The sequence below is a fragment of the Pseudomonas sp. LBUM1678 genome (assembly GCF_059695575.1).
The window spans coordinates 4,407,821-4,465,491 of sequence record NZ_CP166775.1 but is presented as its reverse complement, the minus strand read 5'-3'; the positions used below and the strand labels follow the sequence as shown (position 1 = coordinate 4,465,491).

The window sequence follows — 57,671 nt, the reverse complement described above, 5'->3', positions numbered from 1 at the left end:
GGTTCGATCCCCTTCGTCCACCCCATATTTTGAAAGGCGCCAGATTAACAGTCTGGCGCCTTTGCTTTAACAGCTTCAAACGCGGATGTGGTGGAATTGGTAGACACACTGGATTTAGGTTCCAGCGCCGCAAGGTGTAAGAGTTCGAGTCTCTTCATCCGCACCAAATAAAGCTTCACGCAAGCCGGCTGGCTTGGTTGGGGCGCAGCAAGGGAGTTGTTTGGCTTCTTTGCAAGGCAATATGGTGGGCGTAGCTCAGTTGGTAGAGCACGGGATTGTGACTCCCGTTGTCGAGGGTTCGATCCCCTTCGTCCACCCCATATTTCGAGAGGCGCCAGATTTAACAGTCTGGCGCCTTTTTTGTTTTAGCGGTTCGAGTGTTAAGCGGCTGCATGTCCTGGGTCGCAGGGGCGGGGTGTTTCGTCGTATTTATGTTTCTCGATGATGCCGCGCCACCCGCCGACCTTGCTCGCAAGATCGGCTGTCAGGGAGATGATTGGCAGTTCTTCTATATATAGAAGGATTGGTGCAGAGCCTTGGCATGACTGGCTGTATTTGCTAACAGGGCGAGGCGCAACCGTTTGTCCCTCGCCTATAAATTGCCTGCTGCTTTTTTACCCGTTTTCAGTAGGGTGACTTCTTGAGTTTGACCCACTAGAATGCATGCCCTTGATTCTGGGGTCGGAAACGGCCGGCTAACGTCTGTGCAACGAGGAATATCCATGCAAGTTTCTGTTGAAAATACTTCTGCTCTTGAGCGCCGCATGAGCATCACCGTGCCGGCTGAGCGCATCGAGACTCAGGTCAACAAGCGTCTGCAGCAGACTGCCCAAAAGGCCAAGATTGCTGGCTTCCGTCCAGGCAAAGTGCCAATGAGCGAAATCAAGCGCCGTTTCGGTGCTGATGCGCGTCAGGAAGCCGTAGGCGATGTGATCCAGTCTTCCTTCTACGAAGCTGTTGTCGAGCAGAAGCTGAATCCGGCTGGCGCTCCTTCGATCGAGCCTAAATCGATGGAAGCCGGCAAAGATCTGGAATACGTCGCTATCTTCGAAGTGTTCCCTGAGTTCACCGTTGCTGGCTTCGACGGTATCACCGTAGAGCGCCTGAGCGCTGACGTGGCTGATGCCGATCTGGACAAGATGCTGGACGTCCTGCGCAAGCAGAACACCCGTTTCGAAGTGGCCGATCGCGCTGCTCAGAACGACGACCAACTGAACATCGATTTCGTTGGCAAGGTTGACGGCGAAGTGTTCGCTGGCGGTTCCGCCAAAGGTACTCAGCTGGTTCTGGGTTCCGGTCGTATGATTCCTGGCTTCGAAGACGGTCTGGTTGGCGCTAAAGCTGGCGAAGAGCGTGTTCTGAACCTGACCTTCCCTGAGGACTATCAGAACCTCGACCTGGCCGGCAAAACTGCTGAGTTCACCGTTACCGTGAACACTGTTTCCGAGCCAAAACTGCCAGAGCTGAACGAAGAGTTCTTCGCGCAATTCGGCATCAAGGAAACAGGTCTGGAAGGCTTCCGCACCGAAGTTCGCAAGAACATGGAGCGCGAGCTGCGTCAGGCGATCAAATCCAAGGTCAAGAATCAGGTAATGGACGGTCTGCTGGCCACCAACCCGATCGAAGTGCCTAAGGCTCTGCTGTCCAACGAAGTTGACCGTCTGCGCGTGCAGGCTGTTCAGCAGTTCGGTGGCAACATCAAGCCTGACCAACTGCCGGCCGAGCTGTTCGAAGAACAAGCCAAGCGCCGCGTTGTGCTGGGTCTGATCGTGGCTGAAGTGGTCAAGCAATTCGACCTCAAGCCTGACGAAGCCCGCGTTCGCGAAATGATTCAGGAAATGGCTTCGGCCTACCAAGAGCCTGAGCAGGTTGTGTCCTGGTACTACAAGAACGACCAGCAACTGAACGAAGTCCGTTCGGTTGTGCTGGAAGAACAAGTTGTGGATACTGTTCTGCAGAAGGCTAACGTGACCGACAAATCGGTCTCTTACGAAGAAGCAGTCAAGCCGGTAGAAGCTCCACAAGCCGACTGATAGCTTTTTGCGGTAAGAAGTAATCACCATAAGCCAGCCTTCGTGCTGGCTTATGCGTATTCAAGACATAACTATTTGGGAGTGACTGCAGAGCATGTTCCGTAATTCGTATATTCAGCAGAACTCTGATATCCAGGCCGCAGGCGGCCTGGTCCCGATGGTTGTCGAGCAGTCCGCTCGTGGCGAGCGCGCCTACGACATCTACTCGCGTCTTCTCAAGGAGCGAGTGATCTTTCTGGTTGGCCCGGTAGAGGACTACATGGCTAACCTGATTTGTGCGCAACTGCTGTTCCTTGAAGCGGAAAACCCGGACAAGGACATCCATCTCTATATCAACTCCCCGGGCGGTTCGGTGACAGCGGGCATGTCGATCTACGACACCATGCAGTTCATCAAACCCAACGTATCGACCACCTGTATCGGTCAGGCGTGCAGCATGGGCGCGTTTCTACTGACAGCCGGTGCCCCTGGCAAGCGTTTCTGCCTGCCGAACTCACGCGTGATGATTCACCAGCCACTGGGCGGTTTCCAGGGGCAGGCGTCGGATATCGAAATCCATGCCAAGGAAATCCTCTTCATTCGTGAGCGTCTCAACACGCTGATGGCCAAGCACAGCGGGCACACTCTTGAAGAGATCGAGCGTGATACCAACCGCGATAACTTCATGAGTGCAGAAGCCGCGCGTGAGTACGGGTTGATCGATGAAGTGATCAGCCAGCGCCCCGCTTAAAATAAGCAGCTCAAAATAGGGTTGGTCGGCTGGTCCGATCACCTGCGGGCTTGAAAAAGCCCGCAATAGCCTTCATCTTGTGTTGCAAGCCTATCGGATTTGGATCGAACGAATGACTGACACCCGCAACGGCGAGGACAACGGCAAGCTGCTCTATTGCTCCTTCTGTGGCAAAAGCCAGCATGAAGTGCGCAAATTGATTGCCGGCCCCTCGGTCTTTATCTGCGACGAGTGCGTCGACCTGTGCAATGACATCATCCGTGAGGAGGTGCAGGAAGCCCAGGCCGAAAGCAGCGCGCATAAATTGCCTTCGCCTAAAGAAATCAGCGGCATCCTTGATCAGTACGTAATTGGTCAGGAGCGTGCGAAAAAGGTTCTGGCCGTAGCGGTGTACAACCACTACAAGCGTCTGAACCAGCGCGACAAAAAGAATGACGACGTCGAACTCGGCAAAAGCAACATCTTGCTGATCGGCCCGACAGGCTCGGGTAAAACCCTGCTGGCCGAAACACTGGCCCGCTTGCTGAACGTTCCGTTCACCATCGCCGACGCAACCACCCTCACCGAGGCGGGTTACGTGGGTGAAGATGTCGAGAACATCATTCAGAAGCTGTTGCAGAAGTGCGATTACGATGTGGAAAAAGCCCAGATGGGCATTGTCTACATCGATGAGATCGACAAGATCTCGCGCAAGTCCGACAACCCGTCGATCACCCGGGACGTTTCCGGTGAAGGCGTGCAGCAGGCCCTGCTCAAGTTGATCGAAGGTACGGTCGCTTCCGTTCCGCCTCAAGGTGGTCGCAAGCATCCGCAGCAGGAATTCCTTCAGGTCGACACCCGTAACATCCTGTTCATCTGCGGCGGTGCATTCTCCGGTCTGGAAAAGGTTATTCAAAACCGTTCCACCAAGGGCGGCATTGGTTTCAACGCGGAAGTACGCAGCAAGGAAGAAGGCAAGAAAGTCGGTGAATCCCTGCGTGAAGTCGAGCCTGACGATCTGGTCAAGTTCGGTCTGATCCCGGAATTCGTCGGTCGTCTGCCGGTCCTTGCTACGCTGGACGAGCTTGATGAAGCTGCGTTGATGCAGATTCTCACCGAGCCGAAAAATGCTCTGACCAAGCAGTATGCCAAGCTGTTCGAGATGGAAGGCGTGGACCTGGAATTCCGGGCCGACGCACTGAAATCGGTCGCCAAACGTGCCCTGGAACGCAAGACCGGTGCCCGTGGACTGCGTTCGATTCTCGAAGGTGTATTGCTCGACACTATGTATGAAATCCCCTCGCAGTCCGAGGTGAGTAAAGTAGTGATCGATGAAAGCGTTATAGAAGGCAAGTCCAAGCCACTGTATATCTACGAAAACAGTGAGCCTGCTGCCAAGGCTGCGCCAGACGCTTAAGCGTCAGGCAGCTGGAACAAAGAAGGGGCCTTCGGGCCCCTTTGCTTTTGTGGGAGCTGGCCTGCCAGCGATGGCGGCCTGACAGCTGACCATTTTCTCAAGCTTCTTCAGGCTGCGATCTTTTACTTGCCCTTATCTGCTTGTTTTTTTCTAAACAAGCCCCCATCTTGGTTTCAAGCTTACTTCCATCTGTTTACGGCCTTATGGCCGCCGTAGAGGCGAAATCATGAAGACAACCATCGAATTGCCTCTCCTGCCATTGCGTGATGTTGTGGTTTATCCGCACATGGTTATCCCGCTGTTCGTGGGGCGCGAGAAATCCATCGAAGCCCTCGAGGCCGCGATGACGGGCGACAAGCAGATCCTTCTGCTGGCTCAGAGAAACCCTGCTGACGACGATCCCGGTGAAGATGCACTTTATCGCGTAGGTACAATTGCGACCGTTCTGCAGCTGCTCAAGCTGCCTGACGGCACCGTCAAGGTTCTGGTCGAAGGCGAGCAGCGGGGCGCCGTGGAGCGCTTCAGCGAAGTGGACGGCCACTGCCGTGCCGAAGTCTCGTTGATCGACGAAGTCGACGCGCCTGAGCGTGAGTCGGAAGTGTTTGTTCGCAGCCTGTTGGCTCAGTTCGAACAATATGTGCAGCTGGGCAAGAAAGTCCCGGCTGAAGTCCTGTCGTCGCTCAACAGCATCGACGAGCCAGGTCGCCTGGTCGACACCATGGCCGCCCACATGGCCCTGAAGATCGAGCAGAAGCAGGAAATCCTCGAAATCATCGATTTGTCGGCCCGGGTCGAGCACGTCCTGGCGTTGCTGGATGCCGAGATCGATCTGCTGCAAGTCGAAAAACGCATTCGCGGTCGTGTCAAAAAACAAATGGAGCGCAGCCAGCGCGAGTACTACCTGAATGAGCAGATGAAGGCCATTCAGAAAGAGCTCGGCGACAGCGACGAAGGCCACAACGAAATTGAAGAGCTGAAAAAGCGCATCGATGCCGCGGGCCTGCCGAAAGATGCCTTGGCCAAAGCTCAGGGTGAACTGAACAAGCTGAAACAAATGTCGCCAATGTCCGCGGAAGCGACGGTGGTGCGTTCGTACATCGACTGGCTGGTTCAAGTGCCGTGGAAGGCTCAGAGCAAAGTGCGTCTGGACCTTGCGCGCGCAGAAGACATCCTCGATGCAGACCACTACGGTCTGGAAGAAGTCAAAGAGCGGATCCTCGAATACCTCGCCGTGCAAAAGCGCGTGAAGAAAATTCGCGGGCCGGTGTTGTGCCTGGTCGGTCCTCCGGGGGTGGGTAAAACCTCTCTGGCGGAGTCGATCGCTCACGCCACCAACCGCAAATTCGTCCGTATGGCCCTTGGTGGCGTGCGTGATGAAGCGGAGATCCGCGGTCATCGCCGGACTTACATCGGTTCGATGCCGGGAAGATTGATTCAAAAGATGACAAAGGTGGGCGTCCGCAACCCGCTGTTCCTGCTCGATGAAATCGACAAAATGGGCAGCGACATGCGTGGCGATCCGGCGTCGGCGTTGCTGGAAGTGCTCGATCCTGAGCAGAACCACAACTTCAACGATCACTATCTGGAAGTCGACTACGACCTGTCCGATGTGATGTTCCTTTGCACCTCGAACTCCATGAATATTCCGCCGGCGCTGCTCGACCGGATGGAAGTGATTCGTCTGCCGGGTTACACCGAAGACGAGAAGATCAACATCGCCGTCAAATACCTTTCGCCAAAGCAGATTACGGCCAACGGTTTGAAGAAAGGCGAGCTGGAATTTGACGCCGAAGCGATCCGCGACATCATCCGCTACTACACCCGCGAAGCCGGTGTACGTGGGCTGGAGCGCCAGATTGCCAAGGTTTGCCGCAAGGCGGTCAAAGAGCATGCACTGGAAAAACGCTTCTCGGTGAAGGTCACTGCCGAGATGCTGGAACACTTCCTGGGTGTGCGCAAATTCCGCTACGGCCTGGCCGAATCGCAGGATCAGATCGGTCAGGTGACCGGGCTGGCCTGGACTCAGGTGGGTGGCGAATTGCTGACCATCGAAGCCGCTGTCGTGCCGGGTAAAGGCCAGTTGATCAAGACCGGTTCGTTGGGCGATGTGATGGTCGAATCGATCACCGCTGCGTTGACCGTTGTCCGCAGCCGCGCGAAGAGCCTGGGGATTCCCCTGGACTTCCACGAGAAGCGCGACACGCACATCCACATGCCGGAAGGGGCGACCCCGAAAGACGGCCCTAGCGCCGGCGTAGGCATGTGCACGGCCCTGGTGTCGGCATTGACCGGGATCCCGGTGCGTGCAGACGTCGCGATGACAGGCGAAATCACCTTGCGTGGTCAGGTGCTGGCGATCGGCGGTTTGAAGGAAAAACTGCTGGCTGCTCACCGCGGCGGGATCAAGACAGTGATCATTCCTGAAGAGAACGTACGCGATCTGAAGGAAATTCCTGACAATATCAAGCAAGATCTGCAGATTAAACCCGTTAAATGGATTGACGAGGTCCTGCAAATTGCGCTGCAATACGCGCCGGAGCCGCTGCCTGATGTGGTTCCAGAGATAGTTGCAAAGGATGAAAAACGCGAGTCTGACTCTAAGGAAAGAATTAGCACGCATTAGTACGCATTTGCCTGGGTGGCTTGTTGACAGCTTTTTAGAGCCCTTGTTATAAAGCGGCTCTTAAGTGTCTGTAGGCCATTCAGCACTCGTTTTTGCTTTCACCAAAAAACTTAGAATCATACTCAAATAGATATAAGGGGACTTAGAGTGAACAAGTCGGAACTGATTGATGCTATCGCTGCATCCGCTGATATCCCGAAAGCTGCTGCTGGCCGTGCGCTGGACGCTGTAATCGAATCCGTCACTGGCGCTCTCAAGGCTGGCGACTCTGTTGTTCTGGTTGGTTTCGGTACGTTCTCCGTCACCGATCGTCCAGCTCGCATTGGTCGTAACCCACAGACCGGTAAAACGCTGGAAATCGCTGCAGCCAAAAAACCAGGTTTCAAAGCCGGTAAAGCCCTGAAAGAAGCTGTCAACTAAGTTCGTTTCAGGTTTTTGCCTATCCGGGTCGGGGTCATGCCTGACCTGGCAGCGGAGCGGTAGTCCAGTCGGCAAGTTGCCGGTCCGAGACACCGAGGGTCGCAAGTTCGAACCCTTGGTCCGCTCCGCCAGTTACGAGAAGGCGCATCCTCGGATGCGCCTTTCTTCTATCCGGATTCTACCCACGCTCCACGGTTGCCTAATTTTGAAGTTCAACCGTTTCTGGGGGACGCATGCTGCAGAATATCAGGGACAATTCACAAGGCTGGATTGCCAAGACCATTATCGGGGTCATCGTTGCACTGATGGCTTTGACCGGTTTCGACGCCATTTTTCAGGCCACGACCAGTCGTAATGACGCGGCCAAGGTCAACGGCGAAGAAATCAGCCAGAACGAGCTGAGCCAGGCGGTTGATATGCAACGCCGTCAGCTTATGCAACAGCTGGGCAAGGATTTCGACGCCTCCTTGCTCGACGAAAAAATGCTGCGCGAATCGGCCCTCAAAGGCTTGATCGACCGCAAACTGCTGCTGCAAGGCGCAGAGGAATCGAAATTCGCTTTCTCCGAAGCGGCTTTGGACCAAGTGATCCTGCAAACGCCTGAATTCCAGGTCGATGGCAAGTTCAGTCCTGAGCGTTTCGACCAAGTGATTCGTCAACTCGGCTACAGCCGCATGCAGTTCCGCCAGATGCTGGCTCAGGAAATGCTGATCGGTCAGCTGCGCGCTGGCCTGGCCGGTAGCGGTTTCGTCACCGACGCACAGGTTCTGGCTTTCGCCCGTCTGGAAAAACAGACCCGCGATTTCGCTTCCCTGAACGTCAAGGTTGACCCGGCAGCGGTGAAGCTGACCGACGATGAGGTCAAGGCCTACTACGACGAGCACGCCAAGGAATTCATGACGCCGGATCAGGTCGTCATCGATTACCTGGAATTGAAGAAGTCTTCCTTCTTTGATCAGGTCGCCGTGAAGGACGAAGACCTGCAAGCGGCGTATCAGAAGGAAATCGCGAACCTGTCCGAACAACGCCGGGCTGCGCACATTCTGATCGAAGTGAACGATAAGATGACCGAGGCGCAAGCCAAGGCCAAGATCGAAGACATCCAGGCACGTCTGGCCAAAGGCGAGAAATTCGAGGCACTGGCCAAGGAATTCTCCCAGGACCCAGGTTCGGCGAACAATGGCGGTGACTTGGGCTACGCAGGCCCTGGTGTCTACGATCCAGCGTTCGAAACAGCGCTGTATGCGTTGGCCAAGGATCAAGTGTCGGCGCCGGTTCGCACCGACTTCGGTTTCCACCTGATCAAACTGTTGGGCGTTGAAGCACCGGAAGTTCCGACGCTTGCCAGCCTGAAAGACAAGCTGACCCGTGAGCTGAAAACTCAGCAGGTCGAGCAGCGTTTCGTCGAGGCAACCAAGCAACTGGAAGACTCCTCGTTCGAATCTTCCGATCTGGCTCAGCCGGCGCAAGACCTGAAGCTGACTGTTCACACCTCCAAGCCGTTTGGCCGTGAGGGTGGCGAGGGTGTTTCGGCTAACCGTGCCGTGATCACTGCTGCGTTCAGTCCTGAAGTGCTGGATGAAGGTGCCAACAGCACCGCCATCGAGCTGGACCCGGAAACCGTGATCGTGCTGCGCGCCAAGGAGCACCTGAAGCCTGCGCAACTGCCGCTTGAAAGCGTGAATGCCAGCATTCGTGCGCAATTGGCCAAGGAGCACGCCAGTGCTGCCGCCAAGACCAAGGCTGATGAGCTGATCGCCAGCCTGCGCGATGGCAAGACTCCGCTGAACAAGGCGATCGACGGTCAAAGCTGGAAAGTGACTGAAGCCGCTACTCGCGCTCAGGAAGGGATTGATCCAACTGTGCTGCAAGCACTGTTCCGTATGCCGAAGCCTGCCGCCAAGGACAAGCCGACCTTCAGCAGCGTGACCCTGGCCGATGGTAGCCTGGTGATCGTGCGTCTGAACGGCGTGAACGAAGCCGCAGCGCCGACCGACGAAGAGAAGGCTCAGTACCGTCGCTTCCTCGCCTCGCGCATCGGCCAGCAGGACTTTGCGGCCTACCGCAAACAGCTGGAAAGCCAGGCCGAGATCAAGCGTTTCTGATACTCGACTGAGTTACCGCTACACAAAGACCCCGGCCGAAACGCCGGGGTTTTTTATGCGTGCGATTCCTGGCGGGATGCGATCAAAGGGATCCTTTGCTGTAGCCCCGAACGGGACTTTTTCCCGTAACTGACAGTCAGTAGACTTGTAAACGTTTTAAGACACTAATCGATGCTCCGCTAAGCATCGATCTGTTGCACAATACGCCCCGGATCGTTTTCCTCAGGATGTTCAATGTTTAAATCAATTCCCATGCGTGTTGCCGGGCTGGCGCTGATGCTGGCCACTGCTGCCGGCTGCTCGTCGAAGAAAGCCCCCATCTATGAGCATGAGAACTTCGATGACTCCGGGACGTTTTCGCGCAATTACCCGGTGACGGATGCGCAGACCTGCGAAGCCGCCCGCCGGGCGTTGCTCAGCCAGGGCTACATCATCACCAGCGCCGACCCGAAACTGGTCAGCGGGCACAAAAGCTTCCAGCAGACCGGCGAGACCCACATGGAGATCAGCTTCAGTGTGGTCTGTGCCGATGATGGCAGTGAAGGGCATCATGCGACCATGTTCGCCAACGCCCTGCAGGATCGCTATGCACTGAAGAAGACCAACAACTCCGCCAGCGTGGGTGTGGGTGTGCTGGGTTCGGTGTCGATGCCAATCGGTTCGTCCGACGATTCGATGGTCAAGGTTGCCAGCGAAACCGTTTCGTCGGCCAAGTTCTATGAGCGTTTCTTTGCGCTGGTGGAGTTGTTCCTGCCGCCGGAAGCGAAGAAGGCTGCGCACATCACCGAAAAACCTAAAACCGACCTGGGCATGCCTGAAGTCAAGGCTGCTCCGGCGCCTTTGGCGCCGACGCCGGCTGTTGAGCCAGCGCCCGCTCCGGCGGCTGAACCTGCACCTGCACCTGCGGCCTCCGAACCTGTCGCACCGCCGCCAGAGACAGCGCCGATTACCCCGACCGAAAACACCGAGCCGGCTCCTGCCGCAGAAACCGTCACGCCACCGGCTCAATCGAATCTGCCGCCACCGACAGAGCCGATTCCGGCGATGCCTGTCTCTAGCCAGTAATTCGCACATGACGTACCGGGATCGGTTCAGACCACACCGATCCCGTCATGGTTTTAAATTGATCCGCGTCAACCCGGGCTGTCTTCCTACAGCCTCTATCGAAAAAATCCTGTGATAAATTCCTGACCGCCTGCTACGTTTTATAAGTAGCCGCTGAACGGCGTGCCTGCGTCATTTTTCTTTCACGCGGGCACTTTATGCTCAGGGCGTTGGTCATTTATTCAGGCATTTTTTAAACGAGCGGTAGGGGGATTTCACGATGGACGATTATCAAGAAGAGCTGCTTGAGTATCAGGCGTTTGAACTGGACCCGTTGGAGCCAGCGGAAGACGCTACTGAGCTGTAGGTATCACGCGGATTGGCGATGACTGCGGCGAAACTCGCCGGGCGTCTGGCCATTCCAGCGTTTGAACGCTCGCTGGAAGGCTTCGGCTGAGGCAAAACCCAGCAAGTAGGCGATTTCACCGAACGCCAGTTCAGTGTCGCGAATGTAGGTCATGGCCAGGTCGCGGCGAGTGTCGTTGAGAATGGCGCGAAATTGCGTGCCTTCCTCGGCGAGTTTGCGACGCAAGGTCCAGGTCGGCAGTTTCAGGCGTGCCGCCACTTCTTCCAGGTCGGGTTCCCGGCCACCATTGAGTAATGGCCCCAGCAGCTGAGTGATGCGTTCACGCAGGCTGCGGGTGCGTGTCAGTTGCTCCAGTTCCCGTTCACAAAGTTGCAGCAAGTGTCGCCAGGTACTCGGGCAGTGCTCCGGGTTGCGCTGGGCGAGGCTGGCCAGACTCAGGCGCAGTTGATTGTGTTCGGCGCCGAACTGAATCGGACAATCGCCCAGTACCGCATACGCCTCACGGTAATCCGGCTCGCAGAACTCGATCTCGATCCGCTCGGCGCGAAGCGGGTCAGGGCTCATGCTGGACAATTGGTGCAGCCACCCGGCGATGATCGAGTCCACCACGAAACGGTTGTAGGCGTTGTAAGGGCTGATGGAGTAAAACCGCAGCCATGCGCCCTGAGCATCTTCGTGGAAACTCGACTGGCCACGGTAGTTGGAGCCATACAAGGCTTCAAACCGGATCAGGCAGCGCGCCGCTTCTCGAACCGTCGGCGCCTGAGCGGCGGTGACCCCCGCCAGGCCGGCCTGACTCAGGCGACTGAGCTGGCCCATGCGCAAACCCAGTGCCGGGTCGTCGGTGAGTTGAATGGCACCGTGGCCCAGGCGCATGTAACGCGGGATCGACAACCGAGCTCCCGCTTCGGCCAGGCGCGCTGCATCGAGGCCGTATTGCTCAAGCAACGGTTGCGGATCCACGCCATGGCTGCGCACGGCGTCGGCCAGGCTATGAACAAAGCCCACCGACAGATCCCCTAGGCGCATCGGCAGCGGTTTCATGGCTTACAACCAGAGGTTCAGCAACCGCGCGCCACGGGCATTGCCGTCGGCGAACTGTTGCCCGTTGTTGCTGAGAAAACTTTGACCCGCGCTGCCCTTGTCCCAGAACTGACCGCGCAGGAACACGCTCATACCGGCAATCGCCTGACTGCTGGGCGGTTGGCCGGTCAGTGTCAGACGATGCCAGGCCTGGCCTTCACTGAGCTCACCGGCCTTGAGACTGACCGAGCCAGGCGTCGACAAACCCTTGTAACCGCGCCACGGCTTTTCCCAGGTGTCGCGGCCGACGACATACGCGGGAACCGCCACCAGATGGGCGCCTTGGGCATCGAGTTTGCGATAGTTGTCCGGGTACCAGCTGTCGCTGCCGATCAGTATGCCCAGGCGTCCGGCCGGCGTGTCGACGACGTTGAGCGTGTGCTCGCCGTTGGCTTGGATAACGTCTTGTTCAGCAAACACCGGATGCATCTGGCGTTGCGGCTGGCCGACCGGCAGCCCGTCGCGACCGAACACCACGCTGCTGTTGTACAACGCGCCGTGACCGACTTTCAGCGTACCGTCGATGATGCTCGGCTCGGGCAACACAATAGTGCCGGCGACCAGGGTCACGTGGAACTCCTTCGCCAGCCCCCCGAACAGTGCCTGATAATCCTTGGCCATGCCTTTGGCCTTCATCCGCAAGTGGGCGTCGTCGAGACGACTGTCGCCCTTGGCGCTGATCAGCGCGCGGACGAACTGCAGAGGATTGCTCACCGCCAGCCAATTCATCGCTTCCTTCAGCGTGGTCGCCTGGTACAGCTCGTCTTTCTCGCCGCTGACCATCAGCCAGGTGCCGATGTGTTCAGGCAGCACGACGATGGTTTTTTCATTCAGCAAGCCCTGGTCCTGGGCCTTCTGCAAATAGGCGGCGAGCTTGCGGTGCAGGCGTTCGGGGCTTTGATAGTCGGTGGGGAACAGCTCGGGCTGGATGCCCAGCAGATTGCCGCGATCAGCGGGTGTGCCTTGATCGACCGCGAGATTGATCCGCAGGTCCGACAGGTAATGACCCACCGGACGGTCCGCGGCCCACATGGCGTAGGTCGTCAGGGCGGCAATCAATGCCATGGAGAAAGTCAGGTACAGAAGTTTGCGCATGGGGAAACAGTCAACAGCCGTGTGCAGGGTTGCGACTAGGGTAGGGCCCATGCCGGCGCTTGCCAAGGGGCGCTGCACATTTGGATCAATAAGTTGTCAGTTTCGGTCATTGAGTGACAGGGGCGCGACTCTTAGTCTGTCCAACATGACTGACGGGAGCCGAAGAGCTCCTGCATTTTTTCCGTGATCGCTCGATGTGGAGTTACAAATGGCCGCCGCTCATTACCCGCACCTGTTGGCCCCGCTGGACCTGGGTTTTACCACGCTGCGCAACCGTACCTTGATGGGGTCGATGCACACCGGTCTTGAGGAGAAACCCGGCGGTTTCGAACGCATGGCGGCATACTTCGCCGAACGTGCTCGCGGCGGTGTTGGCCTTATGGTCACCGGCGGCATTGGCCCGAACGATGAGGGCGGGGTGTATTCCGGCGCAGCCAAACTGACCACCGAGGAAGAAGCGCTCAAGCACCAGATCGTGACCCGCGCGGTGCACGAGGCGGGCGGTAAGATCTGCATGCAGATCCTCCACGCCGGCCGTTATGCCTACAGTCCGAAACAGGTCGCGCCGAGTGCCATTCAGGCGCCGATCAACCCGTTCAAGCCTAAAGAGCTGGACGAGGAAGGCATCGAGAAACAAATCAGCGATTTCGTCACCTGCTCGACCCTGGCGCAAAAAGCCGAGTACGACGGCGTCGAAATCATGGGCTCGGAAGGTTATTTCATTAACCAGTTCCTTGCCGCCCACACCAACCACCGCACCGACCGTTGGGGCGGCAGCTACGAAAACCGTATGCGCCTGCCGGTGGAAATCGTTCGTCGCGTGCGTGAAGCCACAGGCCCGAACTTCATCATCATTTTCCGCCTGTCGATGCTCGACCTGGTGGAAGGCGGCAGCACCTGGGAAGAAATCGTGACCCTGGCCAAAGCCATCGAGCAGGCCGGCGCGACCATCATCAACACCGGCATTGGCTGGCACGAAGCGCGGATTCCGACCATCGCCACCAAAGTGCCGCGTGCGGCGTTCAGCAAAGTCACGGCCAAGCTGCGCGGTTCGGTGAGCATTCCGCTGATCACCACCAACCGCATCAACACCCCGGAAGTGGCCGAGCAGATTCTGGCCGATGGCGATGCCGACATGGTGTCCATGGCGCGGCCGTTCCTCGCCGATCCGGATTTCGTCAACAAGGCGGCCGCTGGCCGTGGCGATGAAATCAACACCTGCATCGGTTGCAACCAGGCGTGCCTGGATCACACCTTCGGCGGCAAGTTGACCAGTTGCCTGGTGAACCCGCGCGCGTGCCATGAAACCGAGCTCAACTACCTGCCGGTCCAGCAGATCAAGAAAATTGCCGTGGTCGGTGCCGGTCCTGCGGGCCTGTCCGCTGCCACTGTGGCGGCCGAGCGGGGTCACGCGGTGACGCTGTTTGATTCGGCCAGCGAAATTGGCGGTCAGTTCAACATTGCCAAGCGTGTACCGGGCAAGGAAGAGTTCTTCGAAACCCTGCGCTATTTCAACCGCAAGTTGCAGACCACCAACGTCGAGGTGTGCCTGAACACCCGTGTCGACGTGGCAAAACTGGTTGAGGGCGGCTACGACGAAATCATCCTGGCCACCGGCATCGCCCCAAGAACCCCGGCGATTCCCGGCGTTGAAAACGCCAAGGTGTTGAGCTACCTGGACGTGATCCTGGAGCGTAAACCGGTGGGCAAGCGTGTGGCGGTGATTGGCGCGGGTGGTATCGGTTTCGACGTGTCGGAATTCCTCGTTCACCAAGGCGTGGCCACCAGTCAGGACCGCGAAGCGTTCTGGAAGGAATGGGGCATTGATACGCATCTGGAAGCGCGTGGCGGTGTTGCCGGCATCAAGGCTGAGCCGCATGCACCGGCTCGCGAAGTGTTCCTGCTGCAACGCAAGAAATCCAAGGTCGGTGACGGCCTGGGCAAGACCACCGGCTGGATTCATCGCACCGGTCTGAAGAACAAGCAGGTGCAGATGCTCAACAGCGTTGAGTACCTGAAGATCGACGACGAAGGCCTGCACATCCGCATCGGCGAAACCGGTGAGCCGCAGGTGCTGCCGGTGGACAACATTGTGATTTGTGCCGGGCAGGATCCGCTGCGTGAGTTGCAGGAGGGTTTGGTGGCAGCGGGGCAGAACGTGCATTTGATCGGCGGCGCGGACGTGGCGGCGGAGCTGGATGCCAAGCGGGCGATCAATCAGGGTTCGCGGCTGGCTGCTGAGTTGTAAATTACACAACCTTGTGGCGAGGGAGCTTGCTCCCGCTGGAGGCCGAAGGACTCCCTCTATCAGTGATCGTGTTGTGTCAGATTAATCACTATCGCCGGTTTTGCGGTTGCTGCGCAACCGAGCGGGAGCAAGCTCCCTCGCCACAAATTGGCTGCTAAGATGCCGGCTCTTTACCTAGAGCCGGCATCGATGCTTCTCCCTCCCAACAACTGGCTCCCCCAAGCCCCACTCGAACCCCTTCACCTCGACTGGCTCACCTCGGCCAGCATCGAAGTCGCCATCCTGCGCCTCGACCAGATCGACCCACTGATCAGCGGCAACAAGTGGTTCAAACTCATCGAACACCTCAAAGCGGCTGACCAAAACGGTGCCCAGGGCATCATCAGCCTTGGCGGTGCGCATTCCAATCACCTGCACGCACTGGCAGCCGCCGGCAAACGCTTCAATTTCAAAACAGTCGGCCTGCTGCGCGGTCATCCGCAGGAAACGCCGACGGTGAAGGACCTGCAAGCGTTCGGCATGCACTTGCACTGGTTGGGTTATGGCGGTTATCGAGCGCGACACGAACCGGGTTTCTGGCAGCCATGGCAGGCGCAATATCCCGACCTGCATCCGGTGCCGGAAGGTGGCGGCGGATTGAGAGGTGCGCGGGGTTGCATGCAGTTGAAGGCCATGGTCCTCGGTCAACTGGGCAACCTCGGTTGGAGCGATCACGACGGTTGGTGGCTGGCCTGCGGAACCGGCACAACCCTGGCAGGGTTGGCGCTGGCCGAGGCGGGCGAGCGTATGGTGTACGGCGCGCTGGCGGTGCCCGACGATCATGGCGTGGCACAGCAGGTTGAATCGATTGTACGAGAGGCAGGTTTGCAGGAACCGGCTTATGAGCTGTTCGACGCCAGCCGTGGTGGCTTTGCCAAAGTCGATCCGCTGTTACTCGACTTCATCGACCAGACCGAACAGGCCACGGGTATTCCCCTCGAACCGCTGTACACCGGCAAAGCACTGCTGATGCTCAAGCAGCAAGTCGAGGCTGGAAGATTCAACAAGGGTACCCGCCTGATCTTCATCCATACCGGCGGCTTGCAGGGGCGCCGGGGATTTCGATAAGCACGCGATCCCTGTAGCAGCTGGCGAAGCCTGCGTTCGGCTGCGCAGCAGTCGTAAAATCAGTCAACGCGGTGCATCAGGTGAACCGAGGCGGCTGGATTCACGACTGCTGCGCAGCCGAACGCAGGCTTCGCCAGCTGCTACAGAACCGAGTTCACCCACGCTTGGGCATCATCCGCAGCAGCGTGTTATCGCCCACCACATAGTGGTGATAAATTCCCGCCACCGCATGCAGGCCGATCAGCCAATAGCCGAGGGTGCCACCCAGCACATGCCAGCCCTCTATTTGCTTGGCCAGTGCCTTGTCCTCCGAGACCAGCAACGGCAGATCAAAGCCGTAAAACATCACCTGATGCCCCTTGGCGCTGGTCACCAGCCATCCGAGAATCGGCATCGCGATCATGAAAATGTACAGCGCCCAGTGCATCAATTTGGCGAGCACCGTCTGCCACTGAGGCGAGGCCGGGAAAATCTGTGGCGCCGGGCCCAGGCTGCGAGCGAACAGCCGCAACCAGACCAATACAAACACCGTCAATCCGAGCATGAAGTGCGATTCGGTGATCAGCGTGCGGCCGCCACTGCCTTTTGGAAAGACTCCGCGAAATTCGATACAGGCGTAAACCAGCGCCAGCAAAACCAGCATCAACCAATGCAGCGCGATCGACACGGTGCTGTAGCGTGAGTCGGAATTCTTCCAGGGCATACGGTGTTCCTCACAGGTCGGTCGAGCCCACCGTTCTTGTTCGCCGGTGTGCTTTAACTGTAAGCCCGTTGTGTTCTTTTTGCTTGAGTCGGGTCCGTCTTTTTTCGCAAAGAGTTGTCATTATTTTGCGCACTTTGCCTCAGCATTGCCGTCACAACATGGCCTCGTCGCTCCAATGGTTACAAGTCGCAGATTACGAGTGCTGGTGAAAGCAGTTTGAAGTGGAGTGTAACTGTTTGTTGTTCATGTTTTGTATTTAGGAGAATTTTGCGGGGTTGAATAAGTTGGTTATTGTCTGGCGATAAAGTTTGTCAGGAAGACAAACTAATAAGGCTCGTATTGGTCGAGCGACTAAAAGGGATTTGTATGATTGCGAAAGTCAAAAGTGGAAACAGGATCCATGTCGGTGCGGTAAAAAAGATGATGGCTAAACCACCGGTATCCAAACCCAAGCCAGCGACCAAACCACCTGTTTCCAAGCCGCCGGTCAAACCACCGGTTACGGTGAAACCACCGGTCAAACCGACAGTGCCCGTAAAGCCGCCGGTTAAACCGCCAGTTGGGATAAAGCCTCCGGTCAAACCGGCATTGCCGCCGGGGAAGGCGCCAATCAAGCCTTCCAGGCCAGTGGGGGCTGTCCGGCCGCCGCTGCAGTGGCCAACCTTCAACATCAACATTGACCCGATTGCCCTTGTTAACCTGCTCAATACCCTCGGCAACATTAAAAACACTGACGGGACAACCTCCTTGCCAGATGGCAGCCTGATCAGTGCAGATCAATCCTCGGTCAAGCACCCGGACGGCATTGTCCAGCACGCTGATGGACGGGTTGAATACCCGGATGGTCGAATCGTCTGGCCAGACGAGACAGTTGAATATCCCGATGGTCGCCTGGTATGGAAAGACGGGACTGAACAATATCCCGATGGCAGTGTGAAGTATGCAGATGGTTCGATGTTTGATGCCGAGGGCAACCAGATTAACGCGTAACACCGTATTGTTTGGTCCCGGGCAGCCTGAAGAATAAGTAGTAACGGATTGCCGTGAATCGCGATTGATCGTTTAAATAAAAACGCCGTTGTCTTGTATGCAAGACAACGGCGTTGTGTTTTCGGTACTCGCGATTATGAGGTTTGCGGCATCTCGCCCTTGGCCAGACGCTTATTGATGTCGGCGATCACTTGCGGCAAATCAGTGATGGTGTCGATCATGTAGTGCGGCCGCGAGCCTTCAAACATTGCGTGGATACGTTTGCGTTCACTGGCGAGTTCATCACTGCCGAGGGCGCGGAAGCCTTCGTAGTCCAGACCCAGCGCGTTACCGGAGCAGATCAGCGCGACGGTCCACATGCCGGCGCGACGACCTTCGAGAATGCCCGGCACGGTGTCATCGATCTTCACGCAAGCCGCGACGTCGTCGATGCCCAGCGCAATCACGTTGGCCAGTGCCTGTGCTGGCCATGGGCGGCCGTTAGGCACTTCGTCGGTGGCGACCACGTGATCGGCCACGTAACCGTTGGTGGCGGCCAGTTCGACCACCTTGTCCATGACCTGTTTCGGGTAACCGGAGCAGGAGCCGATCTTGATCCCTTGCTGACGCAGGTTGGCGATGGTGTCGAGTGCGCCCGGAATCAGTGCCGAATGCTCGGCGATTTTCTCGATTTGCAGCGGCATGAAACGTTTGTAGATGGCGGTGACGTCATCATCAGTCGGCGTGCGGCCGAACACGGCACGATAACGCTCGGCGACTTCCGGCTGATCGCACAGGGTGCGGATGTGGTCCCACTTGCCCATGCCCATCGGCCCGCGGGCCTCTTCGATGGAGACCTGGACGTCGAACTCGGCGAAGGCTTCGACAAAAATCTGCGTCGGCGCGAAGGAGCCGAAGTCGACCACGGTGCCGGCCCAGTCGAGGATGGCGGCCTGGAGTTTGGTTGGGTTTGCGTAATTCATGTCTTAAATTCCTTTGTAGGAGCGAGGCTTGCCCGCGAAGAACGATGACTAGGTTTGACTGACAGACCGCGTCGTCTGTGTTCGCGGGCAAGCCTCGCTCCTACAGGATCAGCGGCGTCTGCTCATTCAGATTTCGAGGACTTCCATCTCGCGCAGCACTTCGGCCACTGCCGCCACGGCCGCGTGCATCTCGGCCTGGTTGACGTGTCCGATGCAGCCGACGCGGAAGGTGTCGACCTGGGTCAATTTGCCGGGGTAGAGGATGAAACCCTTGGCCTTGACGCGTTCGTAGAACTCCTTGAACTGGTACCGCGGATCTTTCGGCGCGTGGAAAGTGACGATGATCGGCGCCTGAATCGCGGCGGGCAGGAAGCTGCGCAAACCCAGTTTGGCCATGTCATCGAGCAGCACCTGGCAATTGTTGGCGTAGCGCTGATGCCGCGCCGGCAAACCACCTTCTTCGTTGTATTGCAGCAGGGCTTCGTGCAGCGCGGCGACCACATGGGTCGGCGGCGTGAAGCGCCATTGGCCGGTCTTGGCCATGTAAGTGTGCTGGTCGTACAAATCCATTGCCAGGGAGTGAGAGTTGCCGGCTGCGTTGGCCAGCGCGTCTTTGCGAGCGAAGACGAAACCCATGCCCGGTACGCCTTCCAGGCATTTGCCCGATGCGGCGATCAGCGCGTCGAAGGGCACCTGTTGTGCGTCGATCGGCAACGCGCCGAAGGAGCTCATGGCGTCGATGATCAGGCGTTTGCCGTGTTGCGCGATGACGTGGGCGATTTCCGGCAGCGGGTTGAGGATACCGGTGCTGGTTTCGCAGTGAATCAGCGCGACGTGGGTGATGCTCGCATCGGCCTGCAACAGACGATCAACGTCGGCGGCGGTGGTCGGTTCGTCTTCGGCGGTTTCGAAGGTGCTGAACGGGCGGCCGAGCACTTCGCAGATTTTTGCCAGGCGTTTGCCGTAGGCGCCATTGATCAGCACCAGCACTTTGCCGTCGCGGGGCACCAGGGTGCCGATCGCCGCTTCGGCCGCGAAGGTGCCGCTGCCTTGCAGAGGCACGCAGTGGTGGCTGTCGCCGCCGTTGAGGATCGCCAGCAATTGCTCGCACAGGCTGGCGGTCAGTTGATTGAAGCGGTCATCCCATGAACCCCAGTCGACCATCATTGCCTGACGGGTGCGGGCCGATGTGGTCAGTGGGCCGGGGGTGAGCAGGATTGGCTCGGCAGTGCTCATTCTTGTGTCCTCGCAAAAGCTCTGTGTGGGATGAAGCTACGGGACATAAATTGCAATTTCGGGTGCTATCAATCAAATTGTTTGTTGTTATGCCAGCCATCAGTGAGAGTTATTCATGAACCTGTTCCAGCTTCGAGCCTTTGACGCCGTGGCCCGCGAAGGCAGCTTCACCCGCGCGGCCGAGCGGCTGTTCATCAGCCAACCGGCGGTCACCGGGCACATCAAGGCCCTGGAGGAGCATTACCAGATCACCTTGCTGCGCCGCACCGCGCGACGAGTGGAGCTGACGGAGGAGGGCACCAAACTGGCGGCGATCACCCGGGCGATGTTCGGCCTGGCCGAGGAAGCGCAGGTGCTGCTGGAAGCGAATCGACAATTGCTGACCGGGCGTCTCGAAGTGGCGGCGGACGGGCCGCACATGGTGATGCCGATGCTGGCCAGTTTGCGCGCGCGATATCCGGGGATCACCGTGAATTTGCGCTTGGGCAATGCTCAGGAAACGCTGGCGGCGTTGTTGTCAGAGCATGCCGACGTGGCGGTGCTGACTGAAGTCGAGCCGCGCAAAGGGCTGCATCTGCAAGCGTTGAACGAATCACGGATTTGCGCGCTGGTGCCTGAAAGCCATCCGTGGGCCAAGGCGTCCGAGGGCGTAAAGCTCACGGAGCTGGATCAGATGATCATGGTGTTGCGTGAACCGAGTTCGATTACCCGACGCACGTTCGATGAGGCTTGCGCGATGGCGTCGGTCAATCCCAGGGTGTTGCTGGAGCTGGACAGTCGCGAGGCGGTGACCGAGGCCGTGGCGGCGGAGTTGGGCGTTGGGGTGGTGTCATCGGTGGAAGTCAGTCATGACCCGCGGGTGGCGGCGGTGCCAATTCTGGGTGAAGGATTGGTCAATCGGCACATGATCGGGTGCATGGAACGGCGGCGGGATTTGCGTTTGATTCGGGCGTTTTTCGAGTTGGCGCCCGTCAGGTAAACCGAGGCGTCTGCATCGCGAGCAGGCTCACTCCCACAGGGATGTATGTTGGCCGCAGATCTTACGTACGACGCAAAACCTGTGGGAGATTCTATGTTGCCCGGCAACCCTGAATTCTCAGGCTGACAGGTATTCGCTCTGATTTTTCATCAGGGCAAATGCCACCCGACAGAGCTTTCGGGCCAAGGCGACCAAAGCCTGGGTTTTCGAGAAGCCTCTAGCCAGGTATGCCTCGTAAAACGGCTTCCATTTAGACGAGCGACACGCCGCCATTGCGGCGTTGTAAGCCAAACGACGAACCTCCGGATCTCCTTTTTTGGTCAGGTACCGCCGCCCATTCTTCTTGCCGGAATCGTCGACTGCCAAGTCCATTCCCAGGAATGCGATGAACGCATCGCTGTTCGCAAAATCGCCCCGCATAAAAGTCGTCGCTAACCCCGTTGCGGTCAGCTCCCCAACGCCTTCTATGGCTTTGCAGCGATCAATATTCGCCTCAATCCCTGCCTCTTTGCTGACCTTGCGCAGCAGTTTCTGAATAGCCTGATCCGCTTGCTTGAATGCCTTCTGCTGAGCGGCCTGCACTTTCTTCAACAAGGGTTCATTGGCCCAACTCAACATCAGCCCAGCATGGTTCTGGATCAGCGTTGCACGTCTATGGAGAAGGCTTTTCAGTGAGCTGTAGGCCTTGGGTGGCGGGCTCCAGACCCGCAGTTTGGTTTGTTCATTCTCCAAGTAACGCGCCAGCAAACGCGCATCGCAGGGATCATTCTTGGCTCGTTGTCCGACGCCACGGCGGTAATGACTTACCCGATAAGCGTCCACCACGTAGACCTGATGACCCATTTCATGAGCCAACTCAACCGTGTCCAGGTGGTAAATGTTGGTGGCTTCAACGGCGATAGCGCTTTGGGCGGGCAGGGTTTTAAGCCAACGTTTAAGGGTGGTTCGATCGTTCTTGATGTCTTGAATGATTTGCAGGTCGGTGCGATAGACAGCAATTTGGGCCTTGGCGATATCGATACCAACAACCGTCTGCGAAGTAAGGATTGTCATGACAAATCCTCGGAGCTAGGGTTTAAGTGCTTGTTGGGGTCTACCGTTGCGCTGGCTTGTCTCTATCGTCGGTTTACCGATGAATTCCTTATCGGCGCTTTGGGTAGAAGGGGCGGGACGAGAAGTCTCCCACGGTCTGTACTGGTCAGAGTCAGAATCGAGTCTGTAGTCCCGCCCACCCCTTCAAGTCTAAACATACAAGCGAGCCTGCTCGCGATGAGGCCGGACCTGCCTAAGCAAGGCTCTCGCGAACCATCTCCAGAAACGTCGCCACCACCCGCCGCGAACTCTGTTCGCGCAAGCACACCAGCGTCTCCGTCAATCGCCGTGTGCAATCCGTAATCGGCAACGCACACACCCGGGAATCCGCGCCGAACTCGGCGGCGGACACCACACCAACGCCGATCCCCACGACCACCGCCTCACGCGCCGCTTCCCGGCCTTCAACCTGAATCGCCGGGCGAATGGAAAACCCGGCTTGAGCCATTTCCTCTTCCAGTGTCTGGCGCGTCACCGAACCGATTTCCCGCAGCACCAGCGGCGTGTCGTGCAAATCCGCCAGACAGATCGATTCGCGATCCGCCCACGGGTGATTGCGAGACACGAAGGCCACCATCGGGTCATTGCGCAGCGGCAGCGAGATCAGCCGCTCGTCACTCACCTCCCGGCCCAGCAGCGCCAGGTCGGCCTGATAGTTGAACAGGCGAAACAGCGATTCGTCGGTGTTGCCGGTTTCGATCTTCACGCTGATGCCGGGGTAGCGCTCACAGAAGCGCGCAATCTGCGGCAGCACATGCACCGGCGCATCCACCGCGAGAATCAGGCTGCCGGTCTGCAAGGCCCTGGAGTCATGCAAAAGCTCCTGCGCCTCGGCCTCTATGACGAACAACCGCTGGGTAATGCTCAACAAGCGCTCGCCCAGATCCGTCAGGCGCACCGAGCGTTTGTTGCGGTGAAACAGCAACACCCCGAAGCGTTCTTCGAGCTTGCGCACTTGGTCTGAAATCGCCGGTTGCGTGAGAAAAAGCCGTTCGGCAGCTTTGGTAAAGCTTCCGTGGACGGCCACGGCATGGAAGGCTTTGAGTTGGGCGTGGGAAACCGACATCGAAACCTCCAGTAACAAGCTGAGCTTATATTGGAAATACGATAAATCGATTTCACTTATTAATCAGTAATTGTTTTTATCGACCTCAGCCCCGGTGACTGGTCAGTCGAACAGCGCCGGTGGCCATGAGCCTGTGCGTGCAGTGGCAGGCCTCATCTGACCGGTATCGCCTCAGGGAAGCAGCGGTATCGAAGTGCTCAACAATAAAAAAACAGGCGTTATTTCTCAATTTCTGCCGGCACACTCACACCCTGAGGTCAGAACCACAATGAACAACTCCATCGGCACCATCAAGCGTTGGCGCGTGCAGATCTTCGCGATCACCTGGCTCGCCTACGCCGCCTTCTACTTCACCCGCAAAGCCTTTTCCGTGGCCAAACTGGGGATCGCCGAAGACCCCACCTTCATGCTCGACAAAATGGCCATGGCCAACCTCGACGCCATCTACCTGACGGCCTACGCCATCGGTCAATTCGCCTGGGGCATCCTGGCCGACCGCTTTGGTCCGCGGGTCGTGGTGTTTGGCGGGTTGCTGATTTCAGCAGCGGCAGCCATGGTGATGGGCAGTTTCGCGACGTTGCCAATCTTCGCTACCTGCATGCTGATTCAAGGGTTTGCCCAGTCCACCGGCTGGTCCGGGCTGTGCAAGAACCTCGGCAGTTTCTTTCCCGCCGAACAGCGCGGGCGGGTGCTGGGGTTGTGGAGTTCCTGCTATGCCTTTGGTGGATTGGTGGCTTCGCCGTTTGCTGGCTGGTGGGCGTATACGCTGGTCGGCACCTGGCATGCGGCGTTCTTTTCCAGTGCTGCGGTGGTTGGGCTGGTCGCCGTGCTGTTTTTTATTTTTCAGCGCAACAAACCCGAAGACGTTGGTTTGCCGGCGGTGGAACCGGAGCCGCAACTGACGGTGCAAGAGGCGGAAGCGCAAAGCAAGATCAGCATGCTGGAACCGTTAAAAGAAATTCTGCGCAACCGCACCGTGCTCGTCCTGGGCCTGGCGTACTTTCTCTTGAAACCTGCGCGCTACGCGATTCTGCTCTGGGGGCCGGTGATCGTCTTCGAGCAAATGCCCTCGGTGGGCAAGGTGGGCGCGGCGATCATTCCCACTGCGTTCGAGCTTGCCGGGTTGCTGGGGCCGATCCTGCTCGGCCTGGCCTCGGACAAACTGTTCGGCGCCCGACGCATGCCGGCCTGCGTGATCAGTCTGTTGGCACTGACCGTTTCCCTGGCGTTGTTCATGGGCGCCCTGCACACCGGCAGCGTGTTGTTGGTGGTGGCGCTGCTGTTCGTCATGGGCCTGACCCTGTACGGACCGGATTCGATGATCAGCGGCGCGGCAGCGATTGATTTCGGCACCGCCAAGGCGGGCGCCACGGCCGCCGGGTTCGTCAACGGTTGCGGTTCGGTCGGGGCGATTCTCGGCGGCTTGCTGCCGGGCTACTTCGACTCGGTCACCGTGTTCATCGTCTTCGCCGGCTGCGCCTTGTTCTCCGCCCTGGTGCTGATCCCCCACTGGAACAGCCGTCCGGCTGGCCTGCTGATCAAAAGCGCTTTCGTGCCTAACCAGGCAATGACCGTAAAACCCCTGCGTACCTGAGGAGTAACCGATGAGACCTTTCTGGCTGGAACAGGCGCTGGAGGCGGAGTCCTGCGCGCCGTGCGAACCTTTGGCGAGGGATACCCGCGCCGACGTGTGCATCGTCGGCGGTGGCTATACCGGGTTGTGGACCGCAATCATGCTCAAGGAGCAGAACCCCGAGCTGGATGTGCTACTGATCGAAGCGGACATCTGCGGGGCCGGCGCCAGCGGGCGAAACGGTGGTTGTGCGCTGTCCTGGTCGGCCAAGTACTTCACGCTGGAAAGGTTGTTCGGTGTCGAGGAAGCGGTGCGGCTGGTCAAGGAATCCGAGCGCAGTATTTACGCCATCGGCACTTTCTGCGAGCAGTACGGAGTGGACGCCGACTACCGCCTCGATGGCACGCTCTACACCGCCACCAACCGCGCCCAATGCGGCTCGACCGATGCGGTGATTGCGGCGCTGGAGCGCAACGGCATCAACTCCTTCACGCAACGGCCGGTCGCCGATGTTCAGCGCATGGCCGGTTCCAGCAAACACCTGGAAGGCTGGTTTTCGCCGGCCGCCGCGAGTGTGCAGCCGGGCAAGCTGGTGCGCGGTTTGCGCCGGGTCCCCTTGCAACTGGGCGTGAGGATTCATGAAAACACCGCGATGACCGGCCTGGAGGAGGGCCGGCCTGCGGGGATTCAAACCCCCAACGCCACCATCCGCGCCGACCGGGTGGTGTTGGCCATGAACGCCTGGATGGCCCGGGCGTTCCCACAGTTCGAGCGCAGCGTGGCGATCGTGTCCAGCGACATGCTGATCACCGAGCCCCGGCCCGACCTGCTCAACGAAATCGGTTTGACCAGCGGCGTCACGGTGCTGGACTCGCGGATTTTCGTGCACTACTACCACAACACCCCGGACGGCCGAATCATGCTCGGCAAGGGTGGCAACACCTTTGCCTACGGCGGGCGAATGTTGCCGGTGTTCGATCAACCGTCACCGTATGCCGGTTTGTTGCAGCACAGCCTGAACGAGTTCTTTCCGGCGTTTGCCGAGGTCAAGGTCGAGGCAACATGGAACGGCCCGTCGGACCGCTCGGTGACCGGTTTGCCGTTCTTCGGCCAGATGAGTAACAGCGGTAACGTGTTTTACGGTTTCGGTTATTCCGGCAGCGGCGTCGGCCCGTGCCATATGGGCGGGCAGATTCTAGCCTCGATGGTTCAGGGGCTGGACAACGCCTGGACCCGTTCACCGTTGGTGAATGGCCCGTTGGGCTACTTTCCGCCGGAACCGATTCGTTACCTGGGCTCGTTGATGGTGCGCAACGCCATCCGCCGCAAGGAGCGCGCCGAGGATCACGGGCGCCGGCCGCGGCATCTGGACGTGCGTCTGGCCAAGTTCGCGGCGGCGGCAGGCAAGGCTGACAAGGGCTGATCAGTCCTGACGGTTGACCAGCCAATCGAGCAGCAAGCGTCCATCGCCCCGTGGCGGTCGAGCGAGTCGAGGCGCTGGCGGGTTGCTCGAAGCCGCACACAGCACCGGGCGATCCGGGTCGCTGTCGAGAAAACTGATCAGCACGTCGGTGCCGGCGAGCGGCAGCCAGGACGGATCGATCCGACCGTCCGGCGCTGCGAGGGCCACGGGTAGCCAGAGGCCGGTGGATTGATCGTCATCGGCCTGCGCAGCGGGCCACAAACGGACTTCTATTCGCCCTTGTGCATCCAGCACCGCCGGCTGCCCGACCGGGCCCAGCACCCGCGCCGTCTGATAACCCGGAATACTCGGTCTGGCCTGCGTGAGCGCGGGCCGGAACACCGTGGACCACGGAATGGCGCTGAACTGATTGCTGTAACGCCGGGTCATGTCGAATGTGTCCTCGGCGAGAATCGACGGCTGTTGGCCTTGATGCCGGATCTCGGTCAGCAGCCACTGATCGTTGAAGTTCGGGATGGGATGTTCCGACACTTGCACGATGCATCCGTTGCGCACATCACTGTGATTGCTTTGCCCCTGTACCTGACGGTGTCGACAGCGCAGGCGTTCGAGTGATCGACGACTCGATTGCTCACGCTCGAGCTGTTGCGGCGCAGGCGACGCGGTGAGTGGGGGCGAGGCGTGACGCTGGAACAATTCACTGATCACCGGCGCGTGGGTGCGATGGGGTGATTCTTCGTAAAAGGGCATCAGCAGCGGTTCCTGGGGGAAGCTCAGGCTGTCATCCGCCAGCACCAGCACATGGCCGTCGCGCTGATGTTCGAAGTGATAGTGGATGCCTTCCTCTTCGCAGAGCCGTTGCAGGAACGCCAGGTCGGTCTCATCAAACTGAATGCAAAACGGTCGCACGGGATAGCGCCCGTTCGGCAATTCAAAACGGTAGCTTTCTTCGGGGATCGCGTTTTGCGCGAGCAACTGGCGCAGGATGGCGGGCACGCCGAGTTGATGAAAGACCCGACGGCAAGGGTGCCGGTCCAGGTGTAGAAGCCAGGGCACCAATACCAGGTGATAGCCGACTCGGTGCGGGCCACGATACTCGCGACTGGCGCTGTGCAGGATGCCATGAATGCCGGTTTCATCCCCCAGGCTCAGGAACGCCGGTTGCTGCAGCAACTGCTCGAGGTTCATGGCCGGTGCCAGGCCGATCACTTCGATCTCGAAACGATAGGGCTGGTTAAGACTTTCTCGGCCACTGAACTGCAGCACCTGCAAAATCAAACCGCTGTCCAGGAGGGTCAGGGTGTAGGGACTTTCCTTGTCGTTGTGCATCGAACGCGCTTCTGCCATGGAATATGGGCGCAGAGGGTACGAAACCACGGCCCTTTATAGTCACCGCAAATCGACTTTTCAGAATCGCCCTACAAGCACCGGTGAAGATGTCGATTCGTCATGCGGGTGTGCCGGGTGGAATTTTTGGTCGATTGCCAACTTTAGGCCGTATAAACTTGCGCAAAGCGTCGGCCAATAGATGTCTCGGCGCCACAGATAAGAGAGTGAGTAATGGGCGCACAGTGGAAGGTTAAGCACAAAGAAGCGGCATCTAACGCCAAGGGCAAGATCTTCGGCAAACTGGTAAAAGAAATCACCATTGCTGCGCGCAATGGTGCCGATCTCTCGACTAACGCACACCTGCGTCTGGTGGTCGAGCAGGCCAAGAAAGCCTCGATGCCCAAGGAAACCCTGGATCGCGCGATCAAGAAAGGCGCGGGCCTGTTGGGCGAAACCGTGCAGTACCATCGCGTGACCTACGAAGGCTTCGCTCCGCATCAGGTGCCGCTGATCGTTGAATGCGTGACCGACAACATCAACCGCACCGTCGCTGAAATCCGCGTGGCCTTCCGCAAGGGCCAATTGGGCGCTTCCGGTTCGGTGGCGTGGGACTTCAACCATGTGGGCATGATCGAGGCGTCCCCGGACAGCCCTGACGCCGATCCGGAAATGGCCGCGATTGAAGCCGGTGCACAGGATTTCGAGCCAGGTGAAGAAGAGGGCACGACCCTGTTCCTGACCGAGCCAAGTGACCTGGACGCCGTTCAGAAAGCGCTGCCTGAGCAAGGTTTTACCGTGTTGGCGGCCAAGTTGGGCTATCAGCCGAAAAACCCGGTGACCGGTTTGAGCGATGAGCAAATGGCTGAAGTCGAGGCGTTCCTGGAAGGCCTGGATAACCATGATGATGTGCAGGATATGTTTGTTGGTTTGGCCGGATAAGCCAAACGGGTTGTAATTCTATTTGTGGCGAGGGAGCTTGCTCCCGCTGGACGGCGGAGCCGTCCCAAAAGCGACGGCTGCTGCGCAACCGAGCGGGAGCAAGCTCCCTCGCCACAGGTATTGTATTTGTCTTTAGTACCTCAGTTGGACGCGGATAACGCCTGTCCTATCTCGCTGAACCCCGGCCGCGCCAGCACATCCGGCTGACAGCAACGCTGCTGCAATGCCTCCAGCTGCAAGCGCCTTTCATCACTCAACCCTGAGTCGATCCGCTCCAGCAATTCCCCCAACAAAACCCCAAACGCCCGCACCTCAATTCGTTGCAGCGCTCGGCTTTCCAGGCTGTCGCATGTCGCATGAAAAGACGCCGCGCCAAAATCTCCCAACAGGCAATCACCGTGTTCGTTCCACAAAATATTGTGGCCATAGAGATCACCATGGGTGATGCCTTGACGGTGCAAATGTTCGGCCACCGAGGCGATGCCGCGAGCCATGCGCAGCGCCACATCGGCACTGAAACGGGTGTCATCGGCATAGACGTCACGGGTACAGGACGCCAGGCTCGGCAGCCCGGCCAGATTGCGGTAACTCGGGTCGATCAGTTGCATGACCAGCCCGGCCTGCTGTTCGGGATGCCCGACGATCCGGCCTTCGACCCGGATCAGATTGGGATGAATGCCGGCGGTGATGCAGGCGTTCATCTCGTGCAGCGGTGAACCGTCGCTGGTCATTTCGCCTTTGTAGAGTTTGACGGCGACCTGAGTCGCCAGTCGTTCCCACAACGCCCGATGAATCACCCCCGAAGCGCCTTCGCCCAGTTGTTGCTCCAGGCACAGTTCAGACCAAGCAATGCTCGTCGTGGCTTCGAGGGCCGCCGCATCGGCTTCGGTTTCCAGCGGGTTACCGGCGTAGGCCAGCCAGGTCAGGCTCGGCAGGGTCAGCAGCCACTCGGGCAGTTCGGTCAGTTGATTGGCGGCGATGCGGATCAGCTCGAGTCGATGGCAATGGCGCAGGCTTTCGGGTAGACGCTGCAAGCGATTGCCGGCGAGCATGAGTTTTTGCAAGTGCGGGCGTTGACCCAGCTCATCGGGCAGTTCACGCAGGCGGTTGTCGGTCAGGATCAGCCAGCGCAACAGCGGCGGCAGCGCAGCGGCAGGGACCGTTTCGATGGCATTGGCCTTGAAGCCGATCATCGTCAGCGCGGCGCATTGGCCGAGGCACGCGGGCAGTTCGGTGAACAGATTGTCCGAGCAAAACAGCACGCGCAGATGGGTCAGGCGATGCAGGTCATCCGGCAGGCTGCTCAAGGCGTTGCCGCTGAGGTTGAGCACTTCCAGCGAGTCCGCCAGGTCGAAGATTTCTTGCGGAAATTCGGTCAGGCCACAGGCCAGATCCAGACGGGTGATGCCCGAGAGTTGGCCGGCGCGCAGTTGGGCGAGGGTATCCATGGACGGGTTCGCTATTGATCGAGTGGAGGGCGCGGGGGCCTGGAAATGGGCGACATGATAGCGGGAAAGGTGTGTCGCCTGTGAGGCAGCCATCGCGAGCGGGCTCGCTCCCACAGTTGACCGAGTTACCTGGGCGGACGCGGACTAATGTAGGAGTGAGCCTGCTCGCGAAAAGGCCGGTGCAGCAACACAAAAACTACGGATCTCTCACCTCCACCAACTGCCCCAACCGACTCCGCGTCCGCGCAAAGTCAATCGCATCGCCCCCCAGGCTTTCGCGCAACGATCGCTCACCGAGCAACGTCAGGTGCTTGTCCTGATCGTACAAAACGTCGATCAAATTGATGAAACGCTGCTGCGCCGCCATCGAGCACTCTGCCAGGTCGGGCAGCTCGTCGATGATCCAGTGATCGAAACGCCGGCACAGCTCCAGATAATCCATGACCGCCGTGGGGCGTTCGCACAGATCGCCAAAGGTAAAACCGATGGTGCGTTGTTCGCAGCGGCGCGCTTGAAGGTGCCGTACGCCGACCGGCAGTGGCAGGGCCGGTGCGCCGCGTTCCGGCAGGTCCAGCGCCTGGCGTTGCGCCACGGTGCCCGGCCAGACGTAGCGGCCATGGGTAAACACCTGCTGCGCGTGCGTCCTCATCTGGCTGCGGTAGTCATGGGGGCCGCCGACTTCCATGACCTGCATGCGCGCATGGATCAAGTCGATCACCGGTTTGAAACGTGCGTGATAGAGCGGGTTGGGCAACAAACCTTCGGGCGGATAATTGGAGGTCACCAGCAGCAGAATGCCCCGTTGGAACAACGCCTTGAACAGCCGCGTGATGAGCATCGCATCGCCGATGTCGTGGACGTGGAATTCGTCGAAACACAACACACGGCAGTCGCTGAGCAACTCATCGAGGGTGACGGCCAGCGCATCAGGCTGATCACGATGACTGAACATGCCCTGGTGCAGCCGGGCAAAGAACTGATGAAAGTGCAGGCGCTGTTTTTCCGCGATCGGGATGGCCTGGAAAAACCCGTCGAGCAACCAGCTCTTGCCGCGTCCGACCGCACCATGCAGATAAAGGCCAGGGAGTGTCTTTGCCGATTTACCGAGCAGTGCCGTGGCGTGCTGCGCCATGCAGTCGATCACGCGCTGCTGGCTGTGGCTTAGGGTGTAACCCTGGGCGTGAGCGTGGTGACGGAAGTAATCGTGGATCACTCGACCGGACGCACTGACGGGTGCAGCGGATGCCTTGCCGAACAAGCGGCGAAGCGTGGGCCAGCGCGGTGTGAGTCGCGAACGGTTGGGCGGTCGAACGGCCACTGTGATGTCACCCCGTAATCGTCAGGCAGGCTGCCCGAGCTGCGGCGGCGTAGTGTAACCAAAGGTAGGATTTGCCTTCCAGTGATGTCAAGGCATGGTCGAGCAGGACGCTCGCAGCAAACGCTATCGCCTGAGCCTGGAGTTTTTTGCGCTGGCGGCGCGGGCCGGTAACACCGGCAATCTGCGTGAACTGGTGCGGCCGTCGCTGTTGCGGCTGTCGGCCTCGCTGGGGGATTCGTTGTTTCTGCTGGCGCGCAGCGGGTTTGATGCGATCTGTCTGGATCGCAGCGAAGGGCCGTTTCCGATCCGCACCTTTACCGGTGATATCGGTGGGCGGGTGGCGCTGGGTGTGGGGCAGGGCAGCCTTGCGATCCTGGCGTTTCTGCCGGAAGAGGAGCGCGATACGGTGATCCATTACAACTTGCCGCGGCTCAAGGATTTTCACCTGTACGACGAGGTGTTCCTGCGCTCAGAAGTCGAGAATGTGCGCACGTTGGGTTATGCGGGGCGCAACACCGGCGTGCTGCAAGGCATGGCCGGTGTGGCAGTGCCGATTCTGGATCGGGAAGGGCGGGCTGTGGCGGCGTTGAGCGTGGCCACGGTGAGCGATCGCCTGGGGCCGGACCGTCTGCCGACGGTGGTGGACATGCTCAAGCGCGAAGCGGCGCTGATCGGGCCGCGGATCAATCCGTTTGATCCGCTGCTGCGTCGGCCTTCGCAAGTGTTCGGGCAGGGCTGAGCAAACTCTCCAAATAACCACTGAACCCCTGTGGGAGCGAGCCTGCTCGCGATAGTGGAGTATCAGTCGCCATTGATGGTGCTGACACTCCGCTATCGCGAGCAGGCTCGCTCCCACAGGGGATTGTTGTCGGGGTCAGAATTGGGTGGTTTGCTTGAGCATCTGCGCCGCCGGCGTATCGCTCGGGCTGACCATCGCATAGTTGTAGCCGGCGCCGGACCAATACTCGGCCTGCAACTCGCCATCGCTGCGACTGCCACGGGGCAGCAGGTTGTTTTTCGGCCCAGGCGGTCGCACGTAGAAGCTGATCTTGTGCCCGCCCTGGTCCTCGTAAACCACCATCGCCGCTGGCCCTTGCTCGGTGCTGAGCAAACGGCCGCTGACCGGTTTGTAACCCGAACTCGCCAGGTCCGGCAGGCGATTGGCGTGGGTGAAATAACGGTCGAGCCAGCCCTGCATGTCGCCGTCGTCGCTGACCTTGTAGTCGGCCGGGAGGATGCCTTGCTGGGCGATCAAGCGGTAAGCCTGCATCGCATCGGTCATCGGCGGTGACGCGCCGACCAGCGTCATTTCTCGCGCCTGCCAGCCACTCAATCCACCCACGCTGACCGCAATCAACAGCACCGCAGCGCTGGCCAGATGACGGCGGGACTGGCGTTTCAGGCGTTGGCGAATCAGCGCCGGGTCGAGGTCCGGGTTGGCCGTATAGTGCAAAGCGCCGCTCATGGCCGCGCGCAATTGTTGGGCGTCCTGCTGCCAGGCGCGCAGTTGCGCAGCGGTCTCAGGATTGCTGGCCAGGTAAGTCTCGACCAGACGTCGGTCGGCGTCGTTGAGTTGATGATCGACGTAGGCGTGCAGGTCGCGTTCGCTCGGGGGCATGCTGATCATTTGAGTATCCGCAGAGAAGGGCTGGTGATTTCGCCGTCGCTGAGTTGGCGCAGGGCCTGACGGGCGCGGGACAGGCGGGACATCACGGTGCCAGTGGGGACGTCGAGAATCTCGGCGACCTCTTTATAACTCAAACCTTCCACCGACACCCAGAGCAGCAGCGCGCGCTGTTCAGTGGTGAGACGGTCGAAGGCTTGCAGGGTTGATTGGGCAATCACGGTGCGCTCTACCGATGGCTCGGCATCGTCACGGCCGGTGAAGAATTCGAGCATCCGCGCATAACGCCGGGAACGCCGGTGGGCGTCGAGAAACTGTCGGTAAAGTATCGAAAACAACCAGGCGCGCAAGTCACCTTCAGGGCGTTTGTCGCCCCAACTGGAGAGGGCGCGCTCCAGGCTCGACTGCACCAGATCGTCCGCGCTGCTGGGATTGCGTGTCAACGACACGGCAAATCGCCGCAATCTGGGAATGATTTCTCTGAGTTGTTCGTCGATATCGTTCATGAAGTTCTGACTAGTCACTACGCTGTGGACTAGGGAGACGCCCGGCGTTCGAGGTTATTCCACGCTTGAAAAAATAAATACCGCGCGATGGAATAAAGCTGTGTGCGGTTCGTCTGCTTGATCCTTCTCACTTGTGGCCGATGGCCCTGGAGTCATTCATGGTAGATCGTTCATCACCGCCCACCCGGCCACCGCTGAGTACCGCAAGCCTGATATTGCGCCTGACTGGCATTGCTGTGGTGGTTGCTGCGTTGGCCGGGGCTTTTGCCTACGTCAACGGCACCTTTGACCCACAGCGTCTGACGCCGAAAAAACTGATCAACGTGCTGGAAACCAACAACGGCGTGCACCCGGGGTTCCGGCGTAATCACTCCAAAGGGGTGTGCGTGATCGGGCATTTCGAGAGCAGCGGCGAGGCACGCACTTATTCCAGTGCGCAGGTGTTCAATGAGGCGCAGACCCCGGTGGTCGGGCGTTTCGCGTTACCCGCCGGCAATCCCTACGCACCTGACAGCAGCGTGCCGATCCGCAGCATGGCGTTGCGTTTCACCCAGGCTAACGGCCAGCAATGGCGCACCGGGATGAACAGCATGCCGGTGTTCCCGGTGGGCACGCCTGAAGCGTTCTATCAATTGCAACAAGCGCAATCGCCGGATCCGGCCACTGGCAAGCCCAATCCTGCGGCGGTTCCGGCTTTCTTTGGCGCTCACCCGGAAGCTGCGCCGTTCCTGGCCTGGATCAAGACGGCCAAGCCGTCGGCCAGTTATGCGACGGAGACGTACAACAGCGTCAACGCGTTTTACCTGGTGAACGCAGCAGGACAGCGGCAAGCGGTGCGCTGGAGCATGACGCCGATTGCTCAGGATGCCGCGGGTGCCACGGCGCCTGAAGGGGCTGACTTCCTTGAAAAAGACCTGGTGCAGCGTTTATCCGCCGGGCCGCTGCGTTGGCAGTTGAACATCACCTTGGCGAACCCCGGTGATCCGGTCAACGACGCCAGCAAGGCATGGCCTGATGGTCGCAAAGTCGTGAACGCCGGCACTCTGGTGCTTGAACGCACTCAACCGCAACTCGATGGCGAGTGCCGCGACATCAACTACGACCCGCTCGTATTGCCGGCCGGTATCGAAGGTTCCGACGACCCGTTGCTCGCCGCTCGCTCGGCGGGTTACGCCAGTTCCTACCTGCGCCGCACCAGTGAAGTCAATCAGTTGCCTGCCGCCAATGCTAAACAGGAGGCTCATCAATGAGCGCTCAACCGAACCATTTCGCGCCATTGGCGCGGCTGCTGCATTGGCTGATGGCGCTGATGATCATTGCGATGCTGTTTATCGGCGCGGGCATGGTCGCTTCGGTGTCCGAGCGGCATGAATGGCTGATCCATCTGCACAAACCCTTGGGCGTTGCGATTTTGTTGCTCGTGATCGTGCGTCTGGTGGTGCGTTTTTCCACGCAACAACCACCGTTGCCGGCGGACTTGCCGGGTTGGCAGGCACTGGCGGCAAAGGCTTCGCATATCTTGTTGTACGCCTTGATGTTCATTTTGCCGCTGCTGGGCTGGGGGATGATCTCGGCGGCCGGGGATCCGGTGATGCTCAGCAATTCGTTCCAGTTGCCGTCGATCCTGCCGGCCAATGCGCAGATGTTTGCGTTTTTGCGCAAGGCTCATGGGTATCTGGCGTATTTGCTGTTTCTGACCGTGCTGCTGCATTTGGCGGCAGCGTTATTTCACGGTTGGGTGCGGCGTGATGATGTGCTGGACAGCATGTTGCGGGGGAAGGATCGCGGCTGAATGAGTCATGGCTGCATGCCGGGCATGCAGCCATCGAGGGTGATCAGCGCAGTGTATCGACCATATCGGCAACGGTCGTCAGCACGTCCTTGCCCAATTGCTTGGAGCGCTTGCCCGACCAACCGGTCAGTGCGTTGGGCGCGTCGTTGTTGTCTTTGAAGGGCATCTCCAGGGTCAGGGACAGGCAGTCGTACTTCTGACCGACACTGTTACAGGCCAGCGTCATGTTGGCTTTTCCCGGCTCGTCGCGGGTGTAGCCATGCTTGGTCTGGAAGTCTTTGGTCAGGTGTTTCAGATGGCTGCGGAAATGCTCTTCGAGTTTTTCGATCCGCGGCGTGTAGCCCGGGTTGCCTTCGCAACCGGCGGTGAACACGTAGGGGATCTCTTCATCGCCATGGATGTCGAGGAACAAGTCGACGCCGTAGGCTTCCATTTGCTGCTGAACGAACAGCACTTCCGGGCTGATTTCCTGGCTGGCGCTCTGCCAGGCGCGATTCAGGTCCTGGCCCATGGCGTTGGTGCGCAGGTGACCGTGGAAGGCACCGTCCGGGTTCATGTTCGGCACCAGGTACAGGTCGGCGCTGGCCAGCAGTTTGTTCAGCACCGGGTCGTCGTGCTTTTCCAGGCGCTCGATCACGCCTTCCATGAACCACTCGGCCATGTGTTCACCGGGGTGTTGCTGGGCAATCATCCAGACCTTGCGCTGACCTTCGGCGCCGGTGCCTTTGCGCAACAACTGGATGTCACGACCTTCCGCGCTTTTGCCGGTGGCCAGCAATTGAGTACCGGCCTTGGTCAGCGCCTGCTCGATCAGCCAGTCGTGACGGCCGCGGCTGTAGGGTTCGAAGTAGGCAAACCAGGCGTGAGTGGCCGTGGCTTCAAGGCTGAAACGCAGGCAGTCGCCTTCGAAAATGGTCGGTACGCGGAACCAGTTGACGTGGTCGTAGGACGCTACGGCCTGATAACCGTCCCAAGCCTTGTTGTATGAAGACTTGCTGGCATTGTTCAGACGAAACCAGTGCTCCTGACCGACATGCAGACCGCTGGCCTTGAAATGGAACCACTGGAAATGCTGGCTGCGGGTGTCTGGTTTGATGGCCAGCAGCGCTTGAAGTGGATTGCTGATGTCCAGCACTTCAATGTTGCCGCTGTCGAAATTTGCGCTGATGTCGAAAGAGGATTTAGCCACGGTCATAGTCGATTCCTGAATATGATTTTATGGCTGCTACTTTACACGCTAGGAAGGGAAAAACCGGGGGAAATTGCGGGGGGAAAGTGGGGGGCGTCCTCCTTGACGCAGACGCAGCTTAGAGACTGTGCGATTGATTCTCAAGCGCTATTTTTCTTTAGTTTGGGCCAATGATGCCGGGCTTCTCTTGCCAATCGATATGCTTTTGATATCATCCGCGCCAATCGAATTCGCAACACCTGAAGACTTCATTAGCCTGAAGCCAAAGCCAGAATAACTGGCAAAAAAAGACCCGGCAAAAAGCCGGGTCAAAAACCGTGATTAGCCTGATGAGGAGATAGTCCAGGAGACCGACCTAAGGTCTCTTGGTCCATCGACTGATCTCGCGATCAGCTTGGTGCAATAATAATCATTCTCGTTTGCAAGTCAAATGATTTTATCTGCACGATTGGAAAATTCTTTCCTGTCCTCTTCAAAACGGGCGTCTGACTCAGACGCTCTGTCCCTGTAAAGAACGATCAATCATCGCCTTGGCCATGTCGATCATATGCACCGTCGAAAAGGCCAGGTCCCGACTCGCACCGTGCAGGTTGCTGGCCGACTCGTAGGCGGTTGCTGCGGCACAACGCAACAGATCCGACGCATGCACCAGCGCCTCTTCTCCGCTGACGGCAGGGTTTACATCAAAAAATCGCTCCTCGACCACCGCTTCCGACACAGTTGGTTTCAAGTAATAGTCCAAGGCTTTTTGCGCGGCGGCGTTGCCTTTGGGCGAGGTGAGGGTGGTGTCCATTTGCATATCCGACAGGTCATTGCTGGGTAACGTCATGGCGATGGCAAGCTCCGTGATAGATTCAGATCCGTGAACCAATCCTAGTACGAACTGTATTTGTGACGAGAATTTAAATACTACAATTTGTGTTTTGTTGCTTGGAGTACGCCACGTATCGTGCCGCCCATGGATAAATGGATTGAGTTGGTCAAAGCCAAGATGAGTGAGCTCAAAGTCACTCAGGAAGTACTCGCCGATCGCCTCGGGATGTCCCAGGGCGGCGTGGGTCACTGGCTGAATAAACGCCGTCAGCCGAGCATCGAGGACATGAATCGTGTCTTGCGGGCGCTCGGGATGGATTTTCTGGAAGTGGCGATGGTGATTCGGGAGCCTTTAGTGCTGCAGGACGACGAGATGTCCCTGACGCACAAGTACAACCCGTACTTCCGTTACCCGGTCAGTGACTGGCGCGTGCCTGCCGAGGTGCGTGACGGTGAGCTATCGGTCTACGGCAAGCCGCGTTTCGAACTGACCGATTACCACGCTCAAGGCGCGGCTTTCTGGCTCGAGGTGGTCGGCGATGCGATGACCGCCCCCAGCGGTATCAGCATTGCCGAGGGCATGATGATCCTGGTGGACCCGGCCATTGTGCCGGAACCCGGGAAGCTGGTGATTGCGCAATGGTCGGACAGCATCGAAGCGATTTTTCGCAAGCTGATCGAAGAGGGCGGGCAGCGTTACCTGGTACCGCTCAATCCGACGTATCCGAAAGCCCTTTTCACCGAAGAGTGCCGAATCCTCGGCGTGGTCGTTCAGGCAACGGCCAAGTTCTAATCAGATCGGTCCGCGCAATGCGTAGGACCGATCTTCATTTCACGCTTCTTCCAGTTCGACCAACGCACTGCCTTCGCTGACCATCTCGCCTTCCTGGCAATACAGTGCCTTGATCACTCCGGCGTGGGGCGCGCGAATGCTGTGCTCCATCTTCATTGCTTCCAGCACCACCAATTGCGCCCCGGCTTCGACCGTTTGCCCAGCCTCGACCAGTACGCGCACGATGCTGCCGTTCATGGGCGCGGTCAGCCCACCTTGATGACTGTGACTGGCTTCGACGGCGCTGATCGGGTCGTAAGCCTCGATGCGGCGCAATTCACCTTCCCATTGCAGATACACCACCTCGCCACGACGGATTGCCCGGTGCTGGCGACGCACGCCGTTATGCTCGGTCAGCAGCTGCTCGCCCTTGAGTTGTGCGGTGTGGGCATCAACGTTACCCAATGTCAGCGCCCGGTCTTGTCCTTCGCAACTCAAGTGAAGGGTGATTTCCCTCGGCAGCCCGGCGCGGAAACCATTGCCCACACCCCAAGGCGAACTCGGGTCATCAGTGCGCGGAGAACCCGACTGGCTCTGGGCAACTGCTTGAGCGGCGGCTTGCCAGAATTCGTCACTGAGGCCCGCAGGCTCTGGCAGCAATTGCTCCTGATAACGCGGAATAAACCCGGTATCCAGTTCTGCCGCCGCAAACGCCGGATGGCCGACGATCCGGCGCAGGAAGTTGATGTTGGTCTTGAGCCCGCCGATCACAAACTCATCCAGCATGCTCAACAACCGCAGCCGCGCTTGTTCACGGTCTTCGCCCCAGGCAATCAGCTTGCCGAGCATCGGGTCGTAGAACGGCGAGATCTCATCGCCTTCCTCAACACCGCTGTCGACCCGACGTCCCGGGCCTTCAGCCGATTCGCGATACAACTCCAGGCGCCCGGTGGCCGGCAGGAAATCATGGCTCGGGTCCTCGGCATACAGTCGCACTTCAATCGCATGGCCGATCAGCGGAACCTGCTCTTGAGTCATCGGCAGCGCTTCACCGCGAGCCACGCGAATCTGCCAGGCCACCAGATCAAGGCCGGTGATCGCTTCGGTCACCGGATGCTCGACCTGAAGACGAGTGTTCATCTCCATGAAGAAAAACTCGCCGCGCGAATCCAGCAAAAACTCCACGGTACCGGCGCCGACATAGCCGATGGCCTGCGCCGAACGCACGGCGGCTTCGCCCATGGCGCGACGCAGTTCCGGGCTCAAGCCTGGAGCGGGCGCTTCTTCGACGACTTTCTGATGGCGACGCTGAATCGAGCAGTCACGTTCGTTGAGGTACAGGCAGTTACCGTGCTGATCGGCGAACACCTGGATTTCCACATGACGCGGTTTGAGCAGGTACTTCTCCACCAGCATCCGCGAATCGCCAAAAGAGGATTTCGCTTCACGTTGCGCCGAGGCCAGGGCTTCGGCCAACTGGCTGACGTCCTCAACCACTTTCATGCCCTTACCGCCGCCGCCCGCCGTGGCCTTGAGCAGCACCGGATAACCGATGCGTTCACAAGCGTCGCGGAAGGTGTCAAAGTCCTGGGCTTCGCCGTGATAGCCGGGCACCAGGGGCACGCCGGCAGTTTCCATCAGGGCTTTGGCGGCGGACTTGCTGCCCATCGCGTCAATGGCCGAGGCGGGCGGGCCGAGGAAAATCAGGCCGGCGTCTTCAATGGCACGGGCGAACCCGGCGTTCTCGGACAAAAAGCCATAACCGGGGTGAATCGCCTGAGCGCCGCTAGCCTTTGCCGCCGCGATCAATTTATCGATTTGCAAATAGCTGTCAGCCGCTTTGCTGCCGCCGAGGTCAACGCGGATATCCGCTTCGCGGCTGTGCCGGGCTTCACGGTCCGTGGCGCTGTGCACGGCCACGGTGGTCAGGCCCAACGCCTTGGCGGTGCGCATCACCCGGCAGGCGATTTCGCCACGGTTGGCCACCAGCAGGGTGGTGAGAACAGGTGCGCTCATCAACGCGGCTCCTTGGTGGTGGTCGGTGCTTGCCAGCTCGGCGGACGCTTTTGCAGAAAGGCACGCAGGCCCTCCTGGCCTTCGGGGCTGACGCGGATGCGGGCGATGGCATTCTCGGTGTAGCGGCGCAGGGCCGGGGTCAGCGCGCCGTTGCCGACTTCACGCAGCAAGTCCTTGCTGACGCGCATGGCCGCCGGGCTGTTGAGCAGCAAATTATCGATCCACTGTTCGACTTTTTGCTCCAGCTCATTGATCGGATAACTCTCCGACAACAGGCCGATTTCCCGCGCTCGTTGTCCGCCGAAACGCTCGGCGGTCAGCGCGTAGCGACGTGCCGCGCGTTCGCCGATGGCTTGCACCACGAACGGGCTGATCACCGCCGGTGCCAGGCCGATGCGCACTTCCGACAGGCAGAACTGCGCGTCATCGGCGCCAATCGCCATGTCGCAGCAACTGATCAGGCCCAGCGCGCCGCCATAGGCCGCGCCTTGCACTACGGCGAGCGTCGGGATTTTCAGCTTGGCGAGGTTGTACATCAACTCCGCCAGTTCCCGGGCGTCGTCGAGGTTGGTGTGGTAATCGAGCTCGGCCGATTGCTGCATCCAGGCCAGATCAGCACCGGCGCTGAAATGCTTGCCGCGGCCGCGCACCAGCAGAAACCGCAGGCTGGCATCGGTCGATACCTTGTCCAGCGCGAGGATCAGTTCGCGGATCATCTCTGCGTTGAACGCGTTGTTCTTTTCTTCACGGCTGAGCCACAGGGTCGCGAAACCCCGTGGGTCGGTCAGCAGTTCGAGGGTGTTGAAGTCGCTCATGATTTTCTCCGATCACATCCGGAACACGCCGAAGCGGCTCGGTTCGATAGGCGCGTTCAGCGACGCGGACAAGGCCAGGGCCAACACGTCGCGGGTCTGCGCCGGGTCGATGACGCCGTCGTCCCACAGCCGTGCGCTGGAGTAGTAAGGGTGGCCCTGTTCTTCGTATTGATCGAGGATCGGCTGCTTGATCTCGGCTTCCTGCTCGGCGCTGAACCCCTGGCCACTGCGCTCTGCCTGCTCACGCTTGACTTGTACCAGCACGCCGGCCGCCTGCTCGGCACCCATCACTCCGATGCGCGCGTTCGGCCACATCCACAGGAAACGTGGGTCGTAAGCCCGCCCGCACATGCCGTAGTTACCGGCGCCAAAACTGCCACCAATGATCACGGTGAATTTCGGCACCTTGGCACACGCCACGGCGGTCACCAGTTTCGCGCCGTGCTTGGCGATGCCGCCGGCCTCGTATTTCTGGCCGACCATGAAACCGGTGATGTTTTGCAGGAACAGCAACGGAATGCCGCGCTGGCAGGCCAGTTCGATAAAGTGCGCGCCTTTCTGCGCGGCTTCGGCGAACAGGATGCCGTTGTTGGCGAGGATCGCGATCGGGTAACCGTGCAAATGCGCGAAGCCGCACACGAGGGTGGTCCCGAACAGCGCTTTGAATTCGTCGAACACCGAACCGTCGACCAGCCGCGAGATCACCTCGCGTACATCGAACGGCTGCTTGGCGTCGGCCGAAACTACGCCATACAACTCGTCGCTGGCGTAGAGCGGGGCGATCGGCGTGCGCAGTTGCAGTTCGCCGAGCTTGCGCCAGTTGAGATTGGCGACGCTACGTCGCGCAATGGCCAAGGCGTGTTCATCGCTTTCGGCGTAGTGGTCGGCGACACCGGAAATCTTGCAGTGCACATCGGCCCCGCCGAGGTCTTCGGCGCTGACCACTTCACCCGTCGCCGCTTTTACCAGCGGCGGACCGGCGAGGAAAATGGTGGCCTGCTGGCGCACCATGATCGCTTCGTCGGCCATCGCTGGCACATACGCGCCACCGGCGGTGCACGAGCCCATGACCACCGCGATTTGCGGGATGCCCATGGCACTCATGTTCGCCTGGTTAAAGAAGATCCGTCCAAAGTGTTCACGGTCCGGAAACACTTCATCCTGACGCGGCAAGTTGGCGCCGCCGGAGTCCACCAGATAGATGCACGGCAAGCGGTTTTGCTGGGCGATGGTCTGGGCACGCAGGTGCTTTTTCACGGTCAGCGGGTAATACGAGCCGCCTTTCACGGTGGCGTCGTTGGCGACGATCATGCATTCGACGCCTTCCACGCGGCCGATGCCGGCAATCACGCCAGCCGCCGGAACGTCTTCGCCGTACACCGCGTAGGCCGCCAGCTGGCTGATCTCGAGAAACGGTGAGCCCGGGTCGAGCAGACGATTGATCCGCTCACGAGGCAGCAATTTGCCCCGCGAGGTATGGCGTTCTTGTGCCTTCGTGCCGCCCCCTTGCTGCACTTGGGCGAGCAGGGTGTGCAGGGCGTCGACCTGTTTGAGCATCGCCGCGCTGTTGGCCGCGAACTCCGCCGAACGGGGGTTGAGCTGGGTATGCAGGATAGCCATGGACAGCTCCGTTTAGCGGGTTTCGTTGAACAGTTCGCGACCGATCAGCATGCGACGGATCTCACTGGTGCCGGCGCCGATTTCGTACAGTTTGGCGTCACGCAGCAGACGACCGGCCGGGAATTCGTTGATGTAGCCGTTGCCGCCCAGAATCTGGATCGCGTCGAGGGCCATTTGCGTGGCGCGTTCGGCGCTGTAGAGGATCACGCCGGCGGCGTCTTTGCGCGTGGTTTCGCCACGCTCGCAGGCCTGGGCCACCGCATAAAGGTAAGCGCGGCTGGCATTGAGTTGGGTGTACATGTCAGCGACCTTGCCCTGGATCAGCTGGAACTCGCCGATGCTTTGGCCGAACTGCTTGCGGTCGTGGATGTAGGGAACGATCAGGTCCATGCAAGCCTGCATGATCCCGGTCGGTCCGCCGGACAGCACAACGCGCTCGTAGTCGAGGCCGCTCATCAGCACTTTCACGCCGCCGTTGAGTACACCGAGGATGTTTTCTTCCGGCACTTCGACGTCATCGAAGAACAGCTCGCAGGTGTTGGAGCCGCGCATGCCGAGCTTGTCGAATTTGTTGCTGCGGCTGAAGCCTTTCGAATCACGTTCGACGATGAATGCGGTGATGCCGTGCGGGCCTTTTTCCAGGTCTGTCTTGGCGTAGATCACGTAGGTGTTGGCGTCGGGACCGTTGGTGATCCAGGTTTTGCTGCCGTTGAGCACGTAGTGATCACCACGTTTGTCGGCACGCAGCTTCATCGATACCACGTCGGAACCGGCATTCGGTTCGCTCATGGCCAGGGCGCCGATGTGTTCGCCGCTGATCAGCTTAGGCAGGTACTTGGTTTTCTGTTCGTGACTGCCGTTGCGATTGATCTGGTTGACGCAGAGGTTGGAGTGCGCGCCATAGGACAAAGCGACCGACGCCGAGCCGCGGCTGATTTCTTCCATGATCACCACGTGCGCCAGGTAACCCAGGCCAGCGCCGCCGTATTCTTCCGGCACGGTAACGCCGAGCAGGCCCATGTCGCCGAATTTGCGCCACAGGTCGGCCGGGAACAGGTTGTCGATGTCGATCTGAGCGGCGCGCGGGGCGATCTCTTTGGCGACGAAGGACTGAACCTGATCGCGCAGCATGTCGATGGTTTCACCGAGGGCAAAGTTCAGGGATGGGTAGCTCATGGGTCACCTTTTGGCTTTTTTGTAGGGCGGGGAGGGCAGTGATTCGGCTCTCACCTTTACGTTAACGTAAGCCTGTGACGAATGGCTGTCAATCACCCTTTACGTTAACGTCAACTTGAGCGAGAGTAGAGCCAGTTCTGAAAAGACCAGCGACGCCTTCTGTGGCGAGGGAGCTTGCTCCCGCTCGAGCGCGAAGCGGTCGCAAATCGGCTAGTCAGGTGTGTCGCAAAGCCCCTGATTGATGATTTCACGACTGCTGCGCAGCCGAACGGGACGGTGCGACGATTCGACAAGCTCCCTCGCCACACAAGCCTCGCTCCTACAATAAAGATAATAGGAGTCGTCATGGATCAACCCAGTGCAAGCCCGCAGCGCAGCTACACCCGCGGTTCCCAGGACAAAGCCTTGCTGGCGATGACCATCGGTCAGGCATTTGACAACACGGTCGCGCAGTACCCGGCCGGGGAGGCGCTGGTCGTTCGCCATCAACAGTTGCGCTACACTTGGCGACAACTGGCTGACGCCGTCGACCTGCACGCCAGAGCCCTGTTGGCGCTGGGATTGCAGGCCGGTGACCGCCTCGGTATCTGGGCACCGAATTGCGCGCAGTGGTGCATCAGCCAATTCGCCAGCGCGAAAATCGGTGTGATCCTGGTCAACATCAACCCGGCGTATCGCAGTTCCGAACTCGAATACGTGTTGAAGCAATCCGGCTGCCAATGGCTGGTCTGTGCCGGTGCCTTCAAGACTTCCGACTATCACGGCATGCTGCAAGGCCTGGTGCCTGAACTGACGGAGCAATCCATCGGAAAGCTGCAAAGCGAGCGCCTGCCGGAATTACGCGGCGTCATCAGTCTGGATGCGCAACCACCGTCGGGTTTCCTGCCGTGGTCACAACTGGGCGATCTTGCCGCCAGCGTATCCGCCGAACAGTTGCGCGAGCGCCAGGACAGCCTGCATTTCGATCAGGCGGTGAACATCCAGTACACCTCCGGCACCACCGGTTTCCCGAAAGGCGCGACCCTGAGTCACTACAACATTCTCAACAACGGTTACATGGTGGGCGAAAGCCTCGGGCTGACGGCCAATGATCGCCTGGTGATCCCGGTGCCGCTGTATCACTGCTTCGGCATGGTCATGGGCAACCTCGGCTGCATCACCCACGGCAGCACCATGATCTACCCCAACGACGCGTTCGACCCTCTATTGACCCTGACCACGGTGGCTGAAGAAAAGGCCACGGCACTCTACGGAGTGCCGACCATGTTCATCGCCATGCTCGATCAGCCGAAACGCGCCGAATTCGATCTGTCGAGCCTGCGCACCGGGATCATGGCCGGGGCGACTTGCCCGATCGAAGTGATGCGCCGGGTTATCAGTGACATGCACATGAGCGAAGTGCAGATTGCCTACGGCATGACGGAAACAAGCCCCGTGTCATTGCAGACCGGTCCGTCAGACGGACTGGAACTGCGCGTCACTACCGTTGGCCGGACCCAGCCACAATTGGAAAGCAAGATCATCGACGAGGCCGGCAACCTGGTGCCGCGCGGCACCATTGGCGAACTCTGCACCCGCGGTTACAGCGTGATGCTCGGCTACTGGAACAACCCGCAAGGCACCGCCGAAGCCATCGATCAGGCCGGCTGGATGCACACCGGTGACTTGGCGAGCATGAATGACGAGGGTTATGTGTGCATTGCCGGACGCAACAAGGACATGATCATCCGCGGCGGTGAGAACATTTACCCGCGTGAGCTGGAAGAATTCTTCTTTACCCACCCGGCGGTGGCGGACGTTCAGGTGATCGGGATTCCGTGTTCGCGCTATGGCGAAGAGATTGTCGCCTGGATCAAATTCCACCCGGGCCACAGCGCCACCGAGCAGGAGCTGCAAGGCTGGTGCAAGGAACGCATCGCGCACTTCAAGACGCCGCGTTACTTCAAGTTCGTGGAAGAGTTTCCAATGACCGTGACCGGCAAGATCCAGAAATTCCGGATGCGCGAGATCAGCATTGAGGAATTGCGCGAAAAGCAGGTCTGACAAGTTCGCCCTTGTGGGAGCCAGCAGGCTGGCTCCCACAAGGGCGGTGGTGAAAACCTGAATCGCAGAAAGCACAAAGGGGAGCCGAAGCTCCCCTTTAATTTTGTCGTTGCGCGTGCTCTTTTTTTATTATTGAGGGGCGGTCTGTTGTTGTTTTTAGTGACCGTGACCCTTTACCGCTGTTTTTGTCGATCCCCATCCGGGATCAAGAGCAAACGTATTTTTTTGAGCGCTGACCTGCTTTTTCGCTGAGCGATCCAACCAGTTCGGGAGCTACCTGAAGGTAGTTTTATTGTTCTCTGCCCGGTTGCGGGTTACTCCGAAAAGCACCCTGAAAAGCACTTCCTCTCCAAAAAAATCTGTTAGCTGCGTCTCTGCCGTGTTGTTTTTGTTATGTCAGAGTCGTTACGTCTTATTTTTATTAGGTTTGCCGCTTTTTTTGTTCTTGTTATGCAGTAGAGATAGCAGAAGCCGTGCCAACTTTTAAAAATCGTTATAAATCAATATGTTAGTATTTTGTCTGAATTTTCCTTCAGGCAAAACCAGACAATTTGTTTCCGTGTTACTCGCTTGTGCCCCACGTTTCAGACGCAGCGGTAACACCCGCACGCCTCACTGTGCGCTGCGAGCTTTGGCCACGCGCGAGCCGGTAGGCCGCCCCAGCACGGTGCAAATCTGCTGGCCGGCCAAAATCAAAGCGTCAAGGTCAATGCCGGTCTCGATGCCAAGGCCGTTCAGCAGGTAAACCACGTCTTCGGTGGCGACGTTACCGCTGGCGCCCTTGGCGTACGGGCAGCCGCCGAGGCCGGCGATGGAACTGTCGAACACCGCGATTCCTTCCAGCAGGCTGGCGTAGATGTTGGCCATGGCCTGGCCATAAGTGTCGTGGAAATGCCCGGCGAGTTTTTCACGCGGCACATCGGCCGAGACCACGTCGAACATCTTGCTGGTCGCGCCAGCGGTGCCGGTGCCGATGGTGTCGCCCAGGGAAACTTCATAGCATCCCATGGCGTAGAGCTCGCGGGCGACCCGGGCAACTTGTTCCGGCGCGACGTTACCTTCGTAAGGGCAGCCCAGCACGCAGGACACGTAACCGCGCACGCTGACGCCATGCTGCCTGGCGGCGTCCATGATCGGCACGAAACGCTCCAGACTTTCGCTGATCGAGCAATTGATGTTGCGTTGGGAAAACGCTTCGGAGGCCGCCGCGAACACCGCGACCTCCTTGACCCCTGCCGCGATCGCATCTTCAAACCCGCGCAGATTGGGGGCGAGTGCGCCATAGGTAACGCCCGGTTTGCGCTGGATCTGCGCAAAGACTTCGGCGGAACCGGCCATTTGCGGCACCCACTTGGGCGAAACGAAACTGCCGACTTCTATATAGCCAAGGCCTGCGGCAGTCAGCGCGTCGACCAGTTGCACCTTGTCGGCAACGCTAATGGGTTGGGCTTCGTTTTGCAGACCGTCGCGGGGACCGACTTCGACCAGACGTACGTGAGAGGGTAGGGACATGGGAATCGACCTGTATTGATTGTCTGACTACTGAGGACCCCTGTGGGAGCGAGCCTGCTCGCGATAGCGGTAGCACATTCAACACTGATGTCGACTGACCTGGCGCCATCGCGAGCAGGCTCGCTCCCACAGGGGATTTTCGTCGGTTATTGGATTACTTCCTGGCTCTTGATCGTCTGCTCCAGCGCCTGGGTGCAGCGCTCTTGCGCCGTATCGAGTTCCAGCTTCATCTGCTCGATGTCGAGCATCTGCTGCTCCAGCTGTTCGCGACGTTCGGCGATCTTGTTCAGCATGGTTTGCAGTTGTTTTTGATTGCCGCCGGTGGGGTCGTAGAGTTCGATCAGCTCGCGGCACTCGGCCAGGGAGAAGCCAATGCGCTTGCCCCGCAGGATCAGCTTCAGGCTGACCTTGTCACGGGGTGTGTAGACGCGTTCCTGGCCACGACGCTCAGGGCTGAGCAGGCCTTGCTCTTCATAAAAGCGAATGGCCCGCGTAGTGATGTCGAGCTCGCGGGCGAGGTCGGAAATGCTATAGGTCTGGCTGCTCATGGAAGTGCTCGAAAAAGGTCATGGCGCTAAGCTAATGGCAGGTTGACGTTTACGTCAAGTGGCATGAATTATCAGTGTCCTTGCTGGCCTCATCGCGAGCAGGCTCGCTCCCACATGGGATCTTCAGTGAACAGAATATCCATGTACTACCGAGGTCCCCTGTGGGAGCGAGCCTGCTCGCGATGAAGGCGCCGCGGTCCAAAGCCTTACACCTTATCGAGCTTCTTCTCATGCGCCGTCACTTGTTGGCACAACTCGATCATCTGTTCGCGCATCCAGCGGTTGGCCGGGTCCTGGTCAGTGCTTTCGTGCCAGTAGAGGTGAGTTTCCACCGGCGGCACGTCGTTGACCGGCAGGTTCACCGAGTACAAGTCATGGCGGCGGGCAAAGCGCTCCGGCACGGTCATGACCATGTCGGTCTGCTGCAATACTTGGGACGCCATCAGGTAATGCTGGGAACGCAGGGCGATTTTGCGCTGGATGCCCATCTTCCCGAGGGCCAGGTCGACATGACCCAGACCGCTGCGGCGGCTGGAGATATGGATGTGCGTCAGCGACAGATAATCGTCGAGGGTGAATTTCTCTTTGCCCGCCAGCGGATGGCCCTTGCGCATGGCACAGACGTAACGGTCTTCCATCAACTTGACGTGACGCACCTGCGGGTCAGTGTTAAGCGGCGCATCGACGGCGAAGTCCAGACGCCCGGCCGCCAGTTCCTTGGTGGTCTCGCGGCGCTTGGACAGAAAACTTTCGATGATCACCGTCGGCGCCAGGCGGCGCAGGCGCTGGAACAGCGGTGGCAGAATCACCGCTTCGGTAAGGTCGGTCATGCTGATGCGATACGTCTTGACGGCCTGCAACGGGTTGAAAATCCGGCTTTCCTGCACCGACACCCGCAGCAAAGAGAGGGCGTTACGCACCGGCCCGATGATGTTCTGCGCCATCGGCGTCGGCACCATGCCTTGCGCCGTGCGCACGAATAACGGGTCGTTGAAGGTCTCGCGCAGGCGGGCCAGAGCGTTCGAGACCGCAGGCTGAGTAATACCGACAATCTGCCCGGCGCGGGTCAAATTGGCTTCGGTGTAGATCGCGTCGAAGACGATGAAAAGGTTGAGGTCGACCTTGCTCAGATTCATTACGCGGCTCTCTTGTTGTAAGGGCGTTTTTGGCCTTGATGATCACCCGATCATATATCGGTGATGAATGTTAATACACGCCGAGAATAGGCTAGGTAAATTTTCGTAGCTGTTCTAGCATCGATTGCATGACCTGAACAACTCCTCTGAACCCAGTCAAAAAGGTAGAGATGCCCATGGATTTCGCTTATTCGCCCAAGGTGCAAGAACTGCGTGAGCGCGTGACCGCGTTCATGGACACCTACGTTTACCCCGCCGAAGCGGTGTTCGAGCGCCAGGTCGCCGAAGGCGATCGCTGGCAGCCGACCGCGATCATGGAAGAGCTCAAACTCAAGGCCAAGGCTGAAGGGTTGTGGAATTTGTTTCTGCCTGAGTCCGAACTCGGTGCGGGCCTGACCAACCTCGAATACGCGCCATTGGCGGAAATCATGGGCCGCTCGTTGCTCGGCCCTGAGCCCTTCAACTGCTCCGCACCGGACACCGGCAACATGGAAGTGCTGGTGCGTTATGCCAACGAAGAACAGAAGCAACGCTGGCTCGAACCGCTGCTGCGCGGCGAGATCCGTTCGGCGTTCGCCATGACCGAACCAGACGTGGCTTCGTCCGACGCCACCAACATGGCCGCCCGCGCTGTGCGTGATGGCGACGAGTGGGTGATCAACGGCAAAAAATGGTGGACCTCAGGCGCCTGCGACCCGCGCTGCAAGATTCTGATTTTCATGGGCCTGAGCAATCCGGACGCGCCACGCCACGCCCAGCACTCGATGATTCTGGTGCCGGTGGATGCCCCGGGCGTGAAGATCGTTCGTCCGCTGCCAGTGTTCGGCTACGACGACGCGCCTCACGGTCACGCCGAAGTGCTGTTTGAAAACGTCCGCGTGCCGTACGAAAACGTCCTGTTGGGCGAAGGACGCGGCTTCGAAATCGCCCAGGGTCGCCTTGGCCCGGGCCGGATTCACCACTGCATGCGTTCGATCGGCATGGCCGAACGTGCGCTGGAGTTGATGTGCAAACGTGCGGTGAGCCGCACCGCGTTCGGTAAACCGCTGGCACGTCTGGGTGGCAACATCGACAAGATCGCCGACTCGCGGATGGAAATCGACATGGCACGCCTGCTGACGTTGAAAGCGGCGTACATGATGGACACCGTCGGCAACAAAGTGGCGAAGAGCGAGATCGCGCAAATCAAAGTCGTCGCGCCGAACGTGGCGTTGCGGGTGATCGACCGGGCCATCCAGATGCATGGCGGGGCAGGGGTTTCCAACGATTTTCCGTTGGCCTACATGTATGCGATGCAGCGCACCCTGCGCCTGGCCGACGGCCCGGACGAAGTGCACCGCGCGGCGATCGGCAAGTTCGAGATCGGCAAATACGTGCCCAAAGAGATGATGCGTAGCGGGCAGTAACCCTGTGGCGAGGGAGCTTGCTCCCGCTGGACTGCGCAGCAGTCCCCTTCTTTTTCAGGAGTAAGGGGGGCCGCTTCGCAGCCCAGCGGGAGCAAGCTCCCTCGCCACATTTGTCCGCATTTCAACTCAGTACACCCAAACCTCAACCCGCCGATTCTTGATCCGTCCCTCATCCGCGCTGTTCGCTGCCACCGGCATCTCGGCGCCAAAGCCGCGAATCTCGCGAAACACCACGCCGCTTTTCACCAGTTCCCGTCGCACTGCCATCGCCCGCAGCTTCGACAACAGGTCGGCACGCGCCGGATCGCTCTTGGCATCGCCGAACCCCACCAGCGTCACCTGTCGATTGGTTTTGTCGCGCTGCTTTATATAGTCGAGCACCCGCGACAAGTCTTGTCGGGCCTTGTTATCCAGCGTTGCGCTGCCTTCCTCAAAACGGAAATTCACCGACAGCCGCAGCGCATGGCGGCTAAGTGCCTGATAACCCTCGGGCATCAATGCGTTCGGTGTGACACTCATGGCTTGCACGGTCTGCGCGATAAAACCGTTGTCCGCGACAATCGCCTGGCCTTTGCTGCTTTGCGCAAACGCCACCAGTGCTTGCGCCCAACGATTTTTCCCGGTTGGCGGCAAGTAGAAGAACAGCCGCCGGGACAGCGGATAGTCCTCTGTCGCAATCAGGTTATTGAGCGGCAACATGGCCTGGGACTGACCATCGGCAATCGCCACGGCTTTGGCCTGGCGCACGTAGGGCAAACCGATAAAACCGATGCCTTGCGGATCCTGGCTGACGGCGTCGGACAATTGCTCGCTGGATTCGAAGCGTTTCGCGGCGCTATGCAGGGTTTTCCCACGCCGACTGAGGACCAATTCCTTGAAGGTGTCGTACGTGCCCGATTGATCATCCCGCGCATACAGGTGAATCGTCCCACCACGGCCGCCAAGCTCTTCCCAGGTTTTTGCCTCACCACTGAAAATTTGCGCCAGTTGTTCGGTGTTGAGTTGGTTCAGCGGGTTTTGCGGATGAAGGATGATTGCCAGTCCATCGATGGCGATGACTTGCTCGGCGCCGGGGCTTTTAAAGTCGCCCAGGGTTTTCAGGTCTTCCCGTTCGCTGTCCTTGATCGGGCGCGAGGAGGCGGCGAGGTCGGCGGAGGCGGCTTTCAGGGCGCTGAACCCGGTGCTGGAACCGTGGGCCGCGACTTCCACCACCACCCGGCGTCCCTGAACGGTTTCGCCGACGATGCGTTGTTCGTTGGCTTTGTCCGGGACTTCACTGTGGACTTTGAGCAGGCCCTGTTCTCGCATCAGGCCTTGGACCAGTGCCGGGCCCAATGCGGCGCCGATGGTGTTGGAGCCCTGGATGCGCAGGACCGGACCGTTTTCGGGTGTCGGCAAATCACCCGCCGACGCCGTCAATGGCAAACAGGCGCACAGCGTCAACAGGAACAATATGCGCAGCGTCATGCCGGCACCTTAGTTGGCCAAAGGAAGTGCCGGGAGAATAAGTCAGTAAGATGTCCGAAAGATGACAGTTGCCAAATGTGGGAGCGCCTGTGGCGAGGGGATTTAGCGAACGTCGCACCGCCCCGTTGGGTCGCGGAGCGGCCCTGAAATTGCGATTACGGTATTTCAGAAAAACCGCATTCACCGGTTTTACGACTGCTTCGCAGCCGAACGGGGATAAATCCCCTCGCCACAGGTCGCTCCCACAGTTGATTTGTGTAGATGTCGAGAGGATCAGCTCAACTCAAGCCAGATCGGCGCATGATCCGATGGTTTTTCCATCCCGCGCAGTTCGTAGTCCACACCCGCATCCTTGACCCGTGGCAACAACCCATGGGACGCCATGATCAGGTCAATCCGCAGCCCGCGCTTGGGCTCGTCTTCAAAACCGCGGCTGCGGTAGTCGAACCAGCTGAAACGGTCGGCCACATCCGGGTTCAAGTGGCGGAAACTGTCCACCAGGCCCCAGTTCTTCAAGCGGGCCATCCACTCGCGCTCTTCCGGCAGGAAGCTGCATTTACCGGTTTTCAGCCAGCGTTTCATGTTGTCCGGGCCGATGCCGATGTCGCAGTCTTCCGGGGAAATGTTCACGTCGCCCATCACCACCACCGGCTGTTCATTGCTGAACTGGCTTTCCAGCAATTGCTGCAGGTCGCCGTAGAAACGTTCCTTGGCCGGGAACTTGGTGGGGTGATCGCGGCTTTCGCCCTGTGGGAAATAGCCGTTCATGATGGTGACCGGCACGCCGTTGGCGTCGGCGAACGAGCCCCAGATGAAGCGCCGTTGGGCGTCTTCTTCATCGGTGGCGAAGCCTTTATGCAGCGCAATCGGTTCCTGACGCGAGAGCAGGGCGACGCCGTAATGGCCTTTCTGCCCGTGGAAATACACGTGATAACCCAGCGCCTGAACCTCGGCCAGCGGAAACTGGTCGTCGTGAACTTTGGTTTCCTGCAGCCCGATCACGTCGGGCTGGTGCTTTTCGATCAGCGCCGCCAGCTGATGGGGGCGAGCACGCAGCCCGTTGATGTTGAAGGAGACGATCTTCATGGTCGGCAGTCCTGGCAAAAGGGCGATGCTAGCTGACCTGTAGGAATCGGGCCAGTGTTGCGGGGAGGCGATTCGCTGTGTTCTGTCAGATCTGTATTGGCAGTTCGGGCCTCTTCGCGGGCAAGCCTCGCTCCTACAGGGTCCCGAGTGAACACATAATTTGTGTGCGCTACCGTACCTGTAGGAGCGAGGCTTGCCCGCGAAGAGGCCGGTCCGGTCGATGAAGATCCAGCCTTGGTCTATACCTGTGGGGGAACTGTATTACCACCCAAAGGCTCGTACCAATAAGAACGCCGCCATTTTCAGCGGCGCCCCGGGGAGATCTACCGTTATGCCCGAAACCTCGACCGCCATTGCCGATATTCACATGCTCGACAGCGGCTACGCCCACGAAGCGCGCTCCCTGCTTTACCACGCTTACCGGCACGAACCGACCTTCGGCTACCTGTTCGAGGCCGAACGCCCAGGCTATGAGCATCGCGTGCGGGCGACGGTGCGTGAGCTGGTCAAACAACACTTTCTTCAGGACTTGCCGGCCATCGGCCTGCTGGTCAACGATCGCCTGATCGGCATCGCCCTGATCGCCCCGCCGCAACGTCGGCTGGGCATCACTGAAAGTTGGGCCTGGCGCCTGCGTATGGTGCTCAGCACAGGCTTTCGTTGCACCCGTCGCTACCTCGATTACCACGCCGCCGTTGCCGCCTGCGTGCCCTCCGACTCGGTGCACGTCCTGCCGTTGCTGGGAATTCATCCGCAGTTCCAGGGCAAGCACTTCGGCGAGCAACTGCTGCAAGCGGTGCATAACTGGTGTGCCGTGGATGAAACTTCCGAGGGCGTGATCCTTGATACCGGGAATCCTCGTTATCTGGAGTTTTATAAGCGTCAGGGCTATGAGGAAATTGGCGAGGTTGCGGTAGGACCGATCCTCGAGCACGTGTTTTTCCACGCCAATCCCCAGGTGTTGCAAACAGCAACGGCATAGCGGTAGAACTTTCACCGCACGCCAGGCTCTATCACGCTCCCACGCTCGTGATAGCATCCGCGCCTATGAAGTTTCCAGGAAGAATTACCAGTGGCGTGCTGATGCTGTTAACCAGCTGCGCGGCACTGGCGCAAAGTGAATTGGATGTGCGGATCAAACCGTCCAACGATGAACTGAAAGCCAATATAGAGGGCTATATCGGCAGCCTCGGCGATCGTGACGAAGAAGCCTTGCTGCGCTTCAGTCGTGGCGCCGAGGAGCAGGCGCGCAAGGCCGCCCAGGCCTTGGGTTATTACCAGCCGCAGATCGACAGCGACGTGAAGGGCGGCAAGACGCCGCGCCTGATCCTCAACATCGATCCCGGCGAGCCGGTGCATTTGCGCAATGTCACCATTCGTGTCGACGGCCCGGCGGCCTCGCTCAAATCTTTTCGTGTGCCCAAAAGCGCTGCGCTGAAAACCGGCGCGGTGCTGAACCATGGCCGTTATGAAGACGCCAAGAAACTGATCCAGAATCAGGCCTCGCGCTATGGCTTCTTCAGTGGTTACTTCACCCATCAGACATTGTCCGTGGACCCGCGCGCCGGCGTCGCCGACATCGACCTCGTCTATAACAGCGGCCCGCGTTATGCCCTGGGCAAGGTCAGTTTCGAGGGCGACACGCCATTCGATGACGACCTGCTGCGACGCATGGTGCCGTTCAAGGAAGGCGCACCTTACGACTCCGAACTGATCGCTGAACTCAATCAGGCCATGCAATCGAGCGGCTATTTCGAAAGTGTGCGGGTGGATGCGGCACCGACGGCGTCCAAGAACGATGTGATCCCGGTCGACGTCAAACTCGAAACCCGCAAACCGCGAACCATGGGCCTGGGGCTTGGCTATTCCACTGACGTTGGTCCCCGGGTCAAGGCCAACTGGACCCGGCACTGGGTCAACCCGCAGGGGCACAGCTATGGCTGGGAGACCGAAGTTTCGGCACCACGGCAGAACGTCGGGGTGTTCTACGACATCCCCCTGGACCCGCCGCTGACCGACAAACTGCGCTTCGCCGGTGGTTATCAAAACGAAGAAATCGCCGACAAGGACTCCCTCAGCAAACTCTTGACTGTCGGCCCCGAGTGGCACAGCAAGTTGCCCAGCGGCTGGCAGCGCGTGGTGTCGCTCAAATGGCAGCGCGAGGAATACCGGCTGGGCGACGACTCGGGACTCAGCACCTTGCTGATGCCCGGCGTCAGTTATTCCTACTTGAAAAGCGACAACCGCATCGACCCGCACAACGGCTATCGCCTGGAATTCGAGACCAAAGTGGCCAAGGAAGGTCTGGGTTCGGACAACAACCTGGTCTACGGCACCGCCCTGGTAAAAGGCTTGACCACGGTGTTCGATAAACACCGTTTCCTCGGCCGGGTCCAGGTCGGTGGCAGCGCCACCAATGGCTACAAGTCCGTGCCGCCGTCGTTGCGCTTTTTCGCCGGTGGCGATCAGAGCGTGCGCGGCTATGACTATCAGAGCCTGTCCCCGGAAAACTCCGAGGGCGACCGCATCGGTGGTCGCTACATGATCGCCGGCAGCGTCGAGTACCAGTACTCCGTCGCCGAAAAATGGCGGGTCGCAACCTTCGTTGACCAGGGCAACTCCTTTAATACACTCGAACTGCCGAACCTCAAGACCGGCGTCGGCATCGGCGTGCGCTGGGTGTCACCGGTGGGGCCGATTCGCCTCGACCTGGCCCACGCGATGGATGACGACGGCGGCATTCGACTGCACTTTTCCATGGGGCCTGAGCTGTGAATCGTGGTTTGAAAATAACGCTGCTGGCGATTCTGGCGCTGCTGATGCTGGTCGTCCTGGCCGTGACCACGGTGCTGGGCACGGCGACGGGCAGCCGTTGGGCGCTCGGCTTTGTGCCGGGTCTGACCGTGGAGAATTTCCAGGGTCGATTGGGCGGGCAGTGGAGTGCTGATCATCTGTTGTGGCAGCAGGACACCAGCCGGGTCGAGCTGAGCAAACTGATATTCGCCTGGTCGCCGCTGTGCCTGACGCGCATGACCTTGTGCATCGAGCAATTGAAGGCCGATCAGGTCAGCCTGCAATTTCCGCCAGGCACTGAAGAAGAAAGCAGCGGGCCGATCACGCTTCCGGATCTGAACTTGCCCCTGGCGATCGAATTGGGTGATGTGCAGGTCGGCAGTCTGCTGTTCAACGGCAGCGAAGAACTCAAAGGCTTGCAACTGGCCGCGCACTGGACGGCGCAAGGGTTGCAGATCGACTCGGTGAAGTTGCAGCGCGACGAACTCAGCCTGAATCTGTCCGGTCTGCTGCAACCCAACGGCAACTGGCCGCTCAAGGCCGAAGGCACATTGACCCTGCCGGCCCCGGAGCCTTGGAGCCTGGCGTTGAAGGTGGACGGTGACCTGCTGAAAACCCTGAACCTGAAAGCCGACAGCAGCGGTTACTTGAACGGCCAACTGACTGGCGAACTGCAACCGCTGGTGGACAACCTTCCGGCCAAAGTACGGATCACCGCCGACGGCTTCAAACCCAGCGCCGATCTGCCGGACACCTTGCAACTCAATCAACTGGAACTCACCGGCGACGGCGACCTGAAAAACGGTTACCAGTTGTTCGGCAAAGCCACATTGCCCGCTGAAAATGGCCCGGTTGCCCTGTTGCTGCAAGGCAAGGTCGACGCCAACGGCGCGCAGATTGCCGGCCTCGACCTGACCGCCAACGACAAGCAAAGCCTTAAACTCACCGGCAATCTCGACTGGAGCAAAGGCCTGAGCGCCGAGGCGAAAATCGACTGGCTGGATTTCCCGTGGCACCGTCTCTATCCGCTGATCGACGAGCCTGAAGTGGCGTTGCGTAGCTTCAACGGTGAAGTCTCCTACACCGACGGCAAATACATCGGTCACTTCAAATCGGCACTCGATGGACCCGCAGGTGCGTTCAGCCTCGAAAGCCCGTTCAGCGGCGATCTGACAAAAATCTACCTGCAACAGATTCAACTCGAAGCCGGGCAGGGCAAGGCCGTCGGGCATCTGAACCTGCAATTTGCCGATGGCATTGCCTGGGACACTGCGCTCGACCTCTCGGCGATCAACCCGGCCTATTGGGTCGCGGAGTTGCCGGGCACGCTGGCCGGACCGTTGCGCAGCAAAGGCGAGATGAAGAATGAAAAACTCAGCCTGACCGCCGACCTCGACCTCAAAGGCAAACTGCGTGGCCAACCGGCGGTGATCCAGGCCAAGGCCGATGGCGGCGGTGAACAATGGAACCTCAATGCGCTGCAAATTCGCTTGGGCGACAACAGCATCACCGGCAAGGGCAGCCTGCAACAGAAGCTCGCCGGCCAGATCGACCTCAAGCTGCCACGCCTGGCCCAACTCTGGCCGCAACTGCGCGGTCAGCTCAACGGTCGCGTCGATGTCGCCGGTACGCTGAAGGCGCCCCAAGGCAAGCTCGGGCTGCAAGGCACGCAACTGGCCTTCGAGGACAATCGCCTGCAAAGCCTGAACCTGGACGCGACCCTCGACGGCGCGCAACGGGCGAAAATCGACTTCAAGGGCAGCGGCATTCAGGTCGGCGACACTGCGCTGGGCACACTGACCGCCAGCGGCCAGGGCGATATCAAAAACCAGAAACTCGCCCTCGATCTGCAAGGGCCGAAGTTGAAACTGGCGCTCGGCCTTGACGGTTCGCTGGACAAGGGCAACTGGCGCGGACGCCTGGCCAGCGGTGATATCCAGGCTGGCGGTCAGGACTGGAAGCTGCAAGGCCCGGCGAAACTTGAACGGCTGGCGGACGGCAAGATCAACTTCGGCGCCCATTGCTGGATGTCCGGCCCGGCCAGCCTG

The 57,671-nt window shown here is 59.3% G+C and carries 45 protein-coding genes, 4 tRNA genes and 1 pseudogene (2 of these 50 running past the window's edge); 27 read left to right on the top strand and 23 right to left on the bottom strand.

The annotated features are described in order from the left end of the window. The 11 genes from ACA070_RS20325 to ACA070_RS20275 form a co-directional block, all read left to right on the top strand. A tRNA-His gene (locus ACA070_RS20325) sits at positions 1-25 on the top strand (it extends 51 nt beyond the left edge of the window). A 56-nt stretch (positions 26-81) separates the two neighbouring features. Next, positions 82-166, top strand: a tRNA-Leu gene (locus ACA070_RS20320). A 78-nt stretch (positions 167-244) separates the two neighbouring features. Next, positions 245-320: transfer RNA gene (locus ACA070_RS20315), tRNA-His, on the top strand. 402 nt (positions 321-722) lie between these two features. Beyond that, on the top strand, positions 723-2,033 hold the full coding sequence (tig, locus tag ACA070_RS20310; protein ID WP_497448078.1) for a trigger factor: 1,311 nt from the start codon (positions 723-725) through the stop codon (positions 2,031-2,033). Between the two features lie 94 nt (positions 2,034-2,127). After that, positions 2,128-2,763, top strand: a complete 636-nt coding sequence (gene clpP, locus ACA070_RS20305; protein WP_054053844.1) for an ATP-dependent Clp endopeptidase proteolytic subunit ClpP — start codon at positions 2,128-2,130, stop codon at positions 2,761-2,763. A 112-nt stretch (positions 2,764-2,875) separates the two neighbouring features. After that, positions 2,876-4,159 (top strand): ATP-dependent Clp protease ATP-binding subunit ClpX, encoded by a 1,284-nt coding sequence (gene clpX / locus ACA070_RS20300; protein WP_007946893.1) that lies wholly within the window; start codon positions 2,876-2,878, stop codon positions 4,157-4,159. 226 nt (positions 4,160-4,385) lie between these two features. Continuing rightward, positions 4,386-6,782 carry an endopeptidase La gene (lon, locus tag ACA070_RS20295; protein ID WP_010458711.1) on the top strand — a complete coding sequence of 799 codons (2,397 nt, stop codon included), beginning with the start codon at positions 4,386-4,388 and terminating at the stop codon, positions 6,780-6,782. Between the two features lie 147 nt (positions 6,783-6,929). Then, positions 6,930-7,202 (top strand): HU family DNA-binding protein, encoded by a 273-nt coding sequence (locus tag ACA070_RS20290; RefSeq protein ID WP_002552737.1) that lies wholly within the window; start codon positions 6,930-6,932, stop codon positions 7,200-7,202. Between the two features lie 53 nt (positions 7,203-7,255). Then, positions 7,256-7,333 (top strand) — tRNA-Leu (locus tag ACA070_RS20285). A gap of 102 nt (positions 7,334-7,435) precedes the next feature. Next, positions 7,436-9,307, top strand: coding sequence for a SurA N-terminal domain-containing protein (locus tag ACA070_RS20280; protein WP_497448077.1), 1,872 nt, complete (start codon positions 7,436-7,438; stop codon positions 9,305-9,307). A 234-nt stretch (positions 9,308-9,541) separates the two neighbouring features. Next, positions 9,542-10,372 (top strand): DUF2242 domain-containing protein, encoded by an 831-nt coding sequence (locus ACA070_RS20275; protein ID WP_497448076.1) that lies wholly within the window; start codon positions 9,542-9,544, stop codon positions 10,370-10,372. A 349-nt stretch (positions 10,373-10,721) separates the two neighbouring features. On the opposite strand, the gene ACA070_RS20270 is transcribed toward ACA070_RS20275, so the two are convergent. Next, positions 10,722-11,762 (bottom strand): AraC family transcriptional regulator, encoded by a 1,041-nt coding sequence (locus tag ACA070_RS20270; protein ID WP_497448075.1) that lies wholly within the window; start codon positions 11,760-11,762, stop codon positions 10,722-10,724. 3 nt (positions 11,763-11,765) lie between these two features. After that, the gene (locus ACA070_RS20265) at positions 11,766-12,896 is read right to left on the bottom strand and encodes a carbon-nitrogen hydrolase family protein (RefSeq protein WP_497448074.1); all 1,131 of its coding nucleotides are present in this window, start codon (positions 12,894-12,896) and stop codon (positions 11,766-11,768) included. A 208-nt stretch (positions 12,897-13,104) separates the two neighbouring features. Between ACA070_RS20265 and ACA070_RS20260 the strand changes: the two genes are divergently transcribed. Then, on the top strand, positions 13,105-15,144 hold the full coding sequence (locus ACA070_RS20260; RefSeq protein ID WP_497448073.1) for an oxidoreductase: 2,040 nt from the start codon (positions 13,105-13,107) through the stop codon (positions 15,142-15,144). Between the two features lie 189 nt (positions 15,145-15,333). Further along, the gene (locus ACA070_RS20255) at positions 15,334-16,251 is read left to right on the top strand and encodes a 1-aminocyclopropane-1-carboxylate deaminase/D-cysteine desulfhydrase (RefSeq protein ID WP_497448072.1); all 918 of its coding nucleotides are present in this window, start codon (positions 15,334-15,336) and stop codon (positions 16,249-16,251) included. A gap of 154 nt (positions 16,252-16,405) precedes the next feature. Here ACA070_RS20255 and ACA070_RS20250 read toward each other — a convergent pair whose 3' ends face one another. After that, complete coding sequence (locus tag ACA070_RS20250) at positions 16,406-16,954, bottom strand: cytochrome b (RefSeq protein WP_497448071.1); 549 nt, start codon at positions 16,952-16,954, stop codon at positions 16,406-16,408. 366 nt (positions 16,955-17,320) lie between these two features. Between ACA070_RS20250 and ACA070_RS20245 the strand changes: the two genes are divergently transcribed. Next, positions 17,321-17,944 (top strand): hypothetical protein, encoded by a 624-nt coding sequence (locus tag ACA070_RS20245; protein ID WP_497448070.1) that lies wholly within the window; start codon positions 17,321-17,323, stop codon positions 17,942-17,944. A 134-nt stretch (positions 17,945-18,078) separates the two neighbouring features. Here the strand turns inward: ACA070_RS20245 and phnX are convergent, their stop codons facing one another. Together phnX and ACA070_RS20235 are read right to left on the bottom strand one after the other, a co-directional pair. Beyond that, entirely contained in the window at positions 18,079-18,906 is an 828-nt protein-coding gene (phnX, locus tag ACA070_RS20240) for a phosphonoacetaldehyde hydrolase (RefSeq protein ID WP_497448069.1), read from the bottom strand. Positions 18,907-19,032: 126 nt separating this feature from the next. Then, the gene (locus tag ACA070_RS20235; RefSeq protein ID WP_497448068.1) at positions 19,033-20,142 is read right to left on the bottom strand and encodes a 2-aminoethylphosphonate--pyruvate transaminase; all 1,110 of its coding nucleotides are present in this window, start codon (positions 20,140-20,142) and stop codon (positions 19,033-19,035) included. Positions 20,143-20,257: 115 nt separating this feature from the next. Between ACA070_RS20235 and ACA070_RS20230 the strand changes: the two genes are divergently transcribed. Beyond that, complete coding sequence (locus ACA070_RS20230; RefSeq protein WP_497448067.1) at positions 20,258-21,121, top strand: LysR substrate-binding domain-containing protein; 864 nt, start codon at positions 20,258-20,260, stop codon at positions 21,119-21,121. A 117-nt stretch (positions 21,122-21,238) separates the two neighbouring features. Here ACA070_RS20230 and ACA070_RS20225 read toward each other — a convergent pair whose 3' ends face one another. After that, positions 21,239-22,174: an IS110 family transposase gene (locus ACA070_RS20225; protein ID WP_497447458.1), complete on the bottom strand. Its 936-nt coding sequence runs from the start codon at positions 22,172-22,174 to the stop codon at positions 21,239-21,241. Between the two features lie 232 nt (positions 22,175-22,406). Further along, on the bottom strand, positions 22,407-23,279 hold the full coding sequence (locus ACA070_RS20220) for a LysR family transcriptional regulator (protein ID WP_497448066.1): 873 nt from the start codon (positions 23,277-23,279) through the stop codon (positions 22,407-22,409). Between the two features lie 268 nt (positions 23,280-23,547). Here ACA070_RS20220 and ACA070_RS20215 point away from each other — a divergent pair, with 268 nt between their 5' ends. Both ACA070_RS20215 and ACA070_RS20210 read left to right on the top strand, forming a co-directional pair. After that, entirely contained in the window at positions 23,548-24,873 is a 1,326-nt protein-coding gene (locus tag ACA070_RS20215; RefSeq protein WP_497448065.1) for an MFS transporter, read from the top strand. A gap of 10 nt (positions 24,874-24,883) precedes the next feature. After that, on the top strand, positions 24,884-26,275 hold the full coding sequence (locus tag ACA070_RS20210; RefSeq protein WP_497448064.1) for an FAD-dependent oxidoreductase: 1,392 nt from the start codon (positions 24,884-24,886) through the stop codon (positions 26,273-26,275). Here the strand turns inward: ACA070_RS20210 and ACA070_RS20205 are convergent, their stop codons facing one another. Continuing rightward, positions 26,276-27,604: a type VI secretion system Vgr family protein gene (locus ACA070_RS20205; RefSeq protein ID WP_497448063.1), complete on the bottom strand. Its 1,329-nt coding sequence runs from the start codon at positions 27,602-27,604 to the stop codon at positions 26,276-26,278. Between the two features lie 231 nt (positions 27,605-27,835). On the opposite strand from ACA070_RS20205, the gene ACA070_RS20200 reads away from it, so the two are divergent. Next, positions 27,836-28,543: a YebC/PmpR family DNA-binding transcriptional regulator gene (locus tag ACA070_RS20200; protein ID WP_497448062.1), complete on the top strand. Its 708-nt coding sequence runs from the start codon at positions 27,836-27,838 to the stop codon at positions 28,541-28,543. Between the two features lie 140 nt (positions 28,544-28,683). Here ACA070_RS20200 and ACA070_RS20195 read toward each other — a convergent pair whose 3' ends face one another. Both ACA070_RS20195 and zapE read right to left on the bottom strand, forming a co-directional pair. Continuing rightward, positions 28,684-29,991, bottom strand: coding sequence for a leucine-rich repeat-containing protein kinase family protein (locus ACA070_RS20195; RefSeq protein ID WP_497448061.1), 1,308 nt, complete (start codon positions 29,989-29,991; stop codon positions 28,684-28,686). A 196-nt stretch (positions 29,992-30,187) separates the two neighbouring features. Further along, on the bottom strand, positions 30,188-31,309 hold the full coding sequence (gene zapE, locus ACA070_RS20190; protein WP_497448060.1) for a cell division protein ZapE: 1,122 nt from the start codon (positions 31,307-31,309) through the stop codon (positions 30,188-30,190). A gap of 88 nt (positions 31,310-31,397) precedes the next feature. On the opposite strand from zapE, the pseudogene ACA070_RS20185 reads away from it, so the two are divergent. Then, positions 31,398-32,048, top strand: a pseudogene (locus tag ACA070_RS20185) (IclR family transcriptional regulator); the annotation flags it as partial. A gap of 135 nt (positions 32,049-32,183) precedes the next feature. Here ACA070_RS20185 and ACA070_RS20180 read toward each other — a convergent pair. Both ACA070_RS20180 and ACA070_RS20175 read right to left on the bottom strand, forming a co-directional pair. Continuing rightward, positions 32,184-32,936, bottom strand: a complete 753-nt coding sequence (locus tag ACA070_RS20180) for an anti-sigma factor family protein (RefSeq protein WP_497448059.1) — start codon at positions 32,934-32,936, stop codon at positions 32,184-32,186. Beyond that, positions 32,933-33,439 (bottom strand): RNA polymerase sigma factor, encoded by a 507-nt coding sequence (locus tag ACA070_RS20175; protein WP_497448058.1) that lies wholly within the window; start codon positions 33,437-33,439, stop codon positions 32,933-32,935. Before ACA070_RS20175 ends, ACA070_RS20180 begins: the two co-directional genes overlap by 4 nt. A gap of 158 nt (positions 33,440-33,597) precedes the next feature. On the opposite strand from ACA070_RS20175, the gene ACA070_RS20170 reads away from it, so the two are divergent. After that, complete coding sequence (locus ACA070_RS20170) at positions 33,598-34,689, top strand: catalase family peroxidase (protein WP_497448057.1); 1,092 nt, start codon at positions 33,598-33,600, stop codon at positions 34,687-34,689. Then, a complete protein-coding gene (locus tag ACA070_RS20165) occupies positions 34,686-35,231 on the top strand; it encodes a cytochrome b (protein WP_497448056.1) in 546 nt (181 codons plus the stop codon). Before ACA070_RS20170 ends, ACA070_RS20165 begins: the two co-directional genes overlap by 4 nt. A 43-nt stretch (positions 35,232-35,274) precedes the next feature. On the opposite strand, the gene ACA070_RS20160 is transcribed toward ACA070_RS20165, so the two are convergent. Next, positions 35,275-36,426: a M14 family metallopeptidase gene (locus ACA070_RS20160; protein ID WP_497448055.1), complete on the bottom strand. Its 1,152-nt coding sequence runs from the start codon at positions 36,424-36,426 to the stop codon at positions 35,275-35,277. 484 nt (positions 36,427-36,910) lie between these two features. Continuing rightward, positions 36,911-37,249, bottom strand: coding sequence for a DUF6124 family protein (locus ACA070_RS20155; RefSeq protein ID WP_461954819.1), 339 nt, complete (start codon positions 37,247-37,249; stop codon positions 36,911-36,913). A 129-nt stretch (positions 37,250-37,378) separates the two neighbouring features. Here ACA070_RS20155 and ACA070_RS20150 point away from each other — a divergent pair, with 129 nt between their 5' ends. Next, complete coding sequence (locus tag ACA070_RS20150; protein ID WP_497448054.1) at positions 37,379-38,026, top strand: LexA family protein; 648 nt, start codon at positions 37,379-37,381, stop codon at positions 38,024-38,026. Positions 38,027-38,065: 39 nt separating this feature from the next. Here the strand turns inward: ACA070_RS20150 and ACA070_RS20145 are convergent, their stop codons facing one another. The 4 genes from ACA070_RS20145 to ACA070_RS20130 are packed head-to-tail and all read right to left on the bottom strand — an operon-like array spanning position 38,066 to position 43,632. After that, positions 38,066-40,021, bottom strand: a complete 1,956-nt coding sequence (locus ACA070_RS20145) for an acetyl/propionyl/methylcrotonyl-CoA carboxylase subunit alpha (protein ID WP_497448053.1) — start codon at positions 40,019-40,021, stop codon at positions 38,066-38,068. Next, positions 40,021-40,836: a gamma-carboxygeranoyl-CoA hydratase gene (locus tag ACA070_RS20140; protein WP_497448052.1), complete on the bottom strand. Its 816-nt coding sequence runs from the start codon at positions 40,834-40,836 to the stop codon at positions 40,021-40,023. The genes ACA070_RS20145 and ACA070_RS20140 overlap by 1 nt, the downstream gene beginning before the upstream one ends. 12 nt (positions 40,837-40,848) lie before the next feature. After that, the gene (locus ACA070_RS20135; protein ID WP_497448051.1) at positions 40,849-42,456 is read right to left on the bottom strand and encodes a carboxyl transferase domain-containing protein; all 1,608 of its coding nucleotides are present in this window, start codon (positions 42,454-42,456) and stop codon (positions 40,849-40,851) included. 12 nt (positions 42,457-42,468) lie between these two features. Next, positions 42,469-43,632, bottom strand: a complete 1,164-nt coding sequence (locus tag ACA070_RS20130) for an isovaleryl-CoA dehydrogenase (protein ID WP_497448050.1) — start codon at positions 43,630-43,632, stop codon at positions 42,469-42,471. Between the two features lie 345 nt (positions 43,633-43,977). On the opposite strand from ACA070_RS20130, the gene ACA070_RS20125 reads away from it, so the two are divergent. After that, positions 43,978-45,675, top strand: a complete 1,698-nt coding sequence (locus ACA070_RS20125; protein ID WP_497448049.1) for an AMP-binding protein — start codon at positions 43,978-43,980, stop codon at positions 45,673-45,675. 612 nt (positions 45,676-46,287) lie between these two features. Here ACA070_RS20125 and ACA070_RS20120 read toward each other — a convergent pair. From ACA070_RS20120 to ACA070_RS20110, 3 genes are all read right to left on the bottom strand, one after another. Further along, positions 46,288-47,187: a hydroxymethylglutaryl-CoA lyase gene (locus tag ACA070_RS20120; protein ID WP_497448048.1), complete on the bottom strand. Its 900-nt coding sequence runs from the start codon at positions 47,185-47,187 to the stop codon at positions 46,288-46,290. A 146-nt stretch (positions 47,188-47,333) separates the two neighbouring features. After that, entirely contained in the window at positions 47,334-47,735 is a 402-nt protein-coding gene (locus tag ACA070_RS20115) for a MerR family transcriptional regulator (protein WP_497448047.1), read from the bottom strand. Between the two features lie 206 nt (positions 47,736-47,941). After that, positions 47,942-48,871 carry a LysR family transcriptional regulator gene (locus tag ACA070_RS20110; RefSeq protein WP_008148497.1) on the bottom strand — a complete coding sequence of 310 codons (930 nt, stop codon included), beginning with the start codon at positions 48,869-48,871 and terminating at the stop codon, positions 47,942-47,944. A gap of 176 nt (positions 48,872-49,047) precedes the next feature. Here ACA070_RS20110 and ACA070_RS20105 point away from each other — a divergent pair, with 176 nt between their 5' ends. Then, positions 49,048-50,277 (top strand): acyl-CoA dehydrogenase, encoded by a 1,230-nt coding sequence (locus ACA070_RS20105; RefSeq protein WP_010458791.1) that lies wholly within the window; start codon positions 49,048-49,050, stop codon positions 50,275-50,277. 126 nt (positions 50,278-50,403) lie between these two features. Here ACA070_RS20105 and ACA070_RS20100 read toward each other — a convergent pair whose 3' ends face one another. Both ACA070_RS20100 and xthA read right to left on the bottom strand, forming a co-directional pair. Further along, positions 50,404-51,744, bottom strand: a complete 1,341-nt coding sequence (locus ACA070_RS20100) for a substrate-binding domain-containing protein (RefSeq protein ID WP_497448046.1) — start codon at positions 51,742-51,744, stop codon at positions 50,404-50,406. Between the two features lie 273 nt (positions 51,745-52,017). Next, positions 52,018-52,830 carry an exodeoxyribonuclease III gene (gene xthA, locus ACA070_RS20095; RefSeq protein ID WP_497448045.1) on the bottom strand — a complete coding sequence of 271 codons (813 nt, stop codon included), beginning with the start codon at positions 52,828-52,830 and terminating at the stop codon, positions 52,018-52,020. Between the two features lie 331 nt (positions 52,831-53,161). Here xthA and ACA070_RS20090 point away from each other — a divergent pair, with 331 nt between their 5' ends. From ACA070_RS20090 to ACA070_RS20080, 3 genes are all read left to right on the top strand, one after another. Next, positions 53,162-53,812 (top strand): GNAT family N-acetyltransferase, encoded by a 651-nt coding sequence (locus ACA070_RS20090; RefSeq protein ID WP_462027837.1) that lies wholly within the window; start codon positions 53,162-53,164, stop codon positions 53,810-53,812. Between the two features lie 65 nt (positions 53,813-53,877). Further along, positions 53,878-55,605: an autotransporter assembly complex protein TamA gene (locus tag ACA070_RS20085; protein ID WP_497448044.1), complete on the top strand. Its 1,728-nt coding sequence runs from the start codon at positions 53,878-53,880 to the stop codon at positions 55,603-55,605. Beyond that, on the top strand, positions 55,602-57,671 hold the 5' portion of the coding sequence (locus tag ACA070_RS20080; RefSeq protein WP_497448043.1) for a translocation/assembly module TamB domain-containing protein. Its footprint extends 1,599 nt past the window's final position; 2,070 of the gene's 3,669 nt are visible here — the first part of the coding sequence; its start codon is at positions 55,602-55,604; its stop codon lies off the right edge, out of view. The genes ACA070_RS20085 and ACA070_RS20080 overlap by 4 nt, the downstream gene beginning before the upstream one ends.

What these genes read in the sequence shown, in the direction of transcription:
- ACA070_RS20130 (WP_497448050.1), bottom strand. Translation starts at nt 43,632, where the DNA reads ATGAGCTACCCATCCCTGAACTTTGCCCTCGGTGAAACCATCGACATG.
- ACA070_RS20105 (WP_010458791.1), top strand. Translation starts at nt 49,048, where the DNA reads ATGGATTTCGCTTATTCGCCCAAGGTGCAAGAACTGCGTGAGCGCGTG.
- ACA070_RS20140 (WP_497448052.1), bottom strand. Translation starts at nt 40,836, where the DNA reads ATGAGCGACTTCAACACCCTCGAACTGCTGACCGACCCACGGGGTTTC.
- ACA070_RS20175 (WP_497448058.1), bottom strand. Translation starts at nt 33,439, where the DNA reads ATGAACGATATCGACGAACAACTCAGAGAAATCATTCCCAGATTGCGG.
- ACA070_RS20265 (WP_497448074.1), bottom strand. Translation starts at nt 12,896, where the DNA reads ATGCGCAAACTTCTGTACCTGACTTTCTCCATGGCATTGATTGCCGCC.
- ACA070_RS20155 (WP_461954819.1), bottom strand. Translation starts at nt 37,249, where the DNA reads ATGACGTTACCCAGCAATGACCTGTCGGATATGCAAATGGACACCACC.
- ACA070_RS20255 (WP_497448072.1), top strand. Translation starts at nt 15,334, where the DNA reads ATGCTTCTCCCTCCCAACAACTGGCTCCCCCAAGCCCCACTCGAACCC.
- phnX (WP_497448069.1), bottom strand. Translation starts at nt 18,906, where the DNA reads ATGAATTACGCAAACCCAACCAAACTCCAGGCCGCCATCCTCGACTGG.
- ACA070_RS20220 (WP_497448066.1), bottom strand. Translation starts at nt 23,279, where the DNA reads ATGTCGGTTTCCCACGCCCAACTCAAAGCCTTCCATGCCGTGGCCGTC.
- ACA070_RS20120 (WP_497448048.1), bottom strand. Translation starts at nt 47,187, where the DNA reads ATGTCCCTACCCTCTCACGTACGTCTGGTCGAAGTCGGTCCCCGCGAC.
- ACA070_RS20275 (WP_497448076.1), top strand. Translation starts at nt 9,542, where the DNA reads ATGTTTAAATCAATTCCCATGCGTGTTGCCGGGCTGGCGCTGATGCTG.
- ACA070_RS20100 (WP_497448046.1), bottom strand. Translation starts at nt 51,744, where the DNA reads ATGACGCTGCGCATATTGTTCCTGTTGACGCTGTGCGCCTGTTTGCCA.
- ACA070_RS20090 (WP_462027837.1), top strand. Translation starts at nt 53,162, where the DNA reads ATGCCCGAAACCTCGACCGCCATTGCCGATATTCACATGCTCGACAGC.
- ACA070_RS20250 (WP_497448071.1), bottom strand. Translation starts at nt 16,954, where the DNA reads ATGCCCTGGAAGAATTCCGACTCACGCTACAGCACCGTGTCGATCGCG.
- ACA070_RS20160 (WP_497448055.1), bottom strand. Translation starts at nt 36,426, where the DNA reads ATGACCGTGGCTAAATCCTCTTTCGACATCAGCGCAAATTTCGACAGC.
- ACA070_RS20180 (WP_497448059.1), bottom strand. Translation starts at nt 32,936, where the DNA reads ATGATCAGCATGCCCCCGAGCGAACGCGACCTGCACGCCTACGTCGAT.
- ACA070_RS20260 (WP_497448073.1), top strand. Translation starts at nt 13,105, where the DNA reads ATGGCCGCCGCTCATTACCCGCACCTGTTGGCCCCGCTGGACCTGGGT.
- ACA070_RS20165 (WP_497448056.1), top strand. Translation starts at nt 34,686, where the DNA reads ATGAGCGCTCAACCGAACCATTTCGCGCCATTGGCGCGGCTGCTGCAT.
- ACA070_RS20125 (WP_497448049.1), top strand. Translation starts at nt 43,978, where the DNA reads ATGGATCAACCCAGTGCAAGCCCGCAGCGCAGCTACACCCGCGGTTCC.
- ACA070_RS20085 (WP_497448044.1), top strand. Translation starts at nt 53,878, where the DNA reads ATGAAGTTTCCAGGAAGAATTACCAGTGGCGTGCTGATGCTGTTAACC.
- ACA070_RS20270 (WP_497448075.1), bottom strand. Translation starts at nt 11,762, where the DNA reads ATGAAACCGCTGCCGATGCGCCTAGGGGATCTGTCGGTGGGCTTTGTT.
- ACA070_RS20135 (WP_497448051.1), bottom strand. Translation starts at nt 42,456, where the DNA reads ATGGCTATCCTGCATACCCAGCTCAACCCCCGTTCGGCGGAGTTCGCG.
- tig (WP_497448078.1), top strand. Translation starts at nt 723, where the DNA reads ATGCAAGTTTCTGTTGAAAATACTTCTGCTCTTGAGCGCCGCATGAGC.
- ACA070_RS20205 (WP_497448063.1), bottom strand. Translation starts at nt 27,604, where the DNA reads ATGCACAACGACAAGGAAAGTCCCTACACCCTGACCCTCCTGGACAGC.
- ACA070_RS20200 (WP_497448062.1), top strand. Translation starts at nt 27,836, where the DNA reads ATGGGCGCACAGTGGAAGGTTAAGCACAAAGAAGCGGCATCTAACGCC.
- ACA070_RS20145 (WP_497448053.1), bottom strand. Translation starts at nt 40,021, where the DNA reads ATGAGCGCACCTGTTCTCACCACCCTGCTGGTGGCCAACCGTGGCGAA.
- ACA070_RS20110 (WP_008148497.1), bottom strand. Translation starts at nt 48,871, where the DNA reads ATGAATCTGAGCAAGGTCGACCTCAACCTTTTCATCGTCTTCGACGCG.
- ACA070_RS20245 (WP_497448070.1), top strand. Translation starts at nt 17,321, where the DNA reads ATGATTGCGAAAGTCAAAAGTGGAAACAGGATCCATGTCGGTGCGGTA.
- ACA070_RS20195 (WP_497448061.1), bottom strand. Translation starts at nt 29,991, where the DNA reads ATGGATACCCTCGCCCAACTGCGCGCCGGCCAACTCTCGGGCATCACC.
- ACA070_RS20150 (WP_497448054.1), top strand. Translation starts at nt 37,379, where the DNA reads ATGGATAAATGGATTGAGTTGGTCAAAGCCAAGATGAGTGAGCTCAAA.
- ACA070_RS20215 (WP_497448065.1), top strand. Translation starts at nt 23,548, where the DNA reads ATGAACAACTCCATCGGCACCATCAAGCGTTGGCGCGTGCAGATCTTC.
- lon (WP_010458711.1), top strand. Translation starts at nt 4,386, where the DNA reads ATGAAGACAACCATCGAATTGCCTCTCCTGCCATTGCGTGATGTTGTG.
- ACA070_RS20235 (WP_497448068.1), bottom strand. Translation starts at nt 20,142, where the DNA reads ATGAGCACTGCCGAGCCAATCCTGCTCACCCCCGGCCCACTGACCACA.
- ACA070_RS20210 (WP_497448064.1), top strand. Translation starts at nt 24,884, where the DNA reads ATGAGACCTTTCTGGCTGGAACAGGCGCTGGAGGCGGAGTCCTGCGCG.
- xthA (WP_497448045.1), bottom strand. Translation starts at nt 52,830, where the DNA reads ATGAAGATCGTCTCCTTCAACATCAACGGGCTGCGTGCTCGCCCCCAT.
- clpX (WP_007946893.1), top strand. Translation starts at nt 2,876, where the DNA reads ATGACTGACACCCGCAACGGCGAGGACAACGGCAAGCTGCTCTATTGC.
- ACA070_RS20115 (WP_497448047.1), bottom strand. Translation starts at nt 47,735, where the DNA reads ATGAGCAGCCAGACCTATAGCATTTCCGACCTCGCCCGCGAGCTCGAC.
- ACA070_RS20280 (WP_497448077.1), top strand. Translation starts at nt 7,436, where the DNA reads ATGCTGCAGAATATCAGGGACAATTCACAAGGCTGGATTGCCAAGACC.
- ACA070_RS20225 (WP_497447458.1), bottom strand. Translation starts at nt 22,174, where the DNA reads ATGACAATCCTTACTTCGCAGACGGTTGTTGGTATCGATATCGCCAAG.
- clpP (WP_054053844.1), top strand. Translation starts at nt 2,128, where the DNA reads ATGTTCCGTAATTCGTATATTCAGCAGAACTCTGATATCCAGGCCGCA.
- ACA070_RS20230 (WP_497448067.1), top strand. Translation starts at nt 20,258, where the DNA reads ATGAACCTGTTCCAGCTTCGAGCCTTTGACGCCGTGGCCCGCGAAGGC.
- ACA070_RS20170 (WP_497448057.1), top strand. Translation starts at nt 33,598, where the DNA reads ATGGTAGATCGTTCATCACCGCCCACCCGGCCACCGCTGAGTACCGCA.